Consider the following 55,668-nt stretch of genomic DNA (forward strand, 5'->3'; position numbering starts at 1 on the left):
GGACGAGCGTCCCCGGATGGGCCCGACCCGGTTGTCCACCCTGGTGGTCGCCGCGCTGGCCGCGGCCGCCGTGGCCTGGCTGCTGATCAGCCTGTTCTACGGCGAGTTCCCCGACCTGCCGTGGCTGCCCCCGGCGACCATCGCGGCGCTCGCGGTGCTGGAGGGCTACGCGGCGATCGACACCCGGCTGCGGATCGAGCGCCGGCCCGGACGGGACCCGGTGGACCCGCTCACCGTGGCGCGCTACGTCGTACTGGCGAAGGCGTCCTCGCTCGCCGCGGCCATCTTCGCCGGGTTCTACGCCGGGTTCGACGCCTGGCTGCTGGTCGAGCGGACCAGGGCCGCGGTGGACGACGTACCGGCGGCCACCGCCGGGCTGGTCGCGTCGTTGGGGCTGGTGGTGGCGGCACTGCTGTTGGAGCGGGCCTGCCGGGTGCCGAAGCGACCCGATGACGAGCGGGAAAACACCGACCGCGACGCATAGCGGACCATCGCGGATCGTGGCCGGCGCAGGGGGTGACGCCGGTCCCGGATCCGAGTAGCGTGCCTGCGACCGGTGGAAACTCGAGTTCCGTCGGGTCGGGTCCGGCGCTGTGACCGGTTCGGGCCCCGGCGACCGTCGCGGGGCTGGGATGGTCGGCACGACGACCGCGGGAGGCGCGCGACATGGCGTACGACGAGTCGATCTATCGGCGGCACGAGCCGGCCGGGCCGGAGCCGGCTGGTCCGGGCCACCGGGACGACTCCTGGTACGGCGAGCACGACTACCGCGACGACCCCGCCTCCGGATATCAGCAGCCCACCTACTCCGCCGGCTACCCGGCCGACGAGTACCCGTCCGACCGCTACTACCGCAGGGGCTCGACCACGGCGCAGTTCTCCGAGGCCCCGGAGCCGATGGCGCCGGCCCGGCCGGGTGTGTCGCCGGCCGTACTCGACGACGTCTTCGACGACCCGGCACACGGCGAGCCCGGCCGCGACCGGTTGGCTGTGCATTTCGTCTGGGAGTTCGTGCTGCTGCTGGCCGTGGGTCTGCTCGGGTACGCGCTCTACCGGGCCGACCCGGACCTGCTGCGCGGTGCACCGCTGGATCGGCTGCTGGTCGACGGGGCGGCGATCGGGGCGCTGACCCTCGGCGCCGGCCTGACCCTGCGCGCCGCCGCGCCGAACCTCGCCCTCGGCCCGGTCGCCGTGGCGGCGGCGCTGCACTTCGCCGAGAACGGGGACCGGGGTGTCATCGCCGCGATGATCCCGGCGCTGCTGTTCGCCATCGGGCTCGGCCTGGTGCTCGCGCTGCTGGTGGTCGGTTTCCACGTGCCGGCCTGGGGAGCGAGCCTGGCCGCCGCGCTCGGCGTGCTGGTCTTCATCCAGCAGCGGTCCGGCCCGGTCGACGTGCAGGGTGACTACGACCCGACCCAGCACTCCCTCTACCTGTTCGGCGGCTTCGCCGCCCTGGCCCTGCTGGGCGGACTGCTCGGCATGATCAAGGCGGTCCGCCGCTCGGTCGGCCGGTTCCGCCCGGTGGCCGACCCGGCTCGCCGTCGGGGTGGGGTGGCCGCCACCATCACCACGCTGTCGATCGTCATCTCGATGGTCGCGGCGGTGCTGGCCGGCGTGTTGCTGGCCGCCGACGGGACCGAGCGGGTGGCGCCGACGTCCGGGCTGGAGTGGTCCGGGCTGGCGCTCGGAGCCGCGCTGGTCGGCGGCACCAGCGCGTACGGCCGCCGGGGCGGCGTTTTCGGCACCCTGTTCGCGGTCACCGCGCTCACCCTCTTCCTCGCGTACGAGAACGAGGCGGACTGGGACATCGCGCTCGCCGCCACCGCTGCCGTGACGGTGGCCGTCGGGTTGGTCGTGACCCGGCTGGTGGAGACGTTCGGTCGGCCCCGCTCGGCCGGCGACACGGAAGAGGAGTGGCAGCCCGAGCCCGTTCCGCAGGGGCCGGCGCCGAGCACACCGAACTGGAGCGAGGACCTGCCGGAGCGGCCGGAGTGGTCCTCGGTGCTGCCCGAGCAGCCGCCGGCAGGGCGTACGGACCCGTGGGGGAACGACCGCTGGGGCTCCGACCGCTGATCCCGCCGTACGGTCGGGTCGCCGGCACCTTGGGACTCCCGGTGCCGCCCGGACCGGTGCGGGTTAGGCTCGGCGCTATGACCGAATCGTCAGGTGGTGGCCGGGCCGGATCCGACTTCGCGCAGCTCGATGCGTTGTCCACTGAGGAGCTGCGGGAGCGGGCGTTCGCCCGGGCCCGGGAGCGGCTCGATGTCGGCTTCTTCTGGTCGGTGCTGCGCCACCTTCCGAACGCGGACGAGGCCACCGTGCTGGACGGCTCGCCCAACTCGGTCGGCCCGACGGTGGACGAGGCGGTCGCGCTCTGGCGCCAGCTCACCGGCCACGGGTACGCGGAGCCCGACACCGAACCGCTGCTGCGGGCCGCCTTCATCGACTACCTGTTGAAGCACTGAACCGGTAAGCCCGATCGCCAATCGCGGCACCTATCGAATGTCCACTCTTTCGGATATTTGCTTGTTCTGCGGTGATGTTCGGCTATAACCCGTTGATACCTATCATCGGGCTGGGCACCAACGGGTGAGCAAGTCTCAGGTTTGTCCGCCGGAGCGCGCTGGGAATTAACGCGCCATGGCTCTCACCAATCGATACAAGACCGCAACGGGTGCGGGCACCTTGGCCGCACTCATCCTGGTCCTCGTCTTCGGCAGCCCCTGGTATGTCGACTGGGCCCAGGACAACACCGATCCGAACACGGCGGGCGGCTGGTTCCTCCGGCTGCTCGCCTGGCCGGCCTGGCGGTTCGACTCCGACGACTCGGTGCAGAACATCATCGCCGCCGACCTCAAGGCGATCCTGGTCGTCGTACTCACCGCGCTCTTCCTCTATCTGCTACCCGGCTCACAGCTCGCCCGAGCCCGGGGCACACTCAGCCAGCTCTTCGCCGGCTGGGCGTCGTACGTCTTCGCCGGTGCCTTCGCGGCACTGCTCACCACCCTGATCCAGGCCAACCCGACCCTGCTCGGCGCGTTCCGCGCGGCGGGCGACGGCGCCGGCTACGGCCTCTTCGTCGGCTGGATCATCGGCCTGGCCACCCTCGGCAGCTGGCGCGGCCGCCGCTGATGCCGCGTCCCGCGCCGCGCCGGGGTCCACGCAGATGCAGAGAAAGAGTGGGAATTCCGTCGGGAATTGCCACTCTTTCTCTACATGAGGCCCCCCGCTCGCAGCGGTGGGGTGGGTCAGGCGACGGGGTCGGCGGGGTAGTCGATGCTCAGGATGCGGTGGCGGGTGAGGAGTCCGACCGGCTTGCCGGCCTCGGTCACCTGTGCCTCGTCGGCGTTGGTGATGAGCAGGGTGGCGAGCGCGTCGTAGAGCGACGAGCCCAACTCCAACCGGGGCAGCGAGTTGTCGGACGGCTCTTCCGGCAGCGGTTTGAGCAGGTCGCGGGTGATCGGGGTGACGGCCAGACGGCGGATGCCCCGGTCGGCGCCGACGAACTCCCGGACGAACGGCGAGGCCGGCTCGCCGAGCAGGGTGGCCGGCTCGTCGTACTGCTCCAGCCGCCCGCCCTGGGAGAGCACGGCGATCCGGTCACCGAGCCGGACCGCCTCGTCCAGGTCGTGGGTGACCAGCACGATCGTCTTGTGCACCTCCGCCTGCAACCGGAGGAACTCCTCCTGGAGGCGGGCGCGGGCGATCGGGTCCACCGCCGAGAACGGCTCGTCCATCAGCAGCACCACCGGGTCCGCGGCCAGCGCCCGGGCCACCCCGACCCGCTGCCGCTGCCCGCCGGAGAGTTCGTGCGGGTAACGCCGGCCGAACTTGCTCGGATCGAGGCCGACCAGGTCGAGCAGTTCGTCCGAGCGACTCCGGATGCGGGCCCGGGACCAGCCGAGCAGGCGCGGTACGGTGCCGACGTTGGCCTGGACGGTCTGGTGTGGAAAGAGCCCGACGTTCTGGATCACGTACCCGATCCGGCGGCGCAGCTCGACCGGGTCGACCCGGGTGACGTCCTCGTCGTCGAGCAGGATCCGCCCGCCGGACGGCTCGATCAGCCGGTTGATCATGCGCAGGACGGTGGACTTGCCGCAGCCGGACGGCCCGATCAGCACCACCAGTTCGCCGGCCGGCACCGACAGGTCGAGTTCGTTGACCGCGACGGTCCCGTCCGGGTACTGCTTGCGGACCCCGTCCAGCCGGATCGACGCCGCGCTCGGCGCGCCAGTGCTCGACGCGCCAGCCTTACGCGTGGCGGCGTCCGGTGCGCTGCGGTGCGATTCCACGGAATCGTCCTCCGGGGTAGCGTTCACCTATGTCCTTCCACCTGGCCTACCGGGAAGCCCCGGGCAATCCGTGGTTCTCCTGGCAGTACGTGCGGGACAACTCTGACACCATTCTTGCCGCACTGCGAGAACACGCGAGCCTGACCGGGCAGGCGGTGTTACTCGCCGCGCTGGTAGCAATACCGCTTGCGGTCGCTGCGTACTGGTTCCGTGCTCTCGCCGGCCCGATTCTCGCACTATCCGGGATTCTCTACACGGTCCCCTCACTCGCGTTGTTCGCCTTCCTCGCGCCGGTGCTCGGCATCGGCACCACGACCGTTCTGGTCGGCCTGGTCCTCTACGCATTGCTGCTGATCATCAGAAACACGCTGGCCGGGCTCAACCAGGTGCCGGCCGAGGTACGCGACGCCGCCGAGGGAATGGGGTACGGCCGGCTGGGTCGGCTGCTCCGGATCGACCTGCCCCTGGCCCTGCCCGGCATCCTCACCGGCGTACGGCTGGCCACCGTCTCCACCGTGGCGCTCGTCACGGTCGGGGTGCTGGTCGGGCACGGCGGGCTCGGTCAGCTCATCCTCGGCGGCTTCCGGAACAACTTCTTCAAGGCCGAGATCCTCACCGGCACCGTGCTCTGCGTGGTCCTGGCCCTGGTGCTCGACCTGATCCTCGCCGGCATCGGCCGGCTGCTGACACCGTGGATCGTCCGGGGGAGGGCCCGATGAACGCGCTCGAACAGGCCGTGACCTGGCTCAACGACCCACTGAACTGGACCAATCCGGGCGGCATCCTGGACCGGCTGGGCGAGCACCTCACCATCTCCGCTGCCGCGGTCGCGCTCGGCTGCCTGGTCGCCTGGCCGATCGGGCTCTGGCTCGGCCACATCGGCCGGGGCGGCGGCTTCGTCCTGCTGATCTCGAACGTGACGCTGGCCATCCCGACCATCGCGCTGCTGACCATCCTGCCGCTGACCGCCCTGGGCTTCGGCCAGCGCCCGGTGATCGTGGCGCTGGCGGTCTTCGCGGTACCGCCGCTGCTCGCGAACGCGTACACGGGAGTACGGGAGGTCGATCCGGAGACGCGGGACGCCGCCCGGGGGATGGGACTGTCCGGGGGACAACTGCTGCGGCGGGTGGAACTGCCGCTGTCGGTGCCGTACCTCGCCGCGGGTTTCCGTACCGCGGCGGTGCAGGTGGTCGCCACGGCGGCGCTCGCCTCGTTTGTCAACGGCGGTGGCCTCGGGCAGATCATCAGCGCCGGTTTCGGACTCGGCATCGCCGTCGGCGGGGGCCAGATCCTGGCCGGCGGCCTGCTGGTGGCGCTGCTCGCGGTGCTGGTCGAGGCGATCCTGGCCGTTGTCGAACGGGCGGTCACCCCGCGCCCGCTACGTCGTCGGAGCCGTCGGGCGGACCGCCGCGCGGCCGCCGCCATCGCCGGTTCCTGAGCGAGACCCCGCCGTCTCCCTGGGCGGGGGCCTGTGCGGCGGGTCGCTCGAACGAGCGATCCACGGGTGGCGTTGCTCGCACCTTTCCGGCGAAGTGATACCGGCCACCGCCGGGCGGGAGGCCGGGAGGTGGCGTACCCGTTATCCGGGCCGGCTAACAGTGTGACGATCCGGTGACGACATCGCCCCCGAGTTGTCGGCGGGTGCGCGACGATGTTGGGTGGGAGGTCGCGGGCGATCGCCACGTCAGATCGTCCGTCGGACACGCGGCCGGCCCCCTGGGCCGCGCCGGGACACGGAAGGCGGGCGTCATGCGCGCACGTACACGTCTGGCGGTGGGAGCGGTCGGCGCACTCGCGGCGGCCACGTTCCTTGCCGGATGCGGGGAGTCAGGATCATCGGGGACCGAGGCGCCGCCGAGCGCGGCGGCCGGTGCCGGCTGTGCACCGGTGGCCGGCAAGAAGCTGGTGGTCCTTGAGGACGACAAGAAACTGCAGGACACCGACAACATCATTCCGGCGATCAACGCCAAGGCCGCCAAGCCGGAGCTGATCGCAGCGTTGGACAAGGTCTCGGCCGCGGTCGACACGCCGAAGCTGATCCAGTTGAACAAGGCCGTAGACGTCGACCGGAAGACCCCCAAGGTGGCGGCCGAGGAGTTCGCCTCCGCGAACAACCTCACCAGCGGCATCACCAAGGGTGCCGGTGGGCCGATCACCGTCGGGGTGGCGAACTTCAGCGAGAACCAGACTCTCGGTGAGCTCTACTCGATCGCACTGACCGCAGCCGGATTCCAGGTCAAGGTCCAGACGATCGGCAACCGGGAACTGTACGAGCCGGCGCTGGAGAAGGGTGAGATCCAGGTCGTACCGGAGTACGCCGCCACCCTGGCCACCTTCCTCAACGGCAAGGTGAACCAGGGCAGCACCACCCCGGTCGCCTCCTCCGACCTGAACCAGACGGTCACGAACCTGAAGGGTCTCGGGGAGAAGGTGGGCCTCACCTTCGGTGCCGCCTCCACCGCGCAGGACCAGAACGCCTTCGCGGTGACCCAGGCCTTCGCCGACCAGCACGGGCTCAAGACCCTGTCGGACCTCGCCTCCAAGTGCTCCGGTACGGCCACCATCCTCGGTGGGCCGCCGGAGTGCCCGCAGCGGCCGAAGTGCCAGGCCGGGCTGGTCGAGGTCTACGACTTCAAGGCCGGTTCGTTCAGCTCGCTGGACGCCGGTGGCCCGCAGACCAAGTCCGCGCTGACCAGTGGTGCGATCAGCGTTGGTCTGGTGCTCTCCTCCGATGGTGAACTCGCCGTCGGTTGACCTGTCCGTACACCGCCCGTGGGGGTCGGCGCCGCTGGTCGCGGCGACGGCCCCCGCGTCGCGTACGGGCGTTTCGGTGACGGTGGACGCCCCCTCCCCGGATTCGGCAACTGTGGGTAGGCTCCAGTGCCATGCCCGCCGGGGATGACACCGAGCAGCCGTACCGCCGGCAACTGCTGACCGTGCTGTTCTGGGTCGGTGTCGGGTTGGCCCCGCTAGCTGCACTGATGTTGCTGTTCGGGCAGAGCAACGGGCCGTTGCGGATTGCCGCCGTGCTGGCCGTACTCGCCGTTGTCCTGATTGGACTGTCAATTACGCTCCGTGGTGACGTACAAACCGTACGTTCGGAGCTGGAGGAGAGCCTCCTCGACGAGATCGAGGAACTTCGTGGCGCCCTGCGCAAGGACATCGGCACCGCCGCCCGAGCCACCCATCAGTCCGTCGGTGAGCAGTTGCAGGCGGTGCAGCAGAACGTGGAGGCGCTGCGCCGCCAGCTCGACGCGCGCGCGGAAGCCGTACCCGGTCGGGCCGGTGTGCCGGCGGCCGGAACCGTCCGACCGGGCTCGCCCCCCGCGGCCCCCGTCCCCGCCCCCGGTGCTCCGGTCGAGCCGGACCGCCGTGAGCCGGCCCGCGACGGCACCTACGGCGCCCCGCCGCGCGCTGCCGCCGAACGTGCCGCCAGTGCGCCGTCCCGGGCCGAGCGCGAGGGACGCGCCGGTCCCGCCGGGCGTGACCAGGACTTCGAGCCAGCCGAGTTCGGCCGGGCCGACCACCGCCGAGCCGAGGGCGCGGGCGCGGGCCAGTACGGCACCCCCCAACGCGGCCCCACCCAATACGGCGGCGGCAACCAGTACGCGGGCAGCCAGTACGCGGAGGGGGAGCCCGGGCCGGGTTACGGCGGCGACCGTGGCGGCAGGGGCGCGGCTGCACCGGCCGGTGGTCCCGGGCCGTCGCATCGGCCGCACCTGGCCGGAGGCGTGGTCCGGCACACCGAGACGGTGAAGGTCACCACCCGGCACACCATCGTCGGTCCGTCCGGTGACGACGGCGGGGCGGGCTCCGTCTACGGCGGGAGCGGCTACGGCTCCGGGCCGGCGTATCCGTCGGATCCGGGTTACCCACCCGGCAACGTCTACGGCGGTCGCGGCGACGAGCGTGAGGACGACTGGGTCGAGCCGCCGGCTCCCGGGCGGCGCAGGGCCGGTCCGGAACAGGATTCCTGGTCCGAGCAGTGGCCTCGGGACCGCGGCGACGGCGGGGCACGGCGTGCCGGCCGGTACGACCGCGACGAGCCGGAGGACACCGGGTACGACGGCGACCCGCACTGGTCGGGCCGGTCGGGCGACCGTTGGGCCTCGGTACGCCGTGACGAGCGCGGCAGCGAACTGCGGATGGGCGAACGGCGCTCGGCGGTACGCGCCGACGATTCGGGCACCGAGATGCGGGTGGAGGACCGCTGGGCGAGCATGCGTCGCGACGAGCCCCGACGGGCGGATATCCACCGCGACGAGCCCCAGCGCGAGCAGGCGTGGGGCGAGCGGTCCCGACGGGACGCGGATTCCCGACGGGACGCGGATTCCCGACGGGATACGGATTCCCGGCGGGACGCGGATCCCCGGCGGGAGGATTCCTGGCGCGACGAACCGCAGCGACAGGAATCCTGGCGCGACGAACCGCAGCGACCCGGGTCGTGGCGGGACGAGCCGGGCGTACGCCGCGCAGGTGACGACCGGGCACCGGGCGGGAGCGGGGGCCGCGCGGGCGACGACCGGCCGGCGGGTGGGCGTCGCCGGGCGGACGAGTGGTCCGGCTCCGGTGCGCACGGTGATGCCGGCGCCGACCGGCGGGGACGTGACGACGAGCGGGACGGGGCCCGGTGGGGAGCCGATCCCCGGCGCGACGAGGGACGTCGGGATTCCGGCGCGGTCGGCGCCCAGTGGCCCGGTTCGACCGTCTCGGGCGATGCCCACTGGCCGGACGCGGGGGCGTGGTCGGGCGGTGGGCAGGACCGCTGGGGTGGCGCCCCGGCGCTGCCGGCCGCAGGTGCCGACCCGTCGGCTTCGCGGCGTGCGGGTTGGGACTCGGCGGCGCGCGAGCCGGCCGGTCAGGGCCGCCGCCGCGCCGAGGAGCCGGCGTACGGCTATCCGCCCGACGACGACGTCCCCCGTGCCGGCGGGACCCGTCGGCGCTGAGCGGCACTACTTGTCGATGTCGCCCACCACGAAGAACATCGAACCGAGTACGGCGATCAGGTCCGGCACCAGACAGCCGGGGAGCAGGGTGGCCAGCGCCTGCACGTTCGCGTACGACGCGGTGCGCAGCTTCATCCGCCACGGGGTCTTCTCGCCCTTGGACACCAGGTAGTAGCCGTTGATGCCGAGCGGGTTCTCGGTCCAGGCGTAGGTGTGTCCCTCGGGGGCCTTCACCACCTTGGGCAGTCGGACGTTGACCGGCCCGGTGAGCCGGTCGACCTGGTCCAGGCACTGCTCGGCGAGGTCGAGTGAGACGTACACCTGGTCGAGCAGGACCTCGAACCGGGCGTGACAGTCGCCGGTGGTCCGGGTGACGACGGGCACGTCGAGCGACCCGTACGCCAGGTAGGGCTCGTCCCGGCGCAGGTCCAGGTCGAGGCCGGAGGCACGGGCAACCGGCCCGGAGGCACCGAACGCGGCAGCGTCCGCGGCGGAGAGCACGCCGACCCCGACGGTACGGGCAAGGAAGATCTCGTTGCGCCGGATCAGGTTGTCCAGGTCGGGCATCCGTCGGCGTACCTCGCCGATGGCGGCTCGGGCCCGCCCGGTCCAGCCGGCCGGTACCTCCTCCTTCAGCCCGCCGACCCGGTTGAACATGTAGTGGATCCGGCCGCCGGAGGCCTCCTCCATCACCGCCTGGAGCGTTTCGCGCTCGCGGAACGCGTAGAACATCGGCGTGATCGCACCGATCTCCAGCGGGTACGAGCCGAGGAACATCAGGTGGTTGAGCACCCGGTTCAGCTCGGCCAGGGCGGTACGCAGCCAGACCGCCCGCTCCGGCACCTCGATGCCCATCAGCCGTTCGACCGCCAGCACCACACCCAGCTCGTTGGCGAACGCGGACAGCCAGTCGTGCCGGTTCGCCAGCACGATGATCTGCCGGTAGTCGCGGACCTCGAACAGCTTCTCCGCGCCCCGGTGCATGTACCCGACGATCGGTTCGCAGGCCACTACCCGCTCGCCGTCGAGCACCAGCTTGAGCCGGAGTACGCCGTGCGTAGACGGGTGTTGCGGTCCGATGTTGAGCACCATGTCGGCGGTGTCGAGGCCCGCCCCGGTGCCGACGGTCAGCTCCCGCAAGGCGCCGGTTTCGGTGGTCATACCCGCCATCGTGGCACGCCTCGCCCCCGCCATGGGACTGGCCCGCCCGACTCGTCTGGCAGCCCGACTCGACCGGGCTCCCCGTTGGTTCGAGTGGCGGGGGTCAGGCCTTGCTGCCGAGGAGCATGGTCACCCGGACCTGTTCGGTGAAACGGTCGTCGGGGGACAGGGCGTGGCGGATCTGTTCGGCGAACTGTGCGCGCCGCTGCGGCGGAGGAAGCTGGTCGACCGGCAGGGCCGAGTAGACGCTGCCGACGAGCTGTTCCAGGTCCAGGTCGGCGGCGTACTCGACGTGCTGTTCGCGTACGTCGAAGCCGGTTTTGGTCAGAGCTTGGCGGTAGCGGAGCTGGCTGTCGGGGTCGGTGCCGCAGGCGTAGCCGAGATCCTTGTCCAGCCACGCCTCCAGCCAGCCGCGCAGGGCGCGTGACCAGTCGGTGTGCTGGAGCCACAGTGGAGTCCCGTTGGTCACCACCGCCACCCCGCCACCGGTACGTAGCAGCGGGAACAGGGCGGGAAACAGTTCGTCGGGTCGCATCCAGTGCAGCGCCTGGCCGATGGTCACCGCGCCCACGGTGCCCGCGCCCAGCAGGCCTCCCAACGCGGGCAGGTCGGCGTCGGTCCCGATCATCCAGGTCGCGTTGGTGACGCCCCGCTCGGCGGCGGCGGATCGGGCTCGGGTCAGCATGTCCGGTTCCGGGTCGACACCGACCACGGCGCGTACCCGCTGGGCGATCGGGGTGGCCAGTTGCCCGGTGCCGCAGCCGAGGTCGACCACGATGTCGTCGCGGGTCAGTGCGAAGGCCGCCACCAGGGCGTCGATCACCGCCGTCGGATAGCCGCGACGGTACCGGTGGTAGTAGTCGACGACGTCGCCGCGAAAGCCGAGCCCCTGCGCCATCGCCACAGCCTGGCAGCCGGGTCGCGGATCAGGACAGCGATTCTGCTCAGGGCAGGCGTGGTTACGGGGCCAGCAGGGCCGCGACCGCGTCGGTGACGATCTTCCGGCGGTGGGCTCGCGAGTGCCGGTCGAGCAGGGTGGCGAACTCGGGCGTGACGGCAGTCCAGAGGGCGGCCTGGTGGACCACGAGGGCGAGCAGGTCGACGGCGGTGTAGCGGGTGGTGAGCAGTCCGGCCCGCTGCGCCCGCTCGATCTCGTCGATCTTGTGCTTGTTGCTGGTCATGATCGATTCGAGGGGTGCCTGGGAGCCGGCCCGTTCCAGTCGATACCAGGTGGCCAGCCGGGTCACCTCGGGGTGTGCCTCGTAGCCGTCGAAGAGTCGACCGGCGTAGCCGGGCAGGTCCGTGACGTCGATCGGCACCTCGCGCACGGTGTTGGCGACGAGGGCGTTGAAGACCGCGTCGAACAGCCCGTCCTTGTTGCCGAAGTAGTGGTAGATCTGCGCCTTGTTGGACCGGGCCTCGGCCGCGATCCGGTCCACCCGCGCACCGGCGATGCCGTACGCGGCGAACTCCTTCGTGGCCGCGTCGAGCAGGCGCTGTCTGGTTGCCTGCGCATCCCCCACCATGGTCCGCAGCTTAGCTCACTAACCATCTAGTTGACGCTCCGGGCGGCCCGTGCTTCACTTCAACTAACCAGTCAGTCGCTAGCGCTGGATTGGACGGCCGCTAGCCACGACACCTTCATGAGGGGTAACAAACCATGCCAAAAGTCTTTCTGGTGACGGGCAGTGCACGCGGGCTCGGCCGGCACATCGCGGAAGCCGTACTCGGCGCGGGGCACCAACTGGTCGCCACCGCCCGTACGCCGGAACAACTCGCCGACCTGGTCGACCGGTACGGCGACCGGATCCGCCCGGTGGCGCTCGACGTCACCGACGCCGCCGGTGCCGAGGCTGCCGTACGGACCGCCGTCGACGCGTTCGGCCGACTCGACGTGGTGGTGAACAACGCCGGTTACGCCAACCTCGCCTCGACCGAGGACATCACCGCCGACGACTTCCGCGCCCAGGTCGACACCAACCTGTTCGGCGTGGTCAACGTGAGCAAGGCCGCGCTACCCGTACTGCGGGCACAGGGGTCCGGGCACATCATCCAGGTCTCCTCGGTCGGCGGGCGGGTGGCCACCGCCGGGCTGTCCGCGTACCAGGCCGCGAAGTGGGCGGTCGGCGGATTCTCCGAGGTGCTCGCGCAGGAGGTCGCCCCGCTCGGCATCCGGGTCACGGTGCTGGAGCCGGGCGGCATGCGTACGAACTGGGCCGGCTCGTCGATGTCGATCCCGCCGATCAGCGAGCCCTACCGGCAGACCGTCGGGGTCGTCGCGCAGGTGCTACGCGGCGGTAGCGGGAACGCGGCCGGCGATCCCGCCAAGGTTGCCCAGGTGGTGCTCACCGTCGCCGACCTCGACCAGCCCCCGGTACGGCTACTGCTCGGCACCGACGCATCCACCTATGCCGCCCAGGCTGGACGAACCCGCGCCGAAACCGACGCGCAGTGGCGCACCCTCAGCGTCTCGACCGACCACGACGACGTCACCGCCGCCGAACTCGACCCGCTCAACCGTTAACCGGAGTCCTCGACCGTCGTCGGCGGCACGCCCGGCTCGACGGCGTACCCGGGCACCGAGGGCCACCGTACGGTCAGCACCAGGCGAGGGCGGCCGGGGCCACCGATAGGATTCTGGCAAGCGAACGCCGGCCCGACGGGCTGCCCGATGCCGGTCCGCTCGGCTCGAACGGGGGCGGCTGCGATGGTGCGTACCGCCAGCGGCCCCGACCCCGCGGACGCCGGCACCGCGCGGTCACGCCCCGCCCCGGTGGTTGCCGTTGTCCTGCTCTCCCTGGCCGCCGGTGCCACCGACGCGATCAGCCTGCTGCACCTCGGTGGGATCTTCTCCAGCGTCGTCACCGGCAACATCGTGGTGCTCGGCGCCGCCGCGGCCGGGGTGGAACTGCCGACCCTGGTACGCGTGCTCGTCGCGGTCGGCCTCTACGGAGTCGGCGTCTTCGTCGGAGCACGACTGGCGGCGCTGCCCCGGTACGCGGCGTCACCGGGTCTGCGATGGCATCCCCGGGCGGCGCTCGGGTGCCTGGCGGTCGAGGTGGTACTGCTCGCCGCGTTCTGGGCCGGTTGGCTCGCTGCCGGCGGGGCGCCGACGGGAGACGTACAGGTTCCGCTGATCGCGCTCGCCGGGCTGGCGATGGGCTTGCAGGCGGTGGCCGTACGGGCGCTCGGGCGGGCCGAACTGTCCACCACGTACCTGACGGGCTCGTTGACCCGGATCATCGCCTCGATCGGTACGCCCGGATGGCGGCGGCGATTCGACGGGGTGCAGGCGTGGGCCCTGGGCGGAGTTCTGATCGGTGCCGGAATTGCGGCGGTGGTGGTGCGGTACCTGCCCTGGGCGGGCCCGTTGCCGGCAGTGCTGTGCACCGTTACCGCTGGTGTAGTCGTCCTGCGAATGCGTTCGAGAGTCGTGTATTTCCTATGAAGACCGGCGTCGCCGGGCATCGGGGGACCATCTTCGACGGTATTCTCTGCCGAGTTTCGATGGCCGCCGGGTTAGTCGCGTGTCAGCCGCAACGGGCCGCCATCGCCATGCGTCTTTCAGATGTACGCCTGAAGCAATCGAGTTAGGGGAACCGGTGCGAAGGCAATTGCTACTCCGTTCGTGCGTCCTCGCCCTGGTGGTGGGCGCCGCTGCCGGGTGCAGTGAATCGGGCGCGGCGACGGAAACCCCGGGGCTCGAATCCAGGGGCACGACGATGACCACCGTGCAGCCCACCCGCCAGGACCTGGCCAACAAGGTCAGCCTCACCGGCAAGGTCACCATCAACCCGGTGTTCGGGCTGGTGGCGCCGGTCAAGGGGCAGGTTCGCTACCTCGACGTGAAGACGCCGACGAGCACCCCGACGAAACCGACCAGGGTGGCCAGTGTCTGGGTGTCCGGCAAGGCGACCCGGATCGAGGTGCCGGCCGGGGCGGTGTTCGCCGGTCGGCTGGTGGACGACCGTTCCAACGTGACCGTCGGTATGCCTATCGTCTCGGCGAAGATGATCGGTTACGGGCTGGTCGCCGATCTGGACGGTGCCCAGGCGTACCAGATCGCCGAGGGGCTCGCGACCGTCCAGGCCCAGATCAAGAACGGCCCGGGGCCGTTCCCGTGCAAGGTGCTCGGCACCATCGCCGCCCTGCCCGCCGGCACCATTCCGGACCCGCCGGCCGCACCGCCCGCCGCACCCCAGCCGGGTGCGTCGGCCGCCCCGCCGATCGTCGTACGTCCGGACGAGCAGGGGAAGACCGAGCCGTCGGAGCCGACCGGCCTGCGGGTGGTCTGCACCGCCCCGGCCGACGTGAAGCTGATCAACGGGGCGACCGCGACGCTCGAAGTGGTGACCCAGCGGGCTGCCGGCGTACTGACCCTGCCGGTCGAGGCGGTTGCCGGGGTGCAGGGCAAGGGCAAGGTGGACGTGGTCGGCCCGGACGGCGTACGCCAGACCACCGAGGTGGTGCTGGGGCTCAGCGACGGCAAGGTCGTGGAGATCAAGTCCGGCCTGACCGGTACGGAGACCGTTGCCGTACCCGGCCCGAACCTGCCCGCGGCAAAGCCCGGCGAGGGCGATCCCAACGCGCCGATGGGTGGAAAATGACGGCGCTGCTGGAACTCAACGGCATCACCAAGACCCTCAAGGGACAGCAGGCCCCGCGTACGATCCTCGCCGGTGCCGACCTGACCGTCGACCGTGGCGAGAGTGTCGCCATCCTCGGTCGTTCCGGTTCCGGCAAGAGCACGCTGCTGAGCCTGATCGGCCTGTTCGACCGGCCGGACGGCGGGCAGTACCTGCTCGGCGGCCGGGACATCACCAAGCTGTCCGAGCGGAAGGCGGCGGCGCTGCGCAGCGCCGAGTTCGGCTTCGTGTTCCAGCGGTTCTTCCTGCTCAAACACCTGACCGCGGCGCAGAACGTGGCGATGGCCCTGGTCAACGGCCAAGGTTGGATGTCCCGTCGCAAGCGCAAGGCCAGGACGATGGCGGCACTCGACCAGGTCGGCATCGCCCATCTGGCCAAGCACAAGCCGGCCCGGCTCTCCGGTGGCGAGCAGCAGCGGGTCGCGGTCGCCCGAGCGCTCGTACGCGAACCCCGCCTGCTCCTCGCCGACGAGCCCACCGGTGCGCTGGACACCGAGACCGGCAACCTGGTGATCGAGGTGATGCGTGCGGCCACCGACCGCGGCTGCGGGCTGATCCTGGTCACCCATGACTGGGACCACGCCAACAAGATGCAGCGGGTGCTGCGGCTGAGCGACGGGCTGCTCGAACCGGCCACCGACACCAGGCCGGTCGCGGAGACCGTTGCGACCGCCCAGCCCGTCCCGGTGGCCGACGCCACGGCGGTGTACCGGTGATCCGGCTGTCCGGGCGGTTCCGGTCCGCGCTGATCATCGGCGGTCAGGGCATCCGGGCCCGCAAGACGCGCACCCTGCTCTCGATGGTCAGCCTGTTCCTGGGAGTGCTCGCCGTCGTGGTCGTCCAGGTCGGTGCCGAGACCGCCAAGAGCGCCCGGTTGGCCGACCTCGAACTGCACGCGGGCAAGGACGGCACCCGGCAGATGTACCTCCAGGGCACCGCCGACTCGGTCCGGATCAGCCAGGAGACGCTGAAGGGACGCCCGGACGCGATCGCGGTCACCAGCCTCCAGGCGATCATCGGGGAGCCGAACGTGACACCGATCAATCCCGGTGGGGCCCCGTTCGACCAGCCCGGCGGATACGGCATGAGCTACAACATGAGCTGCGACCAGAGCGGCAACTGTTATCCGGTGCCGATGAACGGCCAGGATCAGGCCCAGGTGCCCGGTGCGGCGATCGAGATGAGCCTGAGCGCGCTGACCGGTGATATCCGGCAGTTCCGGCCGTTCCGGTCGGTCGCCGGTAACTGGCTGGACTTCTCCACCGAGCCGTCGTTGTCCCCCGGGCTCGTGGTCAACCTCGAAGCCGCCAAGGGCTTCAGCCGCAACCGGGTGCCGGCGGAAATGCGGATCAACGGGACCACCGCCAACCCCACCCCACGGATCCTCGGGGTGGTCGACGACGGCAACTCGCAGCCGGTCGCGTACGGCAGGGCCGACGAGCTGGGTTACTGGCTGCCGGCGCCGACCGGCAACATGAACTACGGCCCCGGTTTGCAGATCATGATGGCGCCCACGGCGCTCGACGTGGAACAGCTCCTGCGGGTCCGGCTGATTGCCAGCGGCATCCCCGCCGACCAGTTGCACGCCGAGACGATCCAGGCCCGCAAGGAGATCGCGAAGGAACTGGCGCTGATGCGTTGGATCTTCCTCGGCATGGCCAGCCTGGTCCTGCTCATCGGCGTCGCCGGCATCCTGAACGTCGGGCTCGCCACCGTCGGCGAACGGGTCGAGGAGTTCGCACTCAGACGCGCGGTCGGTACGCCACGTTCGTTGCTGGCCGGCATCGTGCTGGCGGAGACCCTGCTGACCGGCCTGTTCACGGCGGCTGCCGCGATCGGGCTGTCGGCCGCCGCACTGACCGCGATCAGCACCCTCTTCGGTGACCGGGAGCAGTTCCTGGCCGATCTCGTCTTCCCGTGGCAAGCAGGGGTGGCGGGGGTCGTCGCCGGTCTGGTCGCCGGGGTGCTCGGTGGCCTGATCCCGGCGATCCGGGCCGCCCGGATCCCGATCGCCACCGTGATGCGCGCCTGAGCGGAGCACCGCCACTTCCGGGCCCGCCGGCCAGCACGTCGGCGGGCCCGAGCGTCGGATATCCGTACGCGCTGCCCCGGTGGCCAGCCGGGCACGGTGGAGGCGTGATCCGGTAGTCTTGGCCCTCGACGGGCTGCTAGCTCAATTGGCAGAGCAGCGGACTTTTAATCCGCGGGTTCTGGGTTCGAGTCCCAGGCGGCCCACCAGATAACACCAGCTCAGGCGAGGTATACGTGCCGGGTGGCCCGGTTCAGACCTGCTGGTCCTCGTCGGGCGCGGGGGCGTCCTGGTCCACCGAGGTCAGGGCGTCGCGGAGCGCGGCTCTGGAGGTGATGCCGAGCTTCGGGAAGATCTGGTACAGGTGGGCGCCGACGGTCCGGTGGGAGAGGAACAGTCGCTCGCCGATCTGCTTGTTGGTCAATCCGGACCCGGCCAGCTCGGCGATCTCGCGTTCCTGAGGGGTGAGTACGGCGGCGCCCCGCTCCACGTTTCGCGGCCGGGTCATGCCGGTGGCCCGCAGTTCGTTCGCCGCCTCCTCCGACCACGGTCGGGCGCCGAGCCGGTCGAAGGTCTCGAGCGCCGTACGGAGCTGGAGCCGGGCCCGCGCGGTCGCCCGAACCCGCCGCAGGTGCTTGCCGTAGGCCAGTTGCACCCGGGCGAAATCGAACGGCCAACGTTCCGCGTCGGGCAGCGTCAGCGCCGTTTCGAACAGTTGCTCGGCATGGTCGTCGCCTGCGGCGATCGCCGCCGCTCCGGCGCTCAGCAGTGCGAGCCGCGACGACAACGCACCAAGATTCGCCCGCTCGATCGCTTCGACGTGGGCGGCTGCCTCGGCGTACCGGTTGGTGCGGACCGCCGCCTCGACCAGGTCCATGCAGACCCACATGGCGTGCGGCACGTACGGCGCGATCGTTCCCGGTGGGCTGAGCATGACGGCGTTGTTGTACGCGCAGTCGTAGTCGCCCCGGCCGAGGTTGTTGAGGGCCTGTGCGTGGTACGCGAAGAACTCGGCAGTACGCGCACCGCGCGGCGCGGCGAACCGGAGGACGCCGCCGGTGAGCGCGAAACTCGCGTCTCCGTCGCCCCGGGCCGCGGCGAGTAGCGCCTGGATGTAGCGGAAGTACCAGGTGAAGAACCGGTAGCCGTACTCCTCGCACAGTTGGATGCCCTCGTCCGCCAGTTCCGCGGCCTCGGCCCACCGCCCGGTGTGGTAGTCGTCGAAGCAGAGATGCAGCAGTACGCCGAGGTGGCGGCGGGCTGCCCCGACTCCCTCTCGCCCTAGTTGGACCACCCGCCAGTTGGCCTCGCGGCAGTTCGACAGCCGGTCGAGGTAGATCGACGCGGTGCCGATCCGGACGATCCTGGTCGGGTCGGTTTCGTCGCGCAGACCGTCGAGGATCGCGTCGAGCCGGTCGGTCGCGGACTGCCCGGTTCGAGCGGGGTCGGCGAAGGTCCTGGCCGCCACTGCGAGCAGTTCGGGCACCTCCGGGGTCAGCCGGTCGAGGGCGGCGAAGAACGGCTCCCAGGCTTCCGCTGTGCCGGCGAAGAAACACAGCAGCAGGAGGGTGTGCAACGCGTCGACGAGTGCCTTGTCACCCGCGTCGTAGCCGTGGTCACCCGCTTCGATCGCGCCCACCAGCAACCGGTGGGCGGTGCCGATGTCGCCGTCGGTGTTGATCAGCAGGTATACGGCGGCAGCGGCGGCGTGCAACGACTCGCCGCGGGTGGGACTCGCCCGGCGGGCGTCGTCCAGTAGCTGCGACGCGTTGGTCAGCTCGCCGCCCGCGTCGGCACCGATGTACGCGGCCTCGGCGAGCCGGCGGCTCCGGTCTCCGGGATCCGGTGTCAGGTCCGCCGATCGGGTCAACGCGGCAACCGCACCGACGGCGTCGCCCCGTTGCAGAATTCGGTGTGCGGCCCGTTCGAGTAGCAGGGCAACCTGCTCGTCCGGGCCGACGCAGGCCTCGCCGAGGTGCCAAGCGCGGCGCTCCGGCTCCGAACCGAGCGTCCCGGCCAGGGCGGTGTGCGCCCAGCGACGTTTGCTGCTGGTAGACACCTCGACCACCGCCGACGCGATCAACGGGTGACGGAAGCTGAGCCGGCGATTGCTGTCGTGCACATGCACCAGTTGGTCGCGTTCGGCCGCTTCGAGGTCGTCGATCCGGTACGCCCGCCCGGCCGCCGCCAGCAGTACGTCGACTGCACCGGTGCCGTCCAACGCGCCCAGCAACATGAGGTCGCGGCACCGCTCGGGCAGGCTCGACACGCGTGCGGCGAAGAACGTCTGTAGGCGTTGGCTCAGCGGGAGGACCGAGGGGAGGGACGCCACCGCGACACGTTGCGGTCCGCTCAGGGCGGTCGGCAGTTCCAGCAGGGCGAGCGGGTTTCCACGAGCTTCCGTCAGCAGCCGCCGCCGGACCGTCGGTGCCAGCCCGGGAAAACGGTTGGTGATCAACTCGGCCGCGGCGTCCTGGCCCAACGGTTGCAGTTCCAGATCGGGAATGCCACCGCGTTCGAAGAAGCCCCCGGTCTGCGACCGCGACGCGGCCAGGAAGCCGACCCTGCTCCCCACCAGCCGACGCGCGACGAACCCGAGCACCGCGCTGCTCGCCCGGTCGAGCCACGGCAGGTCGTCGACCACGAGCAGCAGCGGTTGGTCGGCGGCCACCAGGCGTACGAGCAGCAGGGCCGCGTTGGAGACGAGCAGTCTGTCCGGCGCCGGTCCGGAGCCGAAGCCGAGCGCGATCCGCAGGGCATCCCGGTGATCGGGTGTGAGTCTCACGAACTCGTCGTACAGCGGGAACAACAACTGGTGCAGGCCGGTGTAGCTGACGTCGGCCTCGAACTCCACCCCGGCCGCCCGGAGGACCCGTACGCCCGCATCCCCGGCTGCCTTTGCCGCCGCCTCGACCAGCGCGGTCTTGCCCACGCCCGGCTCGCCGGAGATCAGCAGCGCCCCACCCTTGACCGCGGCCTCGGTGAAGAAGGCAGCGATGTGCGCGAGTTCGTCCGCACGCCCGACCAGTGCTTGGGCCGGCGGTTCGGGGTGGTGCAACGCGGGACCTCCAAATCGGCGGAACAGTGCCACCGTCCTGCTGCCAGTCTGGCGTCTTCCGCCGGGACGAAGGGCCAGCTTGCCGCAGCTCTCGGACCGATACCGCCGCCCGGTGAAACTCTCCTGCGGTGGCTCCGCGTGGCGGAGGCTAGCCCGTGCCTGGCCGCTGGCGGCCCCACGCGGCCGGCCCAGTGGTGCACTTCACATTTCCCTCGCGCCCGCTGCGATCAGCGTGACCGGATCGATCGACGGTCGCCGGGTCCAGTCATATGACTGGTCACTCCGGGGCCCGGCGTCGGCAGAGTGTGTCTCGGCACGGTGATGCACCTCGCGAGGGTCGGACCGACCTGACAGAACGCGTACGGGATGGAGGAGAAGATGCTGGAAGACCGTGCCGTGGCCGGGGCGTCCGGAACGTGGTCGGACATCCACTGGCCGGCTGGGTTCGCGCCCTCGTACGCGGACTCGTTCCTGCACGACGAGATCATGATCGCCGCCCCGGCGGAGCGGGTTTTCGGGCATCTCGTCGACGTGGCCCGATGGCCCTCCTGGTTTCCCCAGGTTCGGCGGGTACGGCTCACCGGCGGGCTACGTCCGGGTGGCTCGTTCGAGATCGAGATATTCGGGCTGCGACTGGACGGTCTGGTCGGTGAATGGGTGGTCCCCAGCCGGTTCGGCTGGGCGGGCACCTCCGTCGACCTGAGCATCTACCAGGCGTGGCGCCTCCTTCCCGTGCCCTCGGGCACGAGGGTGATCGCCGAGCAGGTGGAGCGCGGACCGACCGCGGTCGCCGCGGGTGACCGCCGGGCGGGACGGATCCGCGACGGTTATCGGGAACTGCTCCTTCGGCTGAAGCGTCTGGCCGAGGAGAGCGAAGCGGGTCGACACGTCGAACCGGGGTGGGCCGCCGGCCCCGACGCTTTCCTTCGGTGATCGCCGCCGGACGCGGCGGCAGGCATCGAATCACATAGAAGTACCTGAATCGCTATTCGAGCCGGGTTTTGGAGTCTCCGGAACCCGGCGGGGTGCCGCACACCCAAAAACAGAGGAGAGAAGCACCGTGAAGATGAGCGGGAACACAATTTTCATGACCGGGGGGACCTCGGGCATCGGGCTCGGGTTGGCGCTCCGGTTCCGCGATCTCGGCAACCGGGTGATCGTGAGTGGTCGTCGTACCGAGCTGCTGGAACGGATCGCCGCCGAGCACGAGGGCATCGACACCGTGCCGCTGGACGTGACGGACCCGGACTCCATCCGGCGGGCGTACGAGTCGGTCACCCGTACGCATCCCGAGGTCAACGTACTGATCAACATCGCCGGGATGATGCTTCCGGAGAACCTGCTCGATCCGGCACACCTGGCGGTCGCGGAGTCGACGGTCGCGACGAACCTGTTGGGGCCGATCCGCACGATCGCCTCGTTCGCGCCGTACCTGGCGACGAAGGAGCAGGCGACGATCATCAACGTCTCGTCTGGGCTGGCGTTCGTGCCGCTGCCGCTCACCCCGACGTACGACGCCACGAAGGCGGGAATCCACTTCTACACCGAGGCGCTGCGGGCACAACTCGCGGACTCCTCGATCCAGGTCATCGAACTGGTGCCCCCGCCGGTACGCACCACGATGATGAATCAGGAGAACAACGAGCAGTCGATGCCGTTGGAGGATTTCCTCTCCGAGACGATGGACCTCCTGCAGGCCGAGCCCGACGCCCGGGAAATCCTCGTCGAGAACGTCAAGTGGTTCCGCTTCGCCGAACGCAACGGCACCTACGACGAGACCTTCGCCCTCGTATCACGCGCCCACTGAGCATTGCCGCGCGCGCCAGGTGGACCTGTGCGAATTCGGATCACGCATCAAGCACGCAAGACCACTCGTACGAAATTCCCACCCCGAAAGAGGAATTGACATGACGGATCTCAAGGACAAGGTCGCCCTGATCACCGGCTCGGCTCGGGGCATCGGCAGGGCCATCGCGCTGCGCTACGCCGCACTCGGCGCCCGGGTGGTCGTCAACTACAGCAGCAACGAGGCCGGCGCGCTCAAGACGGTGCAGGACATCCGTGACCTCGGCTCCGACGCGGTGGCGGTCCAGGGCGACGTGTCGAACGTCGCGGCCCTGGAGAACCTCTTCCAGGAGAGTCTCCGCGCCTTCGACAAGATCGACATCGTGGTCGCCAACGCCGGTGTCGAACTCGTCGACCAGCCCATCGCCGACACCACCGAGGAGCAGTTCGACCGGCTGTTCTCGATCAACACCAAGGGCACGTTCTTCACCCTGCAGAAGGCGGCGAAGTACGTCGCCGACAACGGCCGGATCATCTACATCGGATCGAGCACCACCAGCCCTGCCGTACCCGGGTGTCGGGACGTACGGCTCCAGCAAGATGGCGATGCGCTACACGGTCGAGGTGCTGGCGCAGGAGATCGGGCCGCGGGGCGTGACCGTCAACACGATCCTGCCGACGGCCATCGAGGGGGCCGGCGTATTCACCGTCCTCGCGGACGACGCCCCGATCCGGAGCGCGGTGCCCCGCCCGATCGGGGGGCGTCTGGGACGGGTGGAGGACGTCGCGGACGCGGCCGAGTACTTCGCCGGCCCGCTCGCGTACTGGGTGAGCGGACAGACCCTGCTCATCGCCGGCGGCGCCCTCCAGTAACCCCGACCAGGTCCCACGCCGGTGGCCGCCCGCATATCCGCGGGCGGCCACCGGTACCCGCACCGCCGGGTCGACACCACGTGGAGAAAACCAAAATGACGAGGTACGAGTTCAAGTCCATCGGCCAGCGGCTCTCGAACTGGGGTCGGTGGGGGGCGGATGACCAGAGGGGAACACTGAACTTCCTGACGCCGCAGGTGCGCTTGGACGCGGCCCGGTCGGTGCGTACGGGGCAGGTCTTCGAGCTCAGCATTCCCATCGGCAGGGACGGGCCCCAGCAGGCGGACGGCGGAGCGGTCGGCCGGATCAATCCGGTCCACCTGATGAGTGTGCATCCGGGTGACTTCGACCGCCCGGACGGCATGGTCGGTGCCGACGACTACATATTCATGCCCCTGCAGGCGGCCACCCATTGGGACGGGCTCGCGCACATCGGGTACGACGGCCTGCTCTACAACGGTGTTCCGGCCAACTCGATCAGGAGCATGGACGGAGCGAAGCGTCACGCGATCGACCAGTCGCTGCCCGGCGTGGTGGGTCGCGGAATACTGCTCGACATCGCCCGGCTGCACGGCCGGGACTGGCTCGCGCCGAGCCACCCGATCACCCCAGACGAACTCGACGAAGCCGTCAAGCAGCAGAACCTGACCGTCAGGTCCGGCGACGTGCTGCTGGTCCGGACGGGCTGGCGGCGTAAGGCACTGGTCGAGGGCTGGCACGGGTGGATGGAGACCGAACCCGGCCTGACCGTGGACTGCGCCGGGTGGCTGTCGGAGCGGGAGATTTCGGCGGTGGCCAGCGACAACTGGGCGATCGAAACGCAGCCGGCGGGCGAGGCGTGGATCCCGCTGCACTGCGTCCTCATCCGGGACATGGGCATGACGCTCGGTGAGAACTTCAACCTGGAGGAGTTGTCCGAGGCGTGCGCCGCGGACGGCCGTTGGGACCTCCTCCTCAGCGCCCCCGCGCTCCGGATCCTGGGCGGTACAGGCTCTCCGGTGAGTCCGATCGCCATCAGGTAGGGGATCGTCCGGTTACCTCGCCGTCCGTTCCTTGGCCTCCGGCCAGGGAGCCATTTCGTCGAAGTCCTCGCCCTCCTCGGCCTTGACCCACCAGCCCGTGTTGTTGACGTAATGCTCGAACCACCCGGTGAGGCTGGGCGAACAGCTCGTCGACCCGGTGACGTGTCTCGCGCCGGCCCGGCCACGCTCCGCCGGCCAGCGCCAACGGCAGTAGCACCATCAGCATCGACCGGGTGTTGACCGCCAGTTGCATCCACCGCCCCGTGAAGGACTGGGTGGACGACAGCGGCATCACCGTGCCGACCACCAGCATCAACAGGGCGATGCCGCCGGCCGCCGAGCGGCGCAGTTCGACGCGTAGGAACCGCCCCGTCATGCCGACACCTGCCCACGATGGGCTCGCAGCAACGCCGAGTAGCCGCGCTCGGTGGCGCTGTCACCGGCGTCGCTGGCTCCGCCCTGCTGGGCCAGTTCTCCGGCGGTGCCCTGCCACACCAACCGACCCTCGTTGACCAGTACGACGTCGGTGCAGGCCACCGCGACGTCCTCGACCAGGTGGGTGGAGACCAGCACGCAGCCGTCCACACCGATCTCGCGCAGCAGCTCGCGGAAGTCGAGGCGCTGTTCCGGGTCCAGGCCTACCGTCGGCTCGTCGAGCAGCAGCAGCTCGGGGTCGTTGACGATCGCCTGGGCGATGCCGGCGCGGCGCAGCATGCCGCCGGACAGCGTTTTCATCCGGGAGTCGGCGCGGTCCGCCAGGCCCACCCGTTCGATGGCCCGTTGCACCGCGCCGGGGATGACCGCCTGGGGCATCTCCTTGAGCCAGGCCATGTACTCGACGAACTCCCGGACGGTGAAGCGTGGGTAGAAGCCGAAGTGCTGCGGCAGGTAGCCCAGGCTGCGGCGTACGTTGGGCAGGTCCGCGTTGCCGGTGACGTCCTCGCCGAGCAGGCTCAGTCGCCCGCCGGCCGGTTTCAGCACCGTGGCCAGGGCTCGCATCAGCGTCGTCTTGCCGGCACCGTTGGGTCCGAGCAGGCCGTGCACACCCGTGCCCAGCGCCAGGTCTAGCCCGTTGACCGCAAGATGCCGGCCGGCCCGGACCTGCAGTTTCTCGGCGTACACCGTCCACGCGTAGGTGGTCGGTGCGGTCTCCGCCACGCTGACCGTACGCATCATGATCTCTCCATTCGTCATGTCTGGTATGTCCTCGCGGACGTCGGAGTGCTCCCGTCGACGGGAGGAAGGGTGAACGGGTGCGCGGGATCAGGTCCGGTCGACGCCGAGACGGCGGTATTCGCCTGCCCGGAGGAACACCACGGCCACCAACGCCACGGTGATCGCCGCCCATCCGGGCCAACTGTCGCCCGACAGGACGGCCGGGAGTTGCCGGCTGGCCAGGCTCGGCGCCACCACCGCAACCGACCAGATCACCGCCAGTGTGAGCGCGGCCCGGTCCACCCCCACCAACCCGCCCAGCGCCAAGGTTCCGGCGGTGAAGCCCAGCGACGGCAGCAGCCACAGCGCGGGGGAGTGTCCTGTTCCCCAACCCGCCACCGCCAGCACCGGTACGACCGCCAGCAGCACCGCCAACGTACGGCGCAGCAGCAGCCACAATCCCGTACGGGGCGTGGTGGCCATCAGCTCCCAGGCCGGGTCGAGGCGCCTGCTCCAGGCGGCTGCCACGGGCAGCAGCGGCACCATCGGCGCGATCAGCAGCACCAGCGAAGGCATGCTGACGAAGGTCCGCTCGAACAGGACAGCCATCAGCATCAGCGTGGCCGCCGTGAGCAGCCAGGGCAGGACCCGTGCGGTGACCCCGGTACGCCGCAGCCGGCGGTGACGCTTCGGACCCGGGCCGGTGGCGATCCCGGTGTCGATCCCCTCGGCCACCCGGTTCAACAGGTCCCGGGTGCTCGGGTCGACAGCGTCCGCGAGCAGAGCCCGGCAGTCGGCGCACGACTCCAGGTGCGCCTCCATCGCCCAGGTGGTGGCGTCGTCGAGAACGGTGTCACCCGCGGCGTACCGGGAGATGAGTGCCGGTGTGGGGTGAGGGGTCATGACAGTGCCTCCCGCATCGCGATCCGGGCCCGCCTCGCGCGGGTCTTCACGGTTCCTTCCGGCATGCCGAGCAGCAGGGAGGTCTCGCGTGTGGTCAGCCCGTCGAGGACCATCGCGCGCAGTACCTGACGCAACTCCGCCGGCAATGCCAGCAGAGCCCGCTCCATGTCGGCGCCGATCTCGCCGGCCAGGGCCTCCTCCTCGGCCGCCGGGGCTACCGTCTCGAAGGTCTGCACCGCCGGGACCCGCTCCCGTCGGGCCCGGTGCCGGAACGCGTCGACCAGCCGGTGTGCGGCGATCGTCCACAACCAGCCCACCGCACTGCCCCCGGCCAACGCGTGCGCCTGACTACCGGCGGAGCGCCACACCGCCAGGTACGTCTCCTGCAGCACCTCGGCCACCACGTCCTCGTCGGCGCAGCGCCGACGCAAGCGCGTGGTCAGCCACGGGGCCGTGCGCCGGTACAACTCGTCGAAGGCACGCCGGTCGCCCCGGGCGACGCGACGCAGCAACTCGCCCTCGTCGAGTCCGTCCAAGCTTCGTCTCACATCAGGCAAGACGAATCGCACCTTCGCCACGGTTCTCCTCCCGACATGACCCGCGTCACATCTGACGCGGGGAGTGTCGAGCGCGTCAGCCGCGGGCGCGTTCGAGCCCGTCGAAGAGCAGGTCGAGTGTGTACTCGAACTCGACCTGGCTGTCGCACCAGCCCAGCGTGGGGTCGGAGACGTCGTGGACCTCGGACGCGACCATCGCGGTCAGGTGTGGCAGCGCCTCGGCCATGGCGGCCAGGTCCGCCTCGGCGACGTCCACGTCCGTGTTCCCGCCGGCCGACGCGGGACGGAAGATCTCCTGGGCGAAGCCGAGGGCGAGGCTGCCGAACGCGTGGATCGCGCGGTGGGCGATCCGGTACGAGAATCCGCCGTCGACCAGCGTGCCGATGATCCCGTCGTAGTAGGCGTACACGGCTGTGGGGATGGTCGGGCGTGAGCTGAGCAGGGCGGGCGCCCATGGGTGACGGAGCATGACCTCGCGCGCCGACAGGAAGCGCTGGCGCAGTCGCGTACGCCAATCCTTGTCGGAACCGGTCGCCGCGGTGCGGCCGATCTCGGTCTCGATCTGGGCGATGACGGCCTCGGCGAGGCCGTCGAGTAGGCCTTCCTTGCCGGGGAGGTGATGGTAGAGCGACATCGCCTCGACGCCGAGTTCGGTGGCTATGCGACGCATGGTCAGCGCCGGGATCCCCTCCTTGTCGGCCAGCGCGATCGCCGCCGCGAGAGCGCGCTCGCGGCTCAGTGGCTCCCGGGGTTTCTTAGCTGCCATCGATCCTCTTCCTTGCCGTGGCCTTACATTGTATGGTTGCCTTACGTTGTAAGGCTCTCCGATGTCGTCAGGCGCTCAGTCGAAGGAGCCACCATGCACCCGTTGGTCCGTACCGCCCGCGCGACCGGGCTGCTCTATCTCGGCCTCGCCGTCACCGGAGCACTCGGCTTCCTGACCATCCGTCCGCGGCTCTTCGTCGCCGACGACCCGAGCGCGACCCTGGCTCACCTGGTCGAGCACGAATCCCTGGCACGCATCGGGATCGTCCTCGAACTGCTCATCGTGCTCAGCCAGACGCTCACGGCAATCTGGTTCTACCGGTTGTTCCGTACGGTGAATCCGGTCGCCGCCGGCAGCATCGCCGCCTTCGGCCTGGTCAACGCCATCGCGGTCCTCGGCAGCGCGGCCCTGCTCGCGACCGCGACGCAGGTCGCCGTCGCACCCTTCGGTGACGCCGCGACTACCGCCCAACTCGCGTACGTCATCAGCGGCAACCTGTGGACGGTGGGCGGACTCTTCTTCGGACTGTGGCTCATCCCGATGGGAATGTGCGTGCACCGCTCGGGATTCATGCCCCGCCTCCTGGGCTGGATCCTGATCGTGGGTGGCGTCGGCTACGTACTCAGCGCGTTTGTCGGGTACCTCGCGCCCGACGCGGGCGTGGTCACCGACGCCCTCGTGGTCCCGGCGACCGTGGGCGAGTTCTGGATGATCGGCTACCTGCTCGTCCGTGGCGTCCACCTGGGGGCGCCGGCCGAACCGCCGCACGAGGCTGCGGTACCGCTCAGGGTGCGGTGAGGATGACCGGCCCGTCGGCGGTGACGGCGATGGTGTGTTCGAAGTGGGCGGCCCGGCTGCCGTCGACGGTGGCGATGGTCCAACCGTCCGCCAGGGTGCGGCAGCGGGTCCCACCACCTTCGAGCAGCATCGGCTCGATCGCGATCACCAGCCCCTCGCGCAGCGGCATACCGCTGCCCGCCGGGCCGGTGTTCGGCACCGAAGGCGCCTCGTGCATGGCCTTGCCGACGCCGTGACCGCCGAGGCCGTCCGGCAGGCCGTACCCGGTTTCGCGGGCGACAGTTTCGACCGCGTGGGAGATGTCGCCGATCCGGGCACCGACCGTGGCCGCGGCGATGCCGGCGGCAAGCGCCCGGTCGGTGGCGTCGGCGAGCCGCCGGGCCGCGTCGTCGACCTGCCCGACGGGTACGGTGATCGCCGCGTCGCCGTGGTAACCATCGACGTACGCGCCGCAGTCGATGGAGAGCAGGTCGCCCTCGGCCAGCACCCGGCCGCCGGGGATGCCGTGCACAACCACGTCGTTGACCGACAGGCACAGCACACCCGGGTAGGGGATCGGCGCCCACGCGGGGTGGTAGTTCAGGAAGGACGGCTTGGCGCCGCCGCTGGCGATGAGTCCGGCGGCGAGTTCGTCAAGCTCGATCAGGCGTACGCCGACGCGGGCCGCCGCGGCGACCGCGGCGAGGGTGTTCGCGACGATCCGACCTGCTTCCCGCATCGTCGCGATCTCGGCTTCCGATTTGAGCACAACCATGGTCGTTAATCTAGCGCCGAGCGGCGGCCGGACCGGGGCCTGCGGTGCGTACGGCGATGATGACCAGGCCGGCAAGTAGGGCGGGCAGGGCGAAACCGTAGAAGCCCAGCTCGTTCGGGAACCGGTCGGCGAGCAGCCAGCCGCCGTACAGCGGGCCGATGATGCCGCCGAGCCGCCCGATGCCGAGCGCGGTGCCGAGCGCGCGGGCCCGGTGACTGGCCGGATAGGAGGCGGCGATGTACGCGTTCACCAGTAACTGGGTGCCGACCGCGCCGACTCCCACCACGGCGACCAGCACGAACCCGATCGCCACCGGCGGCCCCTGGGCGAGCAGGACGAACGCGACCGCGGCGGCGATGAAGGAGAGCGAGATGACCCGTCGCGAACCGAACCGGTCGGCGAGCGGGGCGGCGGTGAGCGACGCGGCCACCACCCCGAGGTTGAGGGTGAGCAGGAACGCCAGCGCCGAACCGAGGCTGTAACCGACGGCGGTCATCAGCACCGGCAACCAGGTGCTGGCCCCGAAGAGGATGAGCAGGCTCAGGAATGTGGTGGCCCAGAACAGCAGGGTCCGTACCCGGTAACCGGTGCCGACCAGCAGCCGCCACGAGCCGGACCCGCGGGCCGAGGTGAACGGTACGGGCGCGGCCGGGACGATCTCGGCGTCGATGGAGAACCGGGCGAGTTGGGCCCGCGCCTCGCGCTCGCGGCCCTGGGCGATGAGGTGTTCGGCCGACTCCGGCAGCCAGCGCAGCAGCACCGGGACCAGCACGAACGCCGGCAGGACCCCGGCGACGAACATGGCCCGGAAGCCGCCGTCGGTGGCCAGCGAGAGGGAGAGCAGACCGCTCAACGCCCCGCCGACCCCGATCCCGCCGAACACGATGCCCTGGTCCAGGTGGCGGCGGCCCGGTGCGGCGTACTCGGCGACCAGGGCCGCCACGGTCGGCATCAGCGACCCGACACCGAGGCCGACCACGAGCCGGCCGGCGCCGAGTACGCCCGGTGTGGGGGCCAGCGCGCAGATCGCCATGCCGATGCTGAACACGACCACACTCAGCACGAGTACGGGCCGACGACCGCGCCGGTCGACCAGGGCGCCCGCGACCAGGGCACCGAGCAGCATGCCGACCACGGCCATCGCCCCGAGTACGCCGATGTCGCCGCGATCCAACGCCCAACCGTCCGCCCGGAGCAGCGACGGTACGACCGCACCGAACATGACCACGTCGTAGCCGTCGAGCACCAGTACGGCGAAGCAGAGCGCCAGCAGTGCGCGGGGTGTCCGGTGGACAACCAGTCCGGAACGGGCCGTGCTGATTGTCCGCTCGCTGGTGACCATCTCAGAACCCTCCGTACGTCGCAGCGCCGGTGCCGTCTGGTGTTCCGGTCGGACGCTACGACCGCACGGGAACCGTTCTTGACTCTCCGCGCAGCGACTCTTGCCCGAGGGTGCACAAGCTGTCGGCAGAGTCGGATCGACGGGGACCGCAGAGTCGGCACGGGGGGAGTTAGCCTGCGGCGCGGGCGGGGTTAGCGTCGATGCACCGGCCTCCGAGGTGATGCACATGTATCCGCCAGCACCCCGCTGCATGGACATCCGCACCTTCCGGAACGACGACGCCGACGCCCGTGCCGACGCCGACGCCCGTGCCGACGCCGACGCCCGTGCCGACGCCGACGCCCGTGCCGCCGCTGACGGCGATGCTGCCGCTGACGCCCGCACTGCCGCTGACCGCGCCGCTGACGGTCACGCTGGCGGCGTGGTGTCGCTGCGGGAGGAGCGCATCGGCCCGCTGACCGTCGCGCTGCTGTCGTCAGGTTCGCCGACGTCGGCTTCGCTGTCGCTGCGCCGCACCGCGGATCACGTACGCGCTGGTGGGGCTGAGGTGGTCCAGCTTGCCGTGCTCGATGCCGGCCGGCTGGACGTACGTCAGGACGGTCGCGCGTCGTACGTGGAGCGAGGCGGGTTCTTCCTGCTCGACGCCGCCCGCCCGTTCGCCATGTATACCGCCGCCGAGGTCGAGTTGCGGGTGTTCAAGTTCCCCCGTGTGGCGCTCGGCCTGGCCGACCGGGAACTGGCGAGGCTGACCGCGTCGCCGCTGCGGCCGGACCACCCGCTCACCACGTTGTTGACCCCGCTGCTGGTCCAGCTCGCGGCGCCCGACTCGACGCTGCACGCGCAGACCTGGGAGAAGCTGGCCAGGCACGTGGTCGACATCATCGCCACCCTGGTCAACGACCATCTGCTCGACCTGCCGCCGGACGAGTCACCCCGGCAGACGCTGGTCGCCCGGATCAAGGACTACGTCCGGGAGCACCTCGGCGATCCGGGGTTGTCGCCGCAGCGGATCGCCGCCGAGCACCACATTTCACTGCGTTACCTGCACAAACTCTTCGCCAGTGAGTCGACGACGCTGTCCCGGTGGATGTTGCAGGAACGGTTGCGCGGGTCGCGTAGGGAGTTGGGCGAGGCCGGTGGGCGCTGGTTGTTGGTCGCGGCGGTCGCCCGCCGTTGGGGCTTCACCAGCGCCGCGCATTTCAGCCGGGCCTTCCGCGACGCGTACGACATGTCGCCCCGAGAATGGCAGAACAGCGCCCTTCCTCATCGCCAGCGACGTGAACTTGCCACATCCGGGGCTCGCCCAACCACAGTGGAAGGGCCCTGGGAAAACTGACGCCTTCGACTCGTACATCGTCTTTGATGTACGTACATCAAAAACGATGTACGTGAATTCTGCGTTGTCGAGTCCGGCCGGAGCCGCCGCACTCGCGCCCGTTCAGACCAGATGGACGCGGTCGACCGAACCGTCCGCCTGGACGAGCGTGAAATGTCCGTCGGGCGCCAGGTCGAGCATCAGCGCGGCGAGTCGCAACGCCCGGTTGACCACATCGGTACGCGTATCCCGCTGGACAACCGCAAGTCTGGTCAACGCCGCCTCGGCTGCCGGTGTCAGGTTGACGGTGATCTTCGTCAGTTCGCTCATCGGTTCCGGTGAACCTGCACCCAGCCGAGGAACCTTTCGTACAGGGCGCGCGGTTCCGGTGCGGTGTCCGGGTTGAGCGTGTGCAGATCGGTCATCGCCTGCTGGAACTGGATGGCGAGATAACAGCACAGACTGATCTCCAACCCCCGGTATCCCTCGGCCAGTCCGAGCCTCGCCTCCGCGCACGGCCACGGCATCGCGTCGACCCGGCAGAACCACATCGGCCGCAGCGGAATGTGCAGTCCCTGATCGGACGCGAACCCGTCGGTGGGCTCCTGAGCCAGCGCCGCCGGTGGTGGTCGCTCGGCCAGGGCCCGGCGGTGCACCACCAGGGCGAGGTCCCGGCCGTCGACGTTGCCGGGGAGCAGTTCGACGGCGAGCAGGCTCAGCCAGTCGCCCTGCCAGCCGGTCGTGCCGGGTGGGACGTGCTTTACGCGTACCCGAAGGCTTGTGAGCCTGCCGGTCGACGGATCCGGACTGATCAAATAGTTGCCGGCGGCCAGGTCCAGAATTTCTCCCACCCGCAGCCGAAACGGTCCACTCACCGCGACCGCACCACCCGGTAGCCGGTCAACTGCCCCAAAGTCATGATCCTCGGCCGGTATTCGGCCGTCGGCGCGCTATGCCACGCCGGGCTGTGGCGTTCCGCTACCCCCATAGGGGTAGTGGAACGCCACAGCCCGGGTGATTCCTCTTCGATCATGGGGTGGGATCGGCGGGCGGTCCACCAATCGCGAATGGCTCTGAACATCGCGCACCTCCTGCTGCTCGGTATTGGAAGCGGACCACCCCGGGGGTGGGGAAGGCCGGGGTGGTCCGCGCGGTTCCGCCCGTCCTTTCGCAGGCGCGATCGGCTAGCCGGATTCGAGCGGTCCCGCTGGATGACAGTCTGATGTGGAGCCTTTACGCTCGGAAGTGCATTCGTCGGGTCGGGGATTATTCGGCGCAGACCGGAAGGGCTCGTGGTCAGGCAAGGGAAAGCTGGGGAATTGATCATCAACATCGGGGAAGGCAGGGAAACAAGTGGGAATCTCGCCAATGGAATTCTTGGTTCGCGAGCTACGTCGTCGGCGGGTAGCTGCCGGGCTGACGCAAGCCGCTCTGGGTGAGAAGGTGTTCTGCTCGGACACGCAGATCAGTGGCATCGAGACCGGCACCAAGCGGGTGACCTTGAAGCATCTCAAGCTGGTGGACGCAGCTCTCTCTACCGGCGGCTACTTCGAGACCGTCTGGGAAGAGATGGTGAAGGACGGCGCGGCTCCAACGTGGTTCCTCGACTGGATGACTGCCGAGCGCGAAGCGCTCTCGCTGCGGTGGTACGAACCACTTGTGCTGCCTGGTCTGTTGCAGACCGAGGACTACGCGAGGGCGATCCTAGGTTGTGGAGGGCTCGTGACGGCCAACCAGATCGAGATGCATGCCGTCAGCAGGCTCGCGCGTCAAGATGCCGTGCTGAACCGCGAGGACCCTCCACAGTTCGTCGCCGCGATGGGCGAGGCAGTCCTGCGCCGGATGATCGGAGGGCCTGCCGTGATGGCGGACCAACTGAAGTTTCTGCTCGAAGTAGCCGAGCGGCCCACGGTTCACCTGCACATACTCCCTGACGACGTGCATGAGAACGCGGGGCTGTCGGGAAGCTTCATCCTTGCCCGGCTTCGTGATGGGGAGCTTGGGTACATGGACACCCCGCTGCGCGCGATGGTAGCTGAGCGCGATGACGACATTGCGGTTCTACAAACCAGGTGGGAGAGTTTGAGGTGCGACTGCCTGTCCGAACGACAGTCGATTGAGATGATTAGGGAAGCGGCAGAGACATGTACGACATGACCGGTGCGCAATGGCGCAAATCGTCCCGATCCACTGACAACGGCGGCGCGTGCGTGGAGGTGGCCGACAACCTCCCCGGGCGGGTACTGGTACGGGACACCAAGGACCGTGACGGCGGCACACTCACCTTCGGCCCGCAGGCGTGGCGCGCGTTCGTCGGCCTGGCGAAGCAGCACTGACTCTTCTCGGCATTACGCCTCCGCCCCGTTCGGCGCGGAGGCGTTGCTGTGTCCACGCCCGTCTACTGCCGAGGCGGCAGTGGGTTCGTGACCGCCTGCTTGCGGTAGTAGAACCAGCCGAGGGCACAGCCCAGAGCGGCGATCAAGCCGGCCCCGCCGCCCCTGGTCAAGCCCAGGAACACGGTGACGTACGGGCCGGAGCCGTTCAGGTAGGCGGGGCGGGCGGCGAGCAGGCCGCCGGCAACCGTGGCGAATCCGATCAAGGCCCACACCGCGTGTGCGACCAGGGGTGGCATCGCCACCGGAGCATTGGTGCTCGGCCGCCGGGCATTCGTGAACATCCAGTGGGTGAACCAGGCGAGCAGGGCCGCCCCGCCGACGACGGTGCTGGCGTACTGGGCCCAGCGGTAGCCGGGGATCCCGGCGTGGATGCCGTTGAGCCAGGGGATGTGCGCCGGTCCCCAGGCGGGGACGTGGGTGAACGAGTCCCAGACGACATGGGTCACGGCGCCGACCGCCAGCGAGGCGCCCAGCAGGGCCAGTCGGCGCCAGTTTCGCAGGTGGAACAGGAGCCCGCGGGGCAGCTTGGGGTCGATGCGTTCCCGTACCGCCGCCGGGGCCAGCGCGATCGCGAACGGCGCCAGCACCGCCTGCCACACCCCGAAGGCCAACCCACCCAGCAGTACGTCCACGGTCAGCGCCCCGGTCAGGGTGTGGGTGGTGCTCCCGGAGAACCGCAGCGGCACGAAGTACGGCAGGTCCGGTGTCATGCTGCCGATGACCAGCGCCGACGGCACCAGCCCGGTACGCAGGAACGGCAGTACGGCGGCGGGGTGGCTACCGGTGAACGGCATGGTTCCTCCGATCCGCGCGGTGGTACGTGGCCGGTCTGCTTCAGCTAACCGCCACGGAGCCCGGTGCGGTGCGCGCGCATGCTCCCGTCAGCCATTCGTGAAACGGGCGAAAGCGCTCAATCGTACGGAATTGTCGTCGGCTGCACCGTACCGTCTGAGTCATGGCCCACGTTGTACGCCGCGCCTGGCCGATCGGCCTCCGGGTGCGGCAGCATGGACGGGTGCATGAGGGTACGGCCGAGAAGTGCGCCGAGCTGGCCGGGTCGCTGGCCGGCGGCGATGTCGTGGTGCTCAGCGGCGCGGGACTCTCCACCGAGTCGGGGATCCCGGACTACCGGGGCCCGAGCGGAGCCCTGGTACGCACCAGCCCGATGACCTACCAGACCTTCACCGGTGATCCGGTGGCCCGGCAGCGCTACTGGGCGCGCAGCTTCCTCGGCTGGCGGCGGATGGCCCGTACCCGTCCGAACGCCGGGCATCGCGCGGTCGCCCAGTTGCAGCAGCGGGGGCTGGTGACCGGCGTGGTCACCCAGAACGTGGACGGGCTGCACCAGGCCGGCGGCGCCGACCGGGTGGTGGAGCTGCACGGCAGCCTGGCCAAGGTGATCTGCCTGGGCTGCGGTGACCTGACCTCCCGGGCCGAGCTGGACCGGCGCCTGGGCCTGGCGAATCCGCTGTTCGACGCGGAGGCGACGGCGGTCAACCCGGACGGCGACGTGGACCTGTCCGACCAGGCGGTCGCCCGGTTCCGGATGGTCACCTGTACGGCGTGTGACGGCGACACGCTCAAGCCGGACGTGGTCTTCTTCGGCGAGACGGTGCCGCCGGACCGGGTCCGGCAGTGTTTCGACCTGGTGGAGAGCGCCAGGATGCTGCTGGTGCTCGGGTCGTCGTTGGCGGTGATGTCCGGCCGCCGGTTTGTCATCCGGGCGGCGAAACTCGGCATCCCGGTGGTGATCGTCAACCAGGGCGCGACCCGTGGGGACACGTACTCGGCGCTGACCATCGACGCCCCGCTCGGCGTGGTGTTGCCGGAACTCGTCCGGCTCTGCCCCGACCCGCTCTCCGTACGGCTTCCCGCCGAGCCGGGTACGGCGGCCCGCGCCGTAATCCTCTAGAGGCGTACGGGTACGCGAGTTTTGTCGTCCCTGCTCGTGCTCAGGCTGCGGGCGGGCATGCTGCAAAGGGAACGGCCCCCGAAGGAGGCGCAGCGTGCCGGACTACGACGATGACTGGACCGACGATCAACGCGGGCTGTACGACGAGTGTTACTCCATCGGGCACGCCTGGGCGACCGACCAGGACACCTCCGCGGACGATCTCCAGCAGGTGCTGAACCTGGCCGAGGCGGACGAGGACGATCTCGGTGATGTCGAGCTGGACTATCCGCCGCTGGTCGACGCGGTGGCCGAGACGACCGGGGAAACCGTCACCAGCGTCACCGCCGACCGCGAGGACCCCGCCTTCCGTGGCTTCGTCGACGGCGCCCGCGACGGCGCCGCCGAAGACGTCTTCGGCCTCTGACGACTTCTCCTGATCACGTTTCCTGATCACGAAGAGTTCGGCCGGTCATAGCGAGCCGAACTCTTCGTGATCAAGGAGCTGAGGCGAGGTGGTGAGGGTTAGGCGGGGTGGAGGTCGGCGATGATCACGGTGACGTTGTCGGGGGCGCCGCCCTGGTGGGCGAGTTTGACCATCTGCTCGGCGCACTGCTGGGGCTCGGTGTGCTGGGCCAGCGCCTCACCTATGGCGTCGTCGTCGACCACGTCGGATAGGCCGTCGCTGCAGAGCAGCAGCCGGTCGCCGGCCACCACCGGTACGACAACGGTCGCCGGTACGAGTTCGCTACCCTGCACCGCCTGGGTGATGATCGAGCGCTGCGGGTGCCGGTGGGCCTCCTCAGGGGTCAGCGCGCCCCGGTCCACCAGCTCCTGGACGAAGGTGTCGTCCCTGGTGAGCTGGTAGAAGTTGGGGTCGCGCGCGAGGTAGCAGCGGGAGTCGCCGACGTGCAGCACGGACAGCCGGTCGCCGGTCAGCAACACGGCGGTGACCGTGGTGCCCAGACCGGTCCGGCTCGGGTCGGTCCGCCCGACCTCCGCGATCTGTCGGTTGGCCGCCGCGAGCGCGTCGGTGAGCGCCGTCGTGGGGTCACCGTCGATCGGGGTACGGTCCAACGGCAGCAGGTTCCGGATCACGATCTCGCTGGCGACCTCGCCCGCCGGCTGCCCGCCGACACCGTCGGCCACCACGAGCAGGCGCTCACCCGCGTGGGCGGCGTCCTCGTTGTTCGTGCGGACCAGGCCGGGGTCGCTGACGATCGCGGTACGCAGGCGCAGGTTCATGCCGTGCAGCATGCCAAGCGGAGCACCGGATCGTCTCTACGCAGTGTTGCGTAGGGTTGATCCATGATGCCGGTCGCCATGGTCGGGCGCGGCGGTGAGCTGACCGAGCTGACCCGCGCCTGGTCCAGCCTGGCCGGCTCGGATCCGCCGGCCCGCCGTACGGTCGTGATCACCGGGGCGGCCGGGGTGGGCAAGAGCCTGCTGGTCGCCGCCGCGCTGGACGGGTTCGACCCGCGCCCGAGCTGCGTGCTCTTCGGCACCGCCCGGGTGCACGATCCGGCGCCGTACGACTGGTTGGCGGCGGTGCTCAGCGGCCGGGACACGACCGGTCTCCCGCTGCCCGCGGACGCGCTCGCCTGGTTGGCCCAGCATCCCAACGCACCCCGCGAGCGGTACGCCCCCGGCACGCTGCTCCGGCTGGCGGTGGCGACCGTACGGGCGTTGGTCGGGGCGGGACCGGCGGTGATCGTGGTCGAGGACCTGCACGCGCTCGACCCGGCGAGCCTGAACCTGATCGGCGAGCTGGCCGCCGCGCCGGAGTTGCCGGTCCTGCTGGTGGTCGCCAGCCGGCCACCGGAGGCGGCGCTGGCGCCCGAGCTTGCCGCGCGTACGCTCGCCCGCCTCACCGGCGCGCCCGGTGCCGTACGCCAGCACCTCGGCGCGTTGACCGTCGAGCAGGTGGCGGCGGTGCTGGGTCAGGTGTACCCGGACGGGCCGGTGGACCGGCAACTGGTCGAGACGGTACGGGAGCGGACCGGCGGGAATCCGTACCGGCTCACCGAGCTGATCGCCACCCGGGGCGGGCACGGGCCCGACGGACTGGTCGGCGAGCCGCCGCCGGAGCATCCGAGGTTGCCGGTCGAGCCGATCGGGGCGGAACTGGGCGGGGCGGAGCTGACCGCGCGTGAGGTCGAGGTGCTCGGTTGCCTGGCCGCCGGGATGTCGAACAAGCAGGTGGCGAGATCATTGGGCATCTCGGTCCGGACGGTCACCGTGCACGTGTCCAATCTGCTGCGCAAGACCGGCTCGGCGTCGCGTACGGAGGCGGCGCTCTGGGCGGTACGCCGGCAGTTGACCGGACCGAGTCAGCCGGTCTGATATCCGACTCGGGGCGGCCTCGACGGGTCCTACCAGCACCACTGTGGCTAATTGATCAATTGTCCCAGCGGCTGGTCGGCGATTTCTCCACCCTTGACGCGTACGACATCATTGGCACATAGGACTGGGCCCGTGAGAAGGGGGTGGTCGCCATGACTCGTGGCGCCACTGTAGAAAGATCATTTGATCCCTGGGCTGGCCAGCTCCTTTGCTTGATTCACTGACCTGGTTCCCGGCGCATTGGCGCTGAACCATGATCGATAATCACATGCTCTCCGGGTCTCCGGCGTACCTGGATCCATGACAATTGGCGGATGGTGGTGCACGAGAGATGAGGATTCAGCCTCGTCAGCAGCTCCTGGAGATCTGGTCGGCCGTCGTGCGGTCCTCCTGGCGGGACGGCCGATGGGTGTGGGGCGGCGAGAACGGCTCCAATTCGATCAGTGACGCCGAGCAACTGCTCTGCCTGCTCCTACCCGCGACCCAGGTGGACGCGTTCAACATCGACCGTCCGGACGAGACCGCCGATGAAATGATCAAAGTGCTGCGCCCGCTCGGTACGGCGACCCAGATACCCCTGGTCCTGGTGCAGATCCTGAGCGAATACTTCCGCCGCTACACCCATGAGTCCGGTACGCCCATTTTTTCGGGTGGCAGCTATTTCGGCATAGACGATCCCGCCCAACCGGCCACCCCGCAGCAGCGTGACCTGGACATCGTGGACTCGTTCGCGATGTCGGTGACCCTGTCGCTGGCGACCATCGGTTTCGTCCGGGTGTTCCGGGGCGCGGTCCGCCGTGAGGAAACCCTCCAGGAGATCGCCGAACTGGAGGCGATGGCCAGCGCCCGGCTCAGCGCCGCCATGGTCGGACTGCTGCGCAGCTTCGCGGTCAACGTCTTCGACGTCGACTCCAACGAGGGCCGGGCGCTGATCCGTACGGTCAACCAGGCCGGGCTGCCGCAACGCCAGATCGTCTCCCAGCTACGCCGGGCCCTGCGCCAGACCATGGCGACCTTCCGTGAGGTCCTGATCGGATCCGGCCAGGTCGCCGACCTGGAGAGCGCCAACCGGCTGTTCGAGTGCGGCTGGTCCTGGGGCATCGTCAACGACGCCCCGGTGGTCGAGACGGACGAGCCGGTCGGTGAACAACCCAAGGGCGTGGCGCACGAGCTGCCCTGGCTCTACTTCACCGTCATCGCCGTGGACGCGATCGAGGACCTGTTCTCCGAACGTACCCGCATCCTCGGGCTGCTCAACGACGAGCAACAGCGGCTGTCCCGAGCGCTGCAACTGCGGTGGGAGCTGACCAGGACCTACTGGGCCACGGTCGCCACCTTCGGCGACGGGCAACGGTGGCCGCTGGAGGACATCCCGTGGCGTACCACCGACGAGGACTCCTCCGACTACTACACGCTGCTGGTGACCTCGCTGGCGGTCAAGGGCCTGATGCTGGAACGCGGCTCCGACGCCGAGCTGTCCCGAGTCGGACTGGCCCTGAGCGAGCTGGCCAACCGGGCCCGGATCACCCGCCGCCCGTTCGACGCCGACCCGGCGCTGACCCTGCACTCACCCGGCGTACGGCTGACCCTGATCGGCAGTGAGCAGCTCGGCGGCCCTCGGCTGCGCTGGATGGTCAGCGAGTTCTCCGCGCTGCTGCTGCAACGCACGTCGTTCATCGCCGGCCTGCTCAGCGACGCCGAGCAGCGCGCCTCGCTGCTCGACCTCGCCGACCGGATCTGGGACCACCTGGCCGCCCGACGCCTCGACGGCGGCACCGGCCGCAGCCTGTGGGACCAGCCGGCGAAGGTCTTCCGCCAGATCAAACAGAACCAGGACGGGACCTCCTGGTACTACACCGAGCGGGTGGTCCAGGGGCTGGTCACCACCGCCAACATGCTCAACCGCCCGCCACTGCGCAGCGACCGGCTGGCCGACTACGCCCTGGACCTGCTCAGCGAGGCCGAGCACCTGTACGACATGGAACTGCTCAGCGGCGCGGCCGAGGGCGGTCCGAAGATGCAGCAGACCCTGCACCTGATCCGGGTCAACCTGCGCCGGGCCCGCGAGATCGTGCAGGACCGGCCCGGCTCGGCGGCCGCGCTGGCCACCGAGGTGCTGCGTTCACTCGACGAACTGGACGCCGCCCGCCGTGACGTCTCGGAGGCGGGCTGACCATGCTGATCTTCGCTACCTCGGACAAGGGCGGCACCGGCCGCTCCGTGACCAGCAGCAACGTGCTCTACCGCAGCGCGCTGCAGGGCACCGACGTCTGTTATCTCGACTTCGACTTCGGCTCACCCACGGCCGGCTCCATCTTCAACATCGACTCCGCCGTGCACGGCACCACCACCCAGACCGGGCTGCACGTCTACCTCAACGGCGAGTGCGCCGAACCGAACCGGATCGACGTGTGGTCCGAATCCGACCGGGCCAGCCTGCGCAACCGGCCGCCGGGCGCGGGACGGCTGATGCTGCTGCCCGGCGACATCGGCGGGGGCGAGTTCCCGAGCAGCGAGGAACGGGTCCGGCAGTGCGTACGGCTCTTCCTCCGGTTGGAGGAGGAGTTCGAACTCAGCCTGATCGACCTGAGCGCCGGACGGTCGTACGCCACCGACATCGTGCTCGCCGCCACCGCCTCCCCCGAACTGCGTTCGGTCAAGGCCCGCTGGCTGGTGTTCCACCGCTGGACCCGGCAGCACGTGCTCGCCGCCTCCAGCCTCGTGTACGGCGCCAAGGGCATCCTCGACACCGGCGTACGACGCGGCCACAAACACGACGACCTGATAAACGCGCTGCGCTTCGTGCGTACCGCCGTGGTCGACCCCGACTCACCCGAGCTGGAGGGACTCCAGCCCCCGCAGGTGGCCTGGCTGCGTGAGTGCAACCAGGACCTGTTGGAGCTGGCCAGCAACAACAGGGTGGGTCGGACCATGATGATCGGCTCGGTGCCGTTGGACCCGGTGCTGCAATGGCGCGAGCAGCTCATCTCCGACAACGACGTGTACGCCCGGCGGATCGCCAACCTGGAGACGGTCGAAGCGTTCTCCTCCCTGGCCAAACGCATAGTCGACGACGCGGCCTGGGAGACCCTGTGACGAAAACGGATGTGAGCTTCGAGGAAACCGCGGCCCGACGTACGGTCGAGTCGGTACCGCTGTCCCATCTCTCGATCGAACTCGGCCACCTCTACATCGAGGAGTTCGCGGGCGGCGTCCAGCAACTCCGTCGACATTTCTCGCGGGTCGCGCCGTGGGTGGCGGCGGCCCGGCAGGCGGCGATCGACCGGGTTCCCAAGGGCCGGGCCCGGATCAGCACCTGCTTCCTCATCGACGACTACTTCACCCGGTTCAGTACGCCCGGCGAGGTGGTCCGGCAACTCCAGGAAGCGACCGAGGGCACCGGCCTGGTCATCGACTACTTCGCCCGCGAGTCCGGCTGCGCCCAGGCCGACGACATCCCGCTGGCCAAACTCGTACTCGACCAGCTCGTCTCCGACCCGGTGCCGGAAACCAACGGTGAACGTCCACCGCTCACCGAGACCGGTTGGCTCTGCAACGGCAAACGCTCCCCGGCCACCGGCCCGGCCCAGGCGATGAGCGACTACGCCTGGCAGCCGCCGGTACAGAACGCGGCCAACCGGCATTCCATCTTCATGGACGTCGAGCTGTGGGACTACGAGGAGGACGGGCAACTGCGCTGGTCCTGCCCCTTCCTCGCCGGGGTGTGGCAGCTCATGCGACTCGGCCTGCTGCGGCACGAGGGCGAAGGGGTGACCAACCCGTACCAGGTCGAGGAGTGGCCGGACGACTGGGACGAACTGCCCGCCGTGGTGAAGCTGAACCCGCGGGCGGCGCCGTTCAGCGCGTACCGCACCTTCTCGGTGCTCGGGTCGCGGTTCCTGCCGATCGAACACGCGGTCCGGACGATCCTCAGCCAGGTGTCGATCGGCCCGGCGGTGCTCGACCAGATCCACACCCGCAGCCGCCACGAACACGTCGACGTCCCCAAGGACCTCGTGGAACGGATCGAGTACACGTTCATCTCGGACTGACCCGCGCTCGTCGCGCACGGCCCGGTTCGTCGTCGGCCTCATCGCGGCACGTCCGGCAGTTGGTCCGGGTCCGCGCCGGGCAGCCAGGTCAGCGCCTGACCGGCGAACCGGCGGAACCCGTGGTCGCCGTCCTCGCGGGCGAGCTGGGTGAGCAGCGTACGGGTCTGCGGGTCGGCGCCGAACCGGGTGCCGAGCAGCCGGACCGCGGTCACCCGTACCGACCAGTCGGGGTCGTGCAGCCGCTCGACGAACAGCGCCCGCACCTCCGGGTGGTCGGCGAGCCGTTCACCGAGGACCCGGAGCACCTCCCGGCGTACCTGCACGTCGTCGTCGTCGCGGGCCTTGTCGATCAGCACCTCGCGTACGCCCTGGTCGGCTCCGAACGCCTCGCCGAGGATCCGTACCGCGACGCAGCGCACCGGTACGTCGTCGCTGTCGGCCCGGCCCAGCAACGCCTTGCACTGCGCCTGTCCGGGACGGAACTGGCCGACGAGCGCGGTCGCCGCCACCCGGAGCAGTTCCGCGTCCGGGTCGAGGCGTACCCGGTCGAGCAGGATCTCGGCCAGCTCCGGCCGGTCGCCGAACCGGTCGACCAGCATCCGCATCGCGGCCAGCCGCAGCCGGGCACTCTTGTCCACCCCGACCCGCCCGGCGAGCAGTTCCCAGGCCGGTTCGTCCTGCTCGGCCAGCGCGGCGATCACCGCCGCGGCGTGCGCGAACACGCCACCGTCCGAGTCGTGCCGGGCCCGATCCACGAGTACGGCGTGCACCTCGGCATCCGTACCCGCCTCGCGGGCCAGGGCCCGTACGGCGGCGAGCCGGACCTCCGCCCCGCTGTCCTCCCGGGCCCGTTCGATGATCAGCTCGCGCAGGGCGGGTTCGGTCACCCACTCCGCCAGCGCCCGTACCGAGGCGAGTCGTACCGCGGCACCGGTGTCGGAGCGGGCCAGCCCGGCGAGCACGTCCCGTACGTCCGGGTCCATGCCGACCCGGTCGACCAGCGCCGCGACGGCCAGCAACCGGATCCGGGGAGCCCCGTCGGTGCGGGCCAGTTCGGTGAGCGCGTCGACCGCCTCCGGTGCCGTGCCGACCTGGTCCGCCAGCGCCCGTACGGCAACCAGCCGCACGTCGGTGTCCCGGTCGGCCCGCGCCACCGTGATCAGCAGTTCGCAGAGCGGCACCTCGCGGGCGAAGCACTCGATCAGCAGCCGCAGGGCGGCCCGGCGGACCACCTCGTCGGTGTCCTCCAGGGCACGGGTCACCAGCAGCTTGCGTAGTTCCTCGTCCGGGCCGAACCGCTCCACCAGGGACTGGGCCGCGGCCCGGAGCACACCTGCGTCGGTGTCCACCCGGATCCGTTCCACCAGCACCGTCTGGACCACCGGGTCGATGCCGAGCCGCTCGCCGAGGGCCCGGACGACGGCCCGGCGCAGCACCGGGTCGCCGTCGGCGCCGGCCCGCTCGATCAGCAGGTCGCGTACCTCGCCGGGGGCGTTGAAGCGTTCGATCAGGACCTGGGCGGCCATCCGGATCACGTCCGCGTCGGCGTCGGTGCCGAGCCGGTCGAGCAGCAGCGACCGCAGTTCGTCCTCACCGCCGCAGCGTTCACCGAGGATCTGCAGGGCGGCTCGGCGTACGCCCGGGTTGCTGTCCAGGCCCGCCTGCGCCAGCAGCAGGTTCCGTACCGGGGTTTCGCCCCGGAAACGTTCGCCGAGCGCCTGCACGGAGGCGAGCCGGACCCCGGCGTACCCGTCCATGCGGGCGCGTTCGGCGAGCAGTTCGCGGGCCCGCTGGTCGGTGCCGAAACACTCGCCGAGGGCCTGCACGGCGGTGAGCCGCGCGCCGCTGTAACCGTCGTCGCGGGCCCGCCTGACCAGCCGGTTGCGAACCCGTTCGGCGGCGGCGCGATGCGGGGGGCTGTCCTCGGTGGCGGTCGCGAGTTGCGCCACCTCGGCCAGGCCGGCAACCCAGGCGTACGCGGCGGAGCTGTCGTCGAGTCCGCCGAGCACCTCGTCGAACAGGTCGTCGATCCGTTCGGCCGGGGTGGAGAGCATCGCGGCCAGCCGGGCGGCGTACGCCGACACCGGGCTCCAGACCACCCGGACGCCGCGCCGCCGGTACCAGGACAGGTAGGCCTCCCGGCCCGGCCAGGCGGTCCCGATCGCCTGGGCGGCGGGCAGGATCTCCTCCTCGATCAGCTTCGCGGTTTCCCGGTCGTTGATCGCGACACCGTGTTCCAGCAGCAGGATCGTCTTGCGGAGCAGGGCGGCGGCCGGCTTCGCCACCGCGGGCGAGATGGTCCGGACCTCGGCCAGGCACTGCACCGCGAGCGCCAGGTTCCACGGCGGGGTGGGAAACGCGGTCGGCGGCCAGGACCGGTTCACCTCGTTGGTCAGCAGGTCGACCACCTCGGCGGTGCGCTCCTCGGGCAGCGCCCCGGCGAGCAGCCGGAGCACCTCCCGCCAGGACGGGCTCACCCAGTGCCGGCGGAACAGGTCCTTCACCTCGCCGATGGTGAGCACCCGGTCGTGCTGGAACCGGGTCAGCACCGCGTCCGCGCAGAAGAACTCCAGGAAGGTGCGGTGTACGAAGCCGTACAGGTGCGGGCCGTACCGGCTGAGGATGAAGTTCCGCTCCCGGAACTGGTTGATCATCGACAGGGCGATGGCCCGGGCGGCGCCCGGATCCCGGTGGTAGCGCTCGACCAGGTAGTCCTCGAAGACCTGGCTCAACTCCTCGGCCGCGATGTAGTTCGCGGCCAGACCACGGTCGGCCGACTGCATCCGGTACGCGAGCCGGCGCAGCAGCTCCTTCTTGTCCTCGGTGCCGATGAAGTCCGGGTCCTGGTGCTGGTCGCGCAGGTGCCGGTTCACGTCCCAGTGCTCGACCAGCACGGTGGCCGCGTGGTCGTAGAGCTTCCACCGCTCACGGGGCAGCGCCTGGTGCTTTCCGATGATCGCGAGGATGGTCAGCAGCAGCGGGTTGCCGGCCAGTTCCCGGATGGCGTGCGAGTGCCGCATGGCGTCCAGCAGCCGGGCACGGCGGACCAGGGCGTCCTGTGGCCGGTCGTGGATGGCCAACCGGTACCAGTGGCCGAGGAACTCCGCGGTCTGGTCGGCGTCCAGGTCCTGGAGGGTGAAGTGGGTGAAGCCGACGTCGGTGAGGATCCGCCGCGAGTACGCCACCACCCGCGAGGTGACGATCACCCGTACCTGGGGGAAGTCGGCGGCGAAGTTGGCGATCTGGCTGGCCACCTCCTCCCGACGGCGGCGGTCGAACACCTCGTCGAGCCCGTCGAAGACGGCCACCGTACGGCCGAGGGTGAGGTGGCGCAGCAGCGCCGTCCGGTCGATGCCCAGCCCGTCGGTGTGCGCCCGGTGGTCCAGGTAGTCGACGAAGCTCTGGCAGCGGTTCTCGGCCGCGAGGGTCACGTACGAGCGCAGCTCGACCAGGAGTGGCAGGTGGTCGGTCAGGGCGGCGAGCCGGTCGTCGGGGTGCCCGCCGGCCAGGGCGAGCACGAGGTAGCGGGCCGCGGTGGACTTGCCCGAGCCGGGGTCGCCGAGCAGCACCACCGCCCGCTGCTCCGGCGAGCCGAGTACGTCGAACAGCCGCTGCAACGGCTTCGCCCGGTACGACTCCTGCAGGTGGGCCAGGTCCGTCGGGTTCACCTCCGCGGGCACGTCTTCGCTGCTCAGGTGCCCGTTCGTCGGCACCCGCTGGCGCCACTCGCGGGGCATCTCGGCCGGCGGCGGATCGGACCGTACGGACTGCTCGACGAAAACCGAGGCCAGTCCGATCTGGAGGTAGTCCTCGCTCTCGGTGGGCGTCAACGCGTCCAGGTCCAGTACGCCGTAGTGCTGGCGCAGTCGGGAGAAGTAACGCTGGACCGTGTCCTGGCCGAGTGCGTTCAGACCGTGCCCGGACCAGCCGGTCTCCGCCAGCCGTACGGCGACCGCGGCGGTGACCCGAGCGGCCAGGTCACCCGGCTCGGTGAAGATGCTGCACATGTGCCGGTCGGCGAGTTCGGCCCGCAGCGCCTCGATCTGTTCGGCCTCCGGGCCCCGGTCGACGAACCGGCGCGGCCAGGGTGCCTCCTCGTCGAGGAGGAAGATCAGACAGGGCTTTCCGTTGTTGAGTGCCTCGCGGTATTCCAATTCCGTGATCGACCGGCCGTAGCCGGGCGGCACGAAACCGTAACGCCAGGCGAAGATGCCCACGTAGACATCACATTCGCGGACGTCCGCCAGACACCTTTCCAGTGGCCGTCGATCTTCCGCGACATAGGATTCCATCGCCATGTCCTCGACCCGGAGCCGGCGCAGCGCGAGCTGCACCGCGGCGCGACATTCCTGTAGATCTCGGAAAGTGGCTGACACGTAGACCTTGGTCACGGCGGCTCCTATGCGGCGTGAGCGGCACGTGTCGTCACCGTATCAATGGGGGGCAAGAATATTTGGCCCCTCGTCTGCCCCCCGACAGCAGTATCGCCGGTCTCCGAGGACATCGGCGCCAATGATTTTCAAGACAGGGTTGCCGTACGTGTTTCGATCATGTTCAGAACCTCCAGCGCACAGCCCCAGGAAAGGCTGATTCCGCTGCCACCGTGTCCGTAATTGTGGATCATTATGCCGCCGTCGAGATCCAGTTGTTCCAATCTGACCTGTGGGCGTACCGGCCGGAATCCGACCCGATGATCGAGTATTCGGGCCCGCGCCAGGGCGGGTTCGACAGCCGCACAGCGCCGTACGATAGCCGCCGCCGTCTCGGCCTGCGGTCTGGCGTCCGAGTGCCCGACCTCCATCGTCCCGCCGAGTACGACGTGGTCGCCGTGCGGCAGGAAGTAGGTCAGCTCGGTGGTCTCGGTGCCGCTCTCCGCGAAGAACCAGTCCACACCGGGGTTGTCGACCACGACCAACTGTCCCCGGGTCGGCTGCACCTCGTCGTCCGGTACGAGTTCGCGCGCGTCGGAGCCGGTGCAGTTCACCACCACCGGTGCCTCGGCGGCCACCTCGGTCAACGAGCCGACGGTGGCCCGCTCGATCCGGCCGCCGGCCCGGCGAAGCCGGTTCACCAGGTATTCCAGGTAACGCGGCATGTCGACCACGGGTGCGGTGTAGCGCCAGCCGGAGACGAAACCCGTGGGCAACTCGGCCGCCGGACAGACCTCGAAGTCGTCGATCCCGGTCAGCCACGGGTGCGGCGGGCACGGCACCCGCGTCGCCTCCAGGCCGGTGACCAGGCGTACCCCGGTTCCGGCCGCGCGGGCCAACGGCTTGAGCAGGGAGAGCGTCTGTTGACCCCAGTGTGCCGCCCGCTCGTGTGCGGCGATCACCCGTCCCCAGATCGCACCGGCCGCGAACGACGTGGTGTCCGCCGGCCGGTCCCGGGTACGGACCAGCACCGAACGCCCGCTCTCGGCCAGACACACCGCCGTGGTCAGCCCGGTCACCCCGGCACCGACGACGAGTACGTCTATGTTCGCAGGAGGCACCCGTCGAGCCTATGGCGGGAAATGCGATCCGACCGTAGCCCTGGAAGTTCGGTGAAAAGGCGCATCAGGGACTTCCTGCGGAAACCGCTCGTCATAACCCGATGTCCCGCCGGTTCGACGGTATTTCCGGCGCCCGTGCACGTGAAGACCGGGAATTCTCATTAGTGCTCATGCGTGTCCGGTACCTTGCGCGTCGGTCCGATGATGGGATGAAACCGGTCGATCGGCTCTGACCGCGGTGTGACCGTGGCCGGTGGCGACGTGTGACGTTGCGGAGGTGCCATGCTGACCGTGGGCGAGGTCCACACCGGGCTGTTGCAGAACTCCACCGCGTTGTCGCTGGACCGGACCGCCGGCCTGCTCGACCTGCTGGTGGGCGAACGGGTCCGCCGCTCGGAACGGCCGATCGCGTACGCCGTCTCCCCGGACCAGCTCAGCGGGGTGGACTGCCGGCTACCGACCGCTTCCGGCAGCCGGAGCCGGGGCGTCGGCACGGTCGTCTCGCACGCGGCCGTCACCGGAGGACACGTGCTACAGGGGTCGACCCACACCCGGATCGACCGCGCCGCAGCCAACCGTCGGCTCGTCTGGTCGCACTACCTGTCCCGGCCGGGGCAGGTGGAGACGATCGGCAAGGTCGACGTACGGGACATCACCCGTGGCTTCCTCGGTTCGGCGTACCAGGCGTCGGCGCTCAACCTCGGTGCGGTCAGCGCCCGCACGATGGACACCGTGCAGGCGTCGGCGACGCTGGACCACCGGCCGCCGTTCCGGGCCCAGCGGACCTGCCTGCGCTGGGCGGTGGTTCCGGTCGAGGATCCGGAGGCCGAACTGCAGGGCACCTTCCGGGTCGAGTCGGACACCCTGCGTACGCTGGAACTGACCGCGGCCCGGCAGGACATGCAGGCGATCGTGGAACTCTGCGAGGACCTGGCCCTGCACGACTGGCTGCTCACCACGCTGCTGTCGCTGATGGAGTCGAGCCTCACCGGGCCGGGCACCCGGGCCCAGAAGCTGGACCGGCTCCGACCGGCGATCGACTGCCTGCTGCACCTGTGGATGCCCGCCGCCCGGCTGGACGAGTCCGTGCTGTCGGTCTGGCAGTCGCTGGAGCGGCGGCCCGGGTTCAGCCGGCAGTGGCAGTCGTCGGTGACCCGGATCCGGGACCAGGTCAGCCTCAGCACCATCGCCATGCTGGAAACCCCGTCCCGCTGACCGGCTCCGGCCAACCCGGCGGGGTCAGCGGGATTCGGGGATGAGCCGGTCGCGTACGACGGTCAGCTCCACCACGTCCTGGTTCACCTTGGCGATCTGGTCGGCCTCGATGTAGAGGTCGTGGGCGAGGAACCCCCGGCTGTCCACCTTCAGGTAGCCCGTACGCATCAGCCGCGCCGCCAGGTCCGGCGGCACGTCGGGCTCGTCCCCGCTCGCGGTGTGCGGCACCCCGTCACCGAGTACGCCGTCGCCGCTCGGCGGGTCCTGGGCGGCCACCGCGTTCGGGTCGCCCAGTTGCACCGCGATGACGGTGCCCACCTCTTCGCCGCCCGGATCGATCACCCGCATGCCGCTGGTCACCTGGGCGATGGGTTCGGCGCTGTTCGGGACATTGGTGTGCATGTCTGGGCGATTCCCGCCCGGTCAGCCGGTTAAACCACCGCTGCCGAGTCCGGGCGGTCGGGCCGAGAGTTCCCGCCAGTTGTCCGGTCCGACCAGCAGGCCGCGCACCGCCTCGTACGCCTCGTCCTCGCTGTCGAACTCGTAGAACCGGGAGATCCCCTCGGCGCCGCCGGCCCGTTGCTCCAGATGCCACTGGTCGGCGTCGGTCCGTAGGTAGACGTCACGCCGCGCGAGGTGTCCCCACTTGCCGTTCCACCAGTGTTTTCGCTGCTCCATGATCGCACCCTATCGAACACGTGTTCGATAGGGTGCGGGGAGGGGGAAAGTCGCGCTCCGGCGGCTCAGCGACCGGCCGACGGGTACTCCCGACCGGCTGGCGGGTAGTCCCGGCCGGTCAGGTTGTCGAACGACTCCCGGTGCTGCGCCGGCACCCGTCCGCCGGCCACCAGCGCGTCGCGGATCTCGGTCAGCAGCTTGACTTCCTCGCTCGGCGCGGCCGGCGGCGGCTCCTCGCCACGCCGACGCCGCTCGGCCAGCTTGTTCAGCGGCAGCACGACCAGGAAGTACAGCACCGCGGCCGTGATGAAGAAGGTGAACACCGCGTTGATGAAGGCGGCCCAGTCGAACCCGACGTCGCCGATGTACCAGGCTCCCGGGATCCGTGCACCTTCCGTGCCGGCGGCGGCGGGTGTGCCGGCCGGTGCCGGGGTGGCCGCCGACCCGCCCATCAGCTGGATCAGCGGCTTGAGGAACGACAGGGTGAGCTGGTTGACCACGGTCGTGAAGGCCGCGCCGATGACGATGCCGACCGCGAGGTCGACGACGTTGCCGCGCATGATGAAGTCTTTGAAACCCTTGAGCATTCGCGTCTCCGAAAGGTTGGCGGTGTCGACCGACAACCTATGCCCCGTCGAGTACGCGGAGAAAAGTGCCGCCTGGCCCACTGTGCAGCGGACCAGGCGGTGATCACGTCATGACGGCGTGTGTGTTGTTACGACGACGCGGGGGTCTGGTCCGCCGCGACGGCCTGCTCCACCGAGGGGTGCGTCTGCAACACCTCGACCAGGCCGCTGACCTCCAGGATGCGCAACACGCCGCGCTGCGGTGCGGCGAGTCGTACCACCCCACCGACCTCGTCGCTGCTGTTCTTCGCCCGGACGAACACGGAGAGCCCGGTCGAGTCGCAGAAGGTCAGGTCGGACAGGTCGAACACCAGGCGGCTGTTGCCCCGGTCGAGCAGATCCGTGATCTCGTCCTGCAGCTGCGGCGCGGTGGCCATGTCCAGCTCGCCCGCGACCGCCACGACGACCACGTCGCCGCGCTGCTCGGTGTGCACCGTCAAGGACATTCGCGACCTCCTGTTATCGATCGAACGGTACTCCACCGGAGGGTTCGGCGGCAGGACCGGACGCCCTGGTGGGCGTGCTCATCTTCCTAGTCGTGCGACGACCGGGGGCAGGCGCCCCCGGCGAGTCGATCGCCGACCGGTGTGTCGGGCTCTGGCGCGCAGTGCCGGACCGGCTCCCGGCCCTGGTCCGACCGGCCCTGGTCGGAGGGCGGATCGGGCTGCGCCGCACCGCGCCGACCGAGCCGCGGACGGGCTGGGCGGCTACTCCACCCGGACCACCAGGCCGGGCGAGCTGGGGGTGTGGTGCAGCCGCATCCGTACGATCCGGGCGCCGGACGGGATGTCGTAGACCACCGCACCGGTCACCTGCATGCCGGGGTTGATCTCGTTCATGAACACCTGCTGGTCGGAGTTGGCGAGCACGCTCGCGCCGCTGTCCGCGCCGAACTGCTCGCCGCCCGGTCCGAAGGCCTCCTGGAGGGTGTCGGTGAAGAACACCGGCCGCTTGCCGACGTTGCGTACGGCGATGTCGACCACGCAGAACTGGCCGACCGCGAGCTGGTTGACCAGGGGGTCACCGACCCGACCGACGCCGCACTCGACCTCACGTACCAGGAATTCGAGGTCGCCGTCGCGGCCCGACTGGTTCAGCCCGACGATCCGCTGGCCCCGGCTCTCCACCTCGGCGTAGAGGTTTCCGCCCCAGGTCAGCGCCGTACCGACGACCCCGGCGCAGCAGCAGAGCACCAGCGCCACGCTGACCCCGAGCACCAGCCAGAGGCGCCGCCGCCGCTCCGGCGGTGGCTGTGCGTATCCCGGTGACTCGTCCAGCCAGGGTGCGTCGTCCGGCCAGTACGGCCCCGGTGGGTCGGGGTACGTCTCGTCGGCGTACTGCTGTTCCCGGTATTCCTGCTCGCGGTGGGGCTGCTCCGGGTACTGCTGCTCGGGATAGGGCTGCTCCGGGTACTGCTGCTCCGGGTAGGGCTGCTCGGCGTACGGCGAGGGTTGGTCCGGGCGGGGCGGCGGCGCGAAGTCGCCGCCGATCGGCGGGGCGACCACCGGGGTGTCCGGGGTCGACCAGTCCGGCGGGCGAGCGGGCGGGTCCGGGTGCGGTGGCGCGGCCACGGGCGGCGGGGGTGTCGGCTCGTCCACGAACGGGCCGCCCTCGGGATCCGGGGTGGGCTCGCGGGTGGGCGGGTCGGGGTCGACCGACCAGGTCCAGGGCTGGGCGTGCGGGCCGGATTCCTCCGGCGGGCCGGACGCGGGGGCTGGCTCCGACGGCGATGGCTGCGACTGCGGCGGCTGTGGCGGTTCGGAACGGGAGGGTGGGGAGCCGTGCGGGTCCGGGGTGGGTTCGGGCGTGCCGTTATCCGGAGGGTCGGGCGTGGGCATCGCGGTCCCCCGATCGCGCGGATCACTTTGCCTGATTCTAGGCTTTAGTCCCGCTTTGCCCGTTCGAGATCGTGGTTTCTGGTGGCGGTGACCCGGGTCGGCTCTGCGGCATGATGATCGAATGGACCTGGTGACGCTGCACGATGTCCGGGCCGCCGCGCAACGGATCGCCGGCCGGGTCGTGCGTACTCCGCTGCTGCCCGCCGGTTGGGATCCGGACCTCTGGCTCAAGCCGGAGAGCCTGCAACCGGTCGGTTCGTTCAAGCTGCGCGGCGCCACCAACGCAGTCGCCCGGCTGACCGAGGCACAGCGGGCCCGTGGCGTGGTCACCCACTCCTCCGGCAACCACGGCCAGGCGCTGGCGTACGCGGCTCGGGCCGCCGGGGTGCCGTGCACGGTGGTGATCCCCGAGGGGGCGCCGCCGATCAAGATCGAGCAGGTACGGGCGCTCGGCGCCGAGGTGCTGCTCGTGCCGCCGGCCGACCGGCTCGCCAGCGCCGAGCGGATCGTCGCCGAGCGGGGGCGGACGCTGATCCCGCCGTACGACCACCGCGACGTCATCGCCGGTCAGGGCACCATCGGGCTGGAGATCGTCGAGGACCTGCCCGAGGTCGACGTGGTGCTGGTCCCGGTCGGCGGCGGCGGACTCTCCTCCGGCGTCGCCACCGCGATCAAGGCGCTCTCCCCGTCGACCAGGGTCTACGGCGTGGAACCCGCGTATGCGGCCGACGCGCAGGAATCGCTGGCCACCGGGGAACTCGTCGTCTGGGACCTGGCCCGTACCCATCGGACCAGCGCGGACGGGCTGCGCACCAACCTGGCCGAGCTGACCCTGGCCCACCTGCGGCAGCACCTCGACGGCATCGTGACGGTCACCGAGGACGAGATCGCCGCCGCCACCTCCCGCCTGGTACGGGGAGCCCGGCTGGTGGTCGAGCCGAGTGGTGCGGTGACCACCGCCGCCCGGCTGTTCCGTCCGGCCGAGTTGCCGCCCGGCCGGACGGTGGCGGTGGTCAGCGGCGGCAACGTGGACCCGACAGTGCTGGCCGCCGCGGTGCTCGCCTGAGCGGATCCCCCCGCCCAGGCGAACACCGGCACCGGGTCAGGTACGACCCGGAGGCTGGTTCAGCCGCGACGCCACTTCTGGTTCGCGCCGCCGAGGCAGGTCCAGAGCTGGAGCTTGGCGCCGTTCGCGGTGCTCCAGTCGCGTACGTCGACGCACTTGTTCGCCTGCGGGTTGACCAGGTCACCGGCACCGCTCAGGACGAACTGCTGGGCCGGGTTGCCGCTGCACGTGGCGAGTTGGATGTTCGCGCCGTCGGCGACCGATCCCCAGGCCACGTCCATGCACTTGCCCAGCGCGCGGACGGTGCCGTCGCCGGGGAAGCTCCATCGCTGGGCGTCGGTGCCGTTGCAGTCCCACAGCTGCAACTGGCTGCCGTCGGTGGGCGTACCGCCGGGCACGTCGATGCACTTGTTGCCGTACCCGATCAGTTGGCCGCCGGTGGCGGGCGGCGGCGTGCCGCCGGAGTTCCAGGCGTAGACCCGGACGTAGTCGATCAGCATCTGCTGGGGCATCTGCGTGCTGCCGTCGGGGTAACCGGGCCAGTAGCCGCCGACCGCCACGTTCATGATCATGAAGAACGGGTGGTTGTAGACCCACGGGTTGCCGCGCAGGTCGGCCGCGGTCTTGCGGGCGTACTGGATGCCGTCGACGTACCAGGTCACCGAGTCCGGCGCCCAGTCCACGGTGAAGGTGTGGAAGGCGTCCGCGAACGCCTGGCCGCCGGGGAGGCTGTAGCTGCTGCTGATCGCGCTGCCGCCGGAGTAGCCGGGGCCGTGCAGGGTGCCGTAGACCGTGTTCGGCTCCCGACCGATGTTCTCCATGATGTCGATCTCGCCGTTGCCCGGCCAGCCCTGCGAGCCGGTGCCGAGCATCCAGAACGCCGGCCAGATGCCCTGGCCGCGCGGGATCTTCAGGCGGGCCTCGTAGCGGCCGTACGTCTGGGTGAACCGGTCCGCGGTCAGCAACCGGGCCGAGGTGTACTGGCAGGTGCCGTAGTGGCACTGGTAGTTTGCCGGGTTCTCCCGGCGGGCGGTGATCACCATGTTGCCGTTGCCGTCGTGCGCGGCGTTGCGGGTGGAGTTGGTGTAGTACTGCTGCTCGTTGTTGCCCCAGCCGCTGCCACCGATGTCGAACTTCCACTTGCCGCCGTCGGGGCTGGTGCCCGCGGCTCCGTTGAACTCGTCGCTCCAGGTGAGTGCGCCCGGCGCCGCCTGGGCGACGCCGGACGCGGGAGCCGTCAGCAGGGTGGCCAGGCTTGCCCCCAACAGGGCGAGAGCCAGGGCGGTCCGTCGTATACGCATGGAAATACTTCTATAACATCCGGCAGCTTTCTGGCAAGGTTGTTAACTAATAACTTAGTCAATTCCGACAAGACTGATGGAGAGCCGCGACAGCCGCGACTCTCCACCAGTGCGTACCGATCAGGCGCCCGCCTGTAACGCGACGGGCCCGGGGCTCAGGCGCTCAGGCCGAACCGGTCCAGCGTCCACGCGTTGACGAAGGCCTCCTCGCGCCACGAGTCGTAGCGACCGCTCGGCCCGCCGTGCCCGGCGCCCATCTCCGTCTTCAACAGGTACGACCCGCCCGGCGCCACCGCCCGCAGCCGGGCGATCCACTTCGCCGGCTCGTGGTAGAGCACCCGGGTGTCGTTCAGGCTGGTCACCGCGAGGATCGCCGGGTAGTCCACCGCCGCCACGTTCTCGTACGGCGTGTACGACTTCATGTACGCGTACACCTCCGGGTCGGCCAGCGGGTTGCCCCACTCCTCCCACTCGGTCACCGTCAGCGGCAGCGACGGGTCCAGGATCGAGTTGAGCGCGTCCACGAACGGCACCTGCGCGACGATCCCGGCGAACGCGTCCGGGGCCAGGTTCGCCACCGCGCCCATCAGCAGCCCACCGGCCGAACCGCCGCGCGCCACCAGCTTGTCGGTCGACGTCCAGTCGGACTTGACCAGGTGCCGGGCGACCGCCACGAAGTCGGTGAAGGTGTTCTTCTTCGCCAGCATCTTGCCCTCTTCGTACCAGTGCCGGCCCAGCTCACCGCCACCCCGTACGTGCGCCACCGCGAAGATCACGCCCCGGTCCAGCAGGGACAGGCGGGGGATCGAGAACCACGGGTCCATGCTCGCCTCGTACGACCCGTAGCCGTAGAGCACACACGGTGCCGAGCCGTCGCGGGGCGTACCGGCGCGGGCGACCAGCGACACCGGCACCCGCGTACCGTCGTCGGCCAGCGCCCAGACCCGGTGCTGCTCGTACGCGGCCGGGTCGAAGTCGCCCAGCACCGGCTTGCGCTTGCGCAGCACCATCGCCCGGGTCACCAGGTCGTAGTCGTAGACCGAGTCCGGGGTGACCAGCGAGGTGTAGCGCAGCCGTACGGTGTCGGTCTGGTACTCCGGGTTGCCGTCCAGTCCGACGCTGTAGATCGGCTCGGGGAAGTCGATGTCGTACGAGTCGGTGCTGCCGGCGGTGAGCACCCGCAACCCGGTCAGGCCCTCGTTCCGCAGCGACACGACCAGGTGGTTCGCGAACGCGTCCACCGACTCCAGCCGGGTGCCCGGCTGGTGGTCGATCATCGGCACCCAGTCGCCGGGGCTGTCCGCCGACGTGTACGCCAGCGCGAAGTCCTCGGCACCGTCGTTGTGCAGGACCAGGAACCGGTGCCCGT

General features: G+C 70.1%; 54 protein-coding genes, 1 tRNA gene and 1 pseudogene (1 of these 56 cut by a window edge). 31 read left to right on the forward strand and 25 right to left on the reverse strand.

The annotated features are described in order from the left end of the window. Positions 1-16 precede the first annotated feature (16 nt). From AB0J90_RS09260 to AB0J90_RS09275, 4 genes are all read left to right on the forward strand, one after another. A complete protein-coding gene (locus AB0J90_RS09260) occupies positions 17-484 on the forward strand; it encodes a DUF3180 domain-containing protein (protein ID WP_363594358.1) in 468 nt (155 codons plus the stop codon). Positions 485-666: 182 nt separating this feature from the next. Next, entirely contained in the window at positions 667-2,073 is a 1,407-nt protein-coding gene (locus AB0J90_RS09265) for an ABC transporter permease (protein ID WP_363593853.1), read from the forward strand. 77 nt (positions 2,074-2,150) lie between these two features. After that, positions 2,151-2,465, forward strand: a complete 315-nt coding sequence (locus AB0J90_RS09270; RefSeq protein WP_363593855.1) for a hypothetical protein — start codon at positions 2,151-2,153, stop codon at positions 2,463-2,465. 175 nt (positions 2,466-2,640) lie between these two features. Beyond that, positions 2,641-3,132 (forward strand): hypothetical protein, encoded by a 492-nt coding sequence (locus AB0J90_RS09275; RefSeq protein ID WP_363593857.1) that lies wholly within the window; start codon positions 2,641-2,643, stop codon positions 3,130-3,132. A gap of 116 nt (positions 3,133-3,248) precedes the next feature. On the opposite strand, the gene AB0J90_RS09280 is transcribed toward AB0J90_RS09275, so the two are convergent. Further along, entirely contained in the window at positions 3,249-4,211 is a 963-nt protein-coding gene (locus tag AB0J90_RS09280) for an ATP-binding cassette domain-containing protein (protein WP_363594360.1), read from the reverse strand. 110 nt (positions 4,212-4,321) lie between these two features. Between AB0J90_RS09280 and AB0J90_RS09285 the strand changes: the two genes are divergently transcribed. From AB0J90_RS09285 to AB0J90_RS09300, 4 genes are all read left to right on the forward strand, one after another. Continuing rightward, positions 4,322-5,011: an ABC transporter permease gene (locus tag AB0J90_RS09285; protein ID WP_363593859.1), complete on the forward strand. Its 690-nt coding sequence runs from the start codon at positions 4,322-4,324 to the stop codon at positions 5,009-5,011. Continuing rightward, entirely contained in the window at positions 5,008-5,730 is a 723-nt protein-coding gene (locus AB0J90_RS09290) for an ABC transporter permease (protein ID WP_363593861.1), read from the forward strand. The genes AB0J90_RS09285 and AB0J90_RS09290 overlap by 4 nt, the downstream gene beginning before the upstream one ends. Positions 5,731-6,041: 311 nt before the next feature. Next, entirely contained in the window at positions 6,042-7,046 is a 1,005-nt protein-coding gene (locus AB0J90_RS09295; RefSeq protein WP_363593863.1) for a glycine betaine ABC transporter substrate-binding protein, read from the forward strand. Positions 7,047-7,177: 131 nt separating this feature from the next. Next, a complete protein-coding gene (locus tag AB0J90_RS09300; protein ID WP_363593865.1) occupies positions 7,178-9,238 on the forward strand; it encodes a hypothetical protein in 2,061 nt (686 codons plus the stop codon). Between the two features lie 6 nt (positions 9,239-9,244). Here AB0J90_RS09300 and AB0J90_RS09305 read toward each other — a convergent pair whose 3' ends face one another. The 3 genes from AB0J90_RS09305 to AB0J90_RS09315 form a co-directional block, all read right to left on the reverse strand. Continuing rightward, positions 9,245-10,408 carry an NADH-quinone oxidoreductase subunit D gene (locus AB0J90_RS09305; RefSeq protein WP_363593867.1) on the reverse strand — a complete coding sequence of 388 codons (1,164 nt, stop codon included), beginning with the start codon at positions 10,406-10,408 and terminating at the stop codon, positions 9,245-9,247. Positions 10,409-10,502: 94 nt separating this feature from the next. After that, positions 10,503-11,297: a class I SAM-dependent methyltransferase gene (locus AB0J90_RS09310; RefSeq protein WP_363593869.1), complete on the reverse strand. Its 795-nt coding sequence runs from the start codon at positions 11,295-11,297 to the stop codon at positions 10,503-10,505. Between the two features lie 61 nt (positions 11,298-11,358). Then, a complete protein-coding gene (locus AB0J90_RS09315; RefSeq protein WP_363593871.1) occupies positions 11,359-11,925 on the reverse strand; it encodes a TetR family transcriptional regulator in 567 nt (188 codons plus the stop codon). Between the two features lie 134 nt (positions 11,926-12,059). Here AB0J90_RS09315 and AB0J90_RS09320 point away from each other — a divergent pair, with 134 nt between their 5' ends. The 6 genes from AB0J90_RS09320 to AB0J90_RS09345 all read left to right on the forward strand — a co-directional run bounded on the left by AB0J90_RS09320 (position 12,060) and on the right by AB0J90_RS09345 (position 17,283). Beyond that, entirely contained in the window at positions 12,060-12,923 is an 864-nt protein-coding gene (locus AB0J90_RS09320) for an SDR family NAD(P)-dependent oxidoreductase (RefSeq protein ID WP_363593873.1), read from the forward strand. Between the two features lie 183 nt (positions 12,924-13,106). Beyond that, complete coding sequence (locus AB0J90_RS09325) at positions 13,107-13,847, forward strand: YoaK family protein (RefSeq protein WP_363593875.1); 741 nt, start codon at positions 13,107-13,109, stop codon at positions 13,845-13,847. Between the two features lie 274 nt (positions 13,848-14,121). Beyond that, positions 14,122-15,006, forward strand: coding sequence for an efflux RND transporter periplasmic adaptor subunit (locus tag AB0J90_RS09330; RefSeq protein WP_363593877.1), 885 nt, complete (start codon positions 14,122-14,124; stop codon positions 15,004-15,006). Continuing rightward, the gene (locus AB0J90_RS09335; RefSeq protein ID WP_363593879.1) at positions 15,003-15,761 is read left to right on the forward strand and encodes an ABC transporter ATP-binding protein; all 759 of its coding nucleotides are present in this window, start codon (positions 15,003-15,005) and stop codon (positions 15,759-15,761) included. Before AB0J90_RS09330 ends, AB0J90_RS09335 begins: the two co-directional genes overlap by 4 nt. Then, a complete protein-coding gene (locus AB0J90_RS09340; RefSeq protein WP_363593881.1) occupies positions 15,758-17,077 on the forward strand; it encodes an ABC transporter permease in 1,320 nt (439 codons plus the stop codon). Before AB0J90_RS09335 ends, AB0J90_RS09340 begins: the two co-directional genes overlap by 4 nt. A 130-nt stretch (positions 17,078-17,207) precedes the next feature. Further along, positions 17,208-17,283, forward strand: a tRNA-Lys gene (locus tag AB0J90_RS09345). A 44-nt stretch (positions 17,284-17,327) separates the two neighbouring features. Here AB0J90_RS09345 and AB0J90_RS09350 read toward each other — a convergent pair. Beyond that, positions 17,328-20,132: an AAA family ATPase gene (locus AB0J90_RS09350; protein WP_363593883.1), complete on the reverse strand. Its 2,805-nt coding sequence runs from the start codon at positions 20,130-20,132 to the stop codon at positions 17,328-17,330. A gap of 378 nt (positions 20,133-20,510) precedes the next feature. On the opposite strand from AB0J90_RS09350, the gene AB0J90_RS09355 reads away from it, so the two are divergent. The 5 genes and pseudogenes from AB0J90_RS09355 to AB0J90_RS09375 all read left to right on the forward strand — a co-directional run bounded on the left by AB0J90_RS09355 (position 20,511) and on the right by AB0J90_RS09375 (position 23,812). Beyond that, positions 20,511-21,065, forward strand: coding sequence for an SRPBCC family protein (locus tag AB0J90_RS09355; RefSeq protein WP_363593885.1), 555 nt, complete (start codon positions 20,511-20,513; stop codon positions 21,063-21,065). 154 nt (positions 21,066-21,219) lie between these two features. After that, positions 21,220-21,939 (forward strand): SDR family NAD(P)-dependent oxidoreductase, encoded by a 720-nt coding sequence (locus tag AB0J90_RS09360; protein ID WP_363593887.1) that lies wholly within the window; start codon positions 21,220-21,222, stop codon positions 21,937-21,939. A gap of 100 nt (positions 21,940-22,039) precedes the next feature. Continuing rightward, positions 22,040-22,423 (forward strand): annotated as a pseudogene (locus tag AB0J90_RS09365) (SDR family NAD(P)-dependent oxidoreductase); the annotation flags it as partial. A 100-nt stretch (positions 22,424-22,523) separates the two neighbouring features. Then, the gene (locus AB0J90_RS09370) at positions 22,524-22,790 is read left to right on the forward strand and encodes an SDR family oxidoreductase (RefSeq protein ID WP_363594362.1); all 267 of its coding nucleotides are present in this window, start codon (positions 22,524-22,526) and stop codon (positions 22,788-22,790) included. Positions 22,791-22,885: 95 nt separating this feature from the next. Next, positions 22,886-23,812, forward strand: coding sequence for a cyclase family protein (locus AB0J90_RS09375; protein ID WP_363594364.1), 927 nt, complete (start codon positions 22,886-22,888; stop codon positions 23,810-23,812). Here the strand turns inward: AB0J90_RS09375 and AB0J90_RS09380 are convergent. The 5 genes from AB0J90_RS09380 to AB0J90_RS09400 all read right to left on the reverse strand — a co-directional run bounded on the left by AB0J90_RS09380 (position 23,805) and on the right by AB0J90_RS09400 (position 27,193). Then, positions 23,805-24,188: a hypothetical protein gene (locus AB0J90_RS09380; RefSeq protein WP_363593889.1), complete on the reverse strand. Its 384-nt coding sequence runs from the start codon at positions 24,186-24,188 to the stop codon at positions 23,805-23,807. The genes AB0J90_RS09375 and AB0J90_RS09380 overlap by 8 nt on opposite strands. After that, positions 24,185-24,985: an ABC transporter ATP-binding protein gene (locus AB0J90_RS09385; protein WP_363594366.1), complete on the reverse strand. Its 801-nt coding sequence runs from the start codon at positions 24,983-24,985 to the stop codon at positions 24,185-24,187. Before AB0J90_RS09385 ends, AB0J90_RS09380 begins: the two co-directional genes overlap by 4 nt. A 90-nt stretch (positions 24,986-25,075) precedes the next feature. Continuing rightward, on the reverse strand, positions 25,076-25,870 hold the full coding sequence (locus tag AB0J90_RS09390) for a zf-HC2 domain-containing protein (RefSeq protein ID WP_363593891.1): 795 nt from the start codon (positions 25,868-25,870) through the stop codon (positions 25,076-25,078). Next, a complete protein-coding gene (locus AB0J90_RS09395; protein ID WP_363593893.1) occupies positions 25,867-26,406 on the reverse strand; it encodes an RNA polymerase sigma factor in 540 nt (179 codons plus the stop codon). Before AB0J90_RS09395 ends, AB0J90_RS09390 begins: the two co-directional genes overlap by 4 nt. 97 nt (positions 26,407-26,503) lie before the next feature. Beyond that, the gene (locus tag AB0J90_RS09400) at positions 26,504-27,193 is read right to left on the reverse strand and encodes a TetR/AcrR family transcriptional regulator (RefSeq protein WP_363593895.1); all 690 of its coding nucleotides are present in this window, start codon (positions 27,191-27,193) and stop codon (positions 26,504-26,506) included. Positions 27,194-27,286: 93 nt separating this feature from the next. Between AB0J90_RS09400 and AB0J90_RS09405 the strand changes: the two genes are divergently transcribed. After that, positions 27,287-27,991 carry a DUF4386 domain-containing protein gene (locus AB0J90_RS09405; protein WP_363593897.1) on the forward strand — a complete coding sequence of 235 codons (705 nt, stop codon included), beginning with the start codon at positions 27,287-27,289 and terminating at the stop codon, positions 27,989-27,991. Here the strand turns inward: AB0J90_RS09405 and map are convergent. Together map and AB0J90_RS09415 are read right to left on the reverse strand one after the other, a co-directional pair. Next, positions 27,978-28,745, reverse strand: a complete 768-nt coding sequence (map, locus tag AB0J90_RS09410; protein WP_363593899.1) for a type I methionyl aminopeptidase — start codon at positions 28,743-28,745, stop codon at positions 27,978-27,980. The two genes, AB0J90_RS09405 and map, sit on opposite strands and share 14 nt — an antisense overlap. Positions 28,746-28,755: 10 nt before the next feature. Further along, positions 28,756-30,087 carry an MFS transporter gene (locus tag AB0J90_RS09415; protein WP_363593901.1) on the reverse strand — a complete coding sequence of 444 codons (1,332 nt, stop codon included), beginning with the start codon at positions 30,085-30,087 and terminating at the stop codon, positions 28,756-28,758. Positions 30,088-30,313: 226 nt separating this feature from the next. Here AB0J90_RS09415 and AB0J90_RS09420 point away from each other — a divergent pair, with 226 nt between their 5' ends. Then, positions 30,314-31,423, forward strand: a complete 1,110-nt coding sequence (locus AB0J90_RS09420) for an AraC family transcriptional regulator (protein WP_363593903.1) — start codon at positions 30,314-30,316, stop codon at positions 31,421-31,423. Between the two features lie 102 nt (positions 31,424-31,525). Here AB0J90_RS09420 and AB0J90_RS09425 read toward each other — a convergent pair whose 3' ends face one another. Further along, positions 31,526-31,732: a hypothetical protein gene (locus AB0J90_RS09425; protein WP_363593905.1), complete on the reverse strand. Its 207-nt coding sequence runs from the start codon at positions 31,730-31,732 to the stop codon at positions 31,526-31,528. Next, complete coding sequence (locus AB0J90_RS09430) at positions 31,729-32,277, reverse strand: hypothetical protein (protein WP_363593907.1); 549 nt, start codon at positions 32,275-32,277, stop codon at positions 31,729-31,731. Before AB0J90_RS09430 ends, AB0J90_RS09425 begins: the two co-directional genes overlap by 4 nt. Before the next feature lie 493 nt (positions 32,278-32,770). Here AB0J90_RS09430 and AB0J90_RS09435 point away from each other — a divergent pair, with 493 nt between their 5' ends. Both AB0J90_RS09435 and AB0J90_RS09440 read left to right on the forward strand, forming a co-directional pair. Further along, positions 32,771-33,559, forward strand: a complete 789-nt coding sequence (locus tag AB0J90_RS09435; RefSeq protein WP_363593909.1) for a helix-turn-helix transcriptional regulator — start codon at positions 32,771-32,773, stop codon at positions 33,557-33,559. Continuing rightward, complete coding sequence (locus AB0J90_RS09440; RefSeq protein ID WP_363594368.1) at positions 33,556-33,738, forward strand: DUF397 domain-containing protein; 183 nt, start codon at positions 33,556-33,558, stop codon at positions 33,736-33,738. The genes AB0J90_RS09435 and AB0J90_RS09440 overlap by 4 nt, the downstream gene beginning before the upstream one ends. A 62-nt stretch (positions 33,739-33,800) precedes the next feature. On the opposite strand, the gene AB0J90_RS09445 is transcribed toward AB0J90_RS09440, so the two are convergent. Beyond that, positions 33,801-34,592: a DUF4184 family protein gene (locus AB0J90_RS09445; RefSeq protein WP_363593911.1), complete on the reverse strand. Its 792-nt coding sequence runs from the start codon at positions 34,590-34,592 to the stop codon at positions 33,801-33,803. Positions 34,593-34,813: 221 nt separating this feature from the next. On the opposite strand from AB0J90_RS09445, the gene AB0J90_RS09450 reads away from it, so the two are divergent. Together AB0J90_RS09450 and AB0J90_RS09455 are read left to right on the forward strand one after the other, a co-directional pair. Further along, positions 34,814-35,710, forward strand: a complete 897-nt coding sequence (locus AB0J90_RS09450; RefSeq protein ID WP_363593913.1) for an NAD-dependent protein deacetylase — start codon at positions 34,814-34,816, stop codon at positions 35,708-35,710. A 94-nt stretch (positions 35,711-35,804) separates the two neighbouring features. Next, a complete protein-coding gene (locus AB0J90_RS09455) occupies positions 35,805-36,116 on the forward strand; it encodes a hypothetical protein (RefSeq protein WP_326561540.1) in 312 nt (103 codons plus the stop codon). A 98-nt stretch (positions 36,117-36,214) separates the two neighbouring features. Here the strand turns inward: AB0J90_RS09455 and AB0J90_RS09460 are convergent, their stop codons facing one another. Continuing rightward, on the reverse strand, positions 36,215-36,934 hold the full coding sequence (locus AB0J90_RS09460; RefSeq protein ID WP_363593915.1) for a protein phosphatase 2C domain-containing protein: 720 nt from the start codon (positions 36,932-36,934) through the stop codon (positions 36,215-36,217). Between the two features lie 63 nt (positions 36,935-36,997). On the opposite strand from AB0J90_RS09460, the gene AB0J90_RS09465 reads away from it, so the two are divergent. The 4 genes from AB0J90_RS09465 (at position 36,998) to AB0J90_RS09480 (ending at position 42,084) form a co-directional block, all read left to right on the forward strand. Continuing rightward, complete coding sequence (locus AB0J90_RS09465; RefSeq protein WP_363593917.1) at positions 36,998-38,032, forward strand: LuxR C-terminal-related transcriptional regulator; 1,035 nt, start codon at positions 36,998-37,000, stop codon at positions 38,030-38,032. 331 nt (positions 38,033-38,363) lie between these two features. Next, positions 38,364-40,205, forward strand: a complete 1,842-nt coding sequence (locus AB0J90_RS09470) for an SCO2524 family protein (protein WP_363593919.1) — start codon at positions 38,364-38,366, stop codon at positions 40,203-40,205. Positions 40,206-40,207: 2 nt separating this feature from the next. Continuing rightward, positions 40,208-41,128, forward strand: a complete 921-nt coding sequence (locus AB0J90_RS09475; protein ID WP_363593921.1) for an SCO2523 family variant P-loop protein — start codon at positions 40,208-40,210, stop codon at positions 41,126-41,128. After that, positions 41,125-42,084, forward strand: coding sequence for an SCO2522 family protein (locus tag AB0J90_RS09480; RefSeq protein WP_363593923.1), 960 nt, complete (start codon positions 41,125-41,127; stop codon positions 42,082-42,084). The genes AB0J90_RS09475 and AB0J90_RS09480 overlap by 4 nt, the downstream gene beginning before the upstream one ends. Positions 42,085-42,122: 38 nt before the next feature. On the opposite strand, the gene AB0J90_RS09485 is transcribed toward AB0J90_RS09480, so the two are convergent. Both AB0J90_RS09485 and AB0J90_RS09490 read right to left on the reverse strand, forming a co-directional pair. Then, positions 42,123-46,475: a HEAT repeat domain-containing protein gene (locus AB0J90_RS09485; RefSeq protein ID WP_363593925.1), complete on the reverse strand. Its 4,353-nt coding sequence runs from the start codon at positions 46,473-46,475 to the stop codon at positions 42,123-42,125. 128 nt (positions 46,476-46,603) lie between these two features. Continuing rightward, positions 46,604-47,575 carry an FAD-dependent oxidoreductase gene (locus tag AB0J90_RS09490; protein WP_363593927.1) on the reverse strand — a complete coding sequence of 324 codons (972 nt, stop codon included), beginning with the start codon at positions 47,573-47,575 and terminating at the stop codon, positions 46,604-46,606. A gap of 282 nt (positions 47,576-47,857) precedes the next feature. On the opposite strand from AB0J90_RS09490, the gene AB0J90_RS09495 reads away from it, so the two are divergent. After that, the gene (locus AB0J90_RS09495; RefSeq protein WP_363593929.1) at positions 47,858-48,790 is read left to right on the forward strand and encodes an SCO2521 family protein; all 933 of its coding nucleotides are present in this window, start codon (positions 47,858-47,860) and stop codon (positions 48,788-48,790) included. 24 nt (positions 48,791-48,814) lie between these two features. Here AB0J90_RS09495 and AB0J90_RS09500 read toward each other — a convergent pair whose 3' ends face one another. The 5 genes from AB0J90_RS09500 to AB0J90_RS09520 form a co-directional block, all read right to left on the reverse strand. Then, the gene (locus tag AB0J90_RS09500) at positions 48,815-49,192 is read right to left on the reverse strand and encodes a hypothetical protein (protein WP_363593931.1); all 378 of its coding nucleotides are present in this window, start codon (positions 49,190-49,192) and stop codon (positions 48,815-48,817) included. A 21-nt stretch (positions 49,193-49,213) separates the two neighbouring features. Next, complete coding sequence (locus AB0J90_RS09505) at positions 49,214-49,468, reverse strand: hypothetical protein (RefSeq protein ID WP_326561531.1); 255 nt, start codon at positions 49,466-49,468, stop codon at positions 49,214-49,216. A gap of 65 nt (positions 49,469-49,533) precedes the next feature. After that, entirely contained in the window at positions 49,534-50,055 is a 522-nt protein-coding gene (mscL, locus tag AB0J90_RS09510) for a large conductance mechanosensitive channel protein MscL (protein WP_363593933.1), read from the reverse strand. A 128-nt stretch (positions 50,056-50,183) separates the two neighbouring features. Then, complete coding sequence (locus AB0J90_RS09515) at positions 50,184-50,540, reverse strand: STAS domain-containing protein (RefSeq protein ID WP_363593935.1); 357 nt, start codon at positions 50,538-50,540, stop codon at positions 50,184-50,186. 261 nt (positions 50,541-50,801) lie between these two features. Further along, a complete protein-coding gene (locus AB0J90_RS09520) occupies positions 50,802-51,932 on the reverse strand; it encodes a DUF4352 domain-containing protein (protein WP_363593937.1) in 1,131 nt (376 codons plus the stop codon). A gap of 121 nt (positions 51,933-52,053) precedes the next feature. Between AB0J90_RS09520 and AB0J90_RS09525 the strand changes: the two genes are divergently transcribed. Continuing rightward, entirely contained in the window at positions 52,054-52,998 is a 945-nt protein-coding gene (locus AB0J90_RS09525) for a threonine/serine dehydratase (protein ID WP_363593939.1), read from the forward strand. A 59-nt stretch (positions 52,999-53,057) separates the two neighbouring features. On the opposite strand, the gene AB0J90_RS09530 is transcribed toward AB0J90_RS09525, so the two are convergent. Next, on the reverse strand, positions 53,058-54,299 hold the full coding sequence (locus AB0J90_RS09530) for a family 16 glycosylhydrolase (RefSeq protein ID WP_363593941.1): 1,242 nt from the start codon (positions 54,297-54,299) through the stop codon (positions 53,058-53,060). A 155-nt stretch (positions 54,300-54,454) separates the two neighbouring features. Further along, positions 54,455-55,668 carry the 3' portion of a S9 family peptidase gene (locus AB0J90_RS09535; RefSeq protein ID WP_363593943.1) on the reverse strand. Its footprint extends 877 nt past the window's final position, so 1,214 of the gene's 2,091 nt are visible here — the last part of the coding sequence; the start codon falls outside the window, past its right edge — the gene reads right to left on this strand; it ends in the stop codon at positions 54,455-54,457.

This window comes from Micromonospora sp. NPDC049523 (genome assembly GCF_040676775.1).
Lineage (GTDB): Bacteria > Actinomycetota > Actinomycetes > Mycobacteriales > Micromonosporaceae > Micromonospora_G.

Coding starts and splice junctions, on each gene's coding strand:
- AB0J90_RS09260 (WP_363594358.1), top strand. CDS start 17: ATGGGCCCGACCCGGTTGTCCACCCTGGTGGTCGCCGCGCTGGCCGCG.
- AB0J90_RS09265 (WP_363593853.1), top strand. CDS start 667: ATGGCGTACGACGAGTCGATCTATCGGCGGCACGAGCCGGCCGGGCCG.
- AB0J90_RS09270 (WP_363593855.1), top strand. CDS start 2,151: ATGACCGAATCGTCAGGTGGTGGCCGGGCCGGATCCGACTTCGCGCAG.
- AB0J90_RS09275 (WP_363593857.1), top strand. CDS start 2,641: ATGGCTCTCACCAATCGATACAAGACCGCAACGGGTGCGGGCACCTTG.
- AB0J90_RS09285 (WP_363593859.1), top strand. CDS start 4,322: ATGTCCTTCCACCTGGCCTACCGGGAAGCCCCGGGCAATCCGTGGTTC.
- AB0J90_RS09290 (WP_363593861.1), top strand. CDS start 5,008: ATGAACGCGCTCGAACAGGCCGTGACCTGGCTCAACGACCCACTGAAC.
- AB0J90_RS09295 (WP_363593863.1), top strand. CDS start 6,042: ATGCGCGCACGTACACGTCTGGCGGTGGGAGCGGTCGGCGCACTCGCG.
- AB0J90_RS09300 (WP_363593865.1), top strand. CDS start 7,178: ATGCCCGCCGGGGATGACACCGAGCAGCCGTACCGCCGGCAACTGCTG.
- AB0J90_RS09305 (WP_363593867.1), bottom strand. CDS start 10,408: ATGGCGGGTATGACCACCGAAACCGGCGCCTTGCGGGAGCTGACCGTC.
- AB0J90_RS09310 (WP_363593869.1), bottom strand. CDS start 11,297: ATGGCGCAGGGGCTCGGCTTTCGCGGCGACGTCGTCGACTACTACCAC.
- AB0J90_RS09315 (WP_363593871.1), bottom strand. CDS start 11,925: ATGGTGGGGGATGCGCAGGCAACCAGACAGCGCCTGCTCGACGCGGCC.
- AB0J90_RS09320 (WP_363593873.1), top strand. CDS start 12,060: ATGCCAAAAGTCTTTCTGGTGACGGGCAGTGCACGCGGGCTCGGCCGG.
- AB0J90_RS09325 (WP_363593875.1), top strand. CDS start 13,107: ATGGTGCGTACCGCCAGCGGCCCCGACCCCGCGGACGCCGGCACCGCG.
- AB0J90_RS09330 (WP_363593877.1), top strand. CDS start 14,122: ATGACCACCGTGCAGCCCACCCGCCAGGACCTGGCCAACAAGGTCAGC.
- AB0J90_RS09335 (WP_363593879.1), top strand. CDS start 15,003: ATGACGGCGCTGCTGGAACTCAACGGCATCACCAAGACCCTCAAGGGA.
- AB0J90_RS09355 (WP_363593885.1), top strand. CDS start 20,511: ATGCTGGAAGACCGTGCCGTGGCCGGGGCGTCCGGAACGTGGTCGGAC.
- AB0J90_RS09360 (WP_363593887.1), top strand. CDS start 21,220: ATGACCGGGGGGACCTCGGGCATCGGGCTCGGGTTGGCGCTCCGGTTC.
- AB0J90_RS09370 (WP_363594362.1), top strand. CDS start 22,524: ATGCGCTACACGGTCGAGGTGCTGGCGCAGGAGATCGGGCCGCGGGGC.
- AB0J90_RS09375 (WP_363594364.1), top strand. CDS start 22,886: ATGACGAGGTACGAGTTCAAGTCCATCGGCCAGCGGCTCTCGAACTGG.
- AB0J90_RS09380 (WP_363593889.1), bottom strand. CDS start 24,188: ATGACGGGGCGGTTCCTACGCGTCGAACTGCGCCGCTCGGCGGCCGGC.
- AB0J90_RS09385 (WP_363594366.1), bottom strand. CDS start 24,985: ATGCGTACGGTCAGCGTGGCGGAGACCGCACCGACCACCTACGCGTGG.
- AB0J90_RS09390 (WP_363593891.1), bottom strand. CDS start 25,870: ATGACCCCTCACCCCACACCGGCACTCATCTCCCGGTACGCCGCGGGT.
- AB0J90_RS09400 (WP_363593895.1), bottom strand. CDS start 27,193: ATGGCAGCTAAGAAACCCCGGGAGCCACTGAGCCGCGAGCGCGCTCTC.
- AB0J90_RS09405 (WP_363593897.1), top strand. CDS start 27,287: ATGCACCCGTTGGTCCGTACCGCCCGCGCGACCGGGCTGCTCTATCTC.
- map (WP_363593899.1), bottom strand. CDS start 28,745: ATGGTTGTGCTCAAATCGGAAGCCGAGATCGCGACGATGCGGGAAGCA.
- AB0J90_RS09415 (WP_363593901.1), bottom strand. CDS start 30,087: ATGGTCACCAGCGAGCGGACAATCAGCACGGCCCGTTCCGGACTGGTT.
- AB0J90_RS09420 (WP_363593903.1), top strand. CDS start 30,314: ATGTATCCGCCAGCACCCCGCTGCATGGACATCCGCACCTTCCGGAAC.
- AB0J90_RS09425 (WP_363593905.1), bottom strand. CDS start 31,732: ATGAGCGAACTGACGAAGATCACCGTCAACCTGACACCGGCAGCCGAG.
- AB0J90_RS09435 (WP_363593909.1), top strand. CDS start 32,771: ATGGAATTCTTGGTTCGCGAGCTACGTCGTCGGCGGGTAGCTGCCGGG.
- AB0J90_RS09440 (WP_363594368.1), top strand. CDS start 33,556: ATGACCGGTGCGCAATGGCGCAAATCGTCCCGATCCACTGACAACGGC.
- AB0J90_RS09445 (WP_363593911.1), bottom strand. CDS start 34,592: ATGCCGTTCACCGGTAGCCACCCCGCCGCCGTACTGCCGTTCCTGCGT.
- AB0J90_RS09460 (WP_363593915.1), bottom strand. CDS start 36,934: ATGAACCTGCGCCTGCGTACCGCGATCGTCAGCGACCCCGGCCTGGTC.
- AB0J90_RS09465 (WP_363593917.1), top strand. CDS start 36,998: ATGATGCCGGTCGCCATGGTCGGGCGCGGCGGTGAGCTGACCGAGCTG.
- AB0J90_RS09470 (WP_363593919.1), top strand. CDS start 38,364: ATGAGGATTCAGCCTCGTCAGCAGCTCCTGGAGATCTGGTCGGCCGTC.
- AB0J90_RS09475 (WP_363593921.1), top strand. CDS start 40,208: ATGCTGATCTTCGCTACCTCGGACAAGGGCGGCACCGGCCGCTCCGTG.
- AB0J90_RS09495 (WP_363593929.1), top strand. CDS start 47,858: ATGCTGACCGTGGGCGAGGTCCACACCGGGCTGTTGCAGAACTCCACC.
- AB0J90_RS09500 (WP_363593931.1), bottom strand. CDS start 49,192: ATGCACACCAATGTCCCGAACAGCGCCGAACCCATCGCCCAGGTGACC.
- AB0J90_RS09505 (WP_326561531.1), bottom strand. CDS start 49,468: ATGGAGCAGCGAAAACACTGGTGGAACGGCAAGTGGGGACACCTCGCG.
- mscL (WP_363593933.1), bottom strand. CDS start 50,055: ATGCTCAAGGGTTTCAAAGACTTCATCATGCGCGGCAACGTCGTCGAC.
- AB0J90_RS09515 (WP_363593935.1), bottom strand. CDS start 50,540: ATGTCCTTGACGGTGCACACCGAGCAGCGCGGCGACGTGGTCGTCGTG.
- AB0J90_RS09520 (WP_363593937.1), bottom strand. CDS start 51,932: ATGCCCACGCCCGACCCTCCGGATAACGGCACGCCCGAACCCACCCCG.
- AB0J90_RS09525 (WP_363593939.1), top strand. CDS start 52,054: ATGGACCTGGTGACGCTGCACGATGTCCGGGCCGCCGCGCAACGGATC.
- AB0J90_RS09530 (WP_363593941.1), bottom strand. CDS start 54,299: ATGCGTATACGACGGACCGCCCTGGCTCTCGCCCTGTTGGGGGCAAGC.